The 53146-nt window shown below is 62.9% G+C and carries 66 protein-coding genes, 1 tRNA gene and 1 pseudogene (1 of these 68 cut by a window edge); 30 read left to right on the plus strand and 38 right to left on the minus strand.

The features are described from left to right. Nucleotides 1-568, minus strand: a 568-nt coding sequence (locus JWQ24_RS01340; RefSeq protein WP_299803405.1) for an SOS response-associated peptidase family protein, incomplete at its 3' end; no start/stop codon positions are given. 108 nt (nt 569-676) lie between these two features. Here JWQ24_RS01340 and JWQ24_RS01345 point away from each other — a divergent pair. Both JWQ24_RS01345 and JWQ24_RS01350 read left to right on the plus strand, forming a co-directional pair. Then, nucleotides 677-925, plus strand: coding sequence for a hypothetical protein (locus tag JWQ24_RS01345; RefSeq protein WP_299803408.1), 249 nt, complete (start codon nt 677-679; stop codon nt 923-925). Beyond that, entirely contained in the window at nt 922-1155 is a 234-nt protein-coding gene (locus JWQ24_RS01350) for a hypothetical protein (protein ID WP_299803411.1), read from the plus strand. Before JWQ24_RS01345 ends, JWQ24_RS01350 begins: the two co-directional genes overlap by 4 nt. A gap of 353 nt (nt 1156-1508) precedes the next feature. Here JWQ24_RS01350 and JWQ24_RS01355 read toward each other — a convergent pair whose 3' ends face one another. The 3 genes from JWQ24_RS01355 to JWQ24_RS01365 form a co-directional block, all read right to left on the minus strand. Then, on the minus strand, nt 1509-2108 hold the full coding sequence (locus JWQ24_RS01355) for a hypothetical protein (RefSeq protein ID WP_299803413.1): 600 nt from the start codon (nt 2106-2108) through the stop codon (nt 1509-1511). A gap of 364 nt (nt 2109-2472) precedes the next feature. Further along, nucleotides 2473-2775, minus strand: coding sequence for a hypothetical protein (locus JWQ24_RS01360; RefSeq protein ID WP_299803416.1), 303 nt, complete (start codon nt 2773-2775; stop codon nt 2473-2475). Between the two features lie 82 nt (nt 2776-2857). Then, nucleotides 2858-3355 (minus strand): hypothetical protein, encoded by a 498-nt coding sequence (locus JWQ24_RS01365; RefSeq protein ID WP_299803418.1) that lies wholly within the window; start codon nt 3353-3355, stop codon nt 2858-2860. 38 nt (nt 3356-3393) lie between these two features. Here JWQ24_RS01365 and JWQ24_RS01370 point away from each other — a divergent pair, with 38 nt between their 5' ends. Both JWQ24_RS01370 and JWQ24_RS01375 read left to right on the plus strand, forming a co-directional pair. Beyond that, nucleotides 3394-4314 carry an IS1595 family transposase gene (locus JWQ24_RS01370; protein ID WP_299803421.1) on the plus strand — a complete coding sequence of 307 codons (921 nt, stop codon included), beginning with the start codon at nt 3394-3396 and terminating at the stop codon, nt 4312-4314. A gap of 8 nt (nt 4315-4322) precedes the next feature. After that, nucleotides 4323-4499: a hypothetical protein gene (locus JWQ24_RS01375; RefSeq protein WP_299803422.1), complete on the plus strand. Its 177-nt coding sequence runs from the start codon at nt 4323-4325 to the stop codon at nt 4497-4499. Here the strand turns inward: JWQ24_RS01375 and JWQ24_RS01380 are convergent. The 11 genes from JWQ24_RS01380 to JWQ24_RS01430 all read right to left on the minus strand — a co-directional run bounded on the left by JWQ24_RS01380 (nt 4485) and on the right by JWQ24_RS01430 (nt 10294). After that, nucleotides 4485-6122, minus strand: a complete 1638-nt coding sequence (locus JWQ24_RS01380; RefSeq protein WP_299803423.1) for a DUF262 domain-containing protein — start codon at nt 6120-6122, stop codon at nt 4485-4487. The two genes, JWQ24_RS01375 and JWQ24_RS01380, sit on opposite strands and share 15 nt — an antisense overlap. 96 nt (nt 6123-6218) lie before the next feature. After that, the gene (locus tag JWQ24_RS01385) at nt 6219-6554 is read right to left on the minus strand and encodes a hypothetical protein (protein ID WP_299803426.1); all 336 of its coding nucleotides are present in this window, start codon (nt 6552-6554) and stop codon (nt 6219-6221) included. Between the two features lie 44 nt (nt 6555-6598). After that, nucleotides 6599-6811, minus strand: a complete 213-nt coding sequence (locus JWQ24_RS01390; RefSeq protein ID WP_299803429.1) for a hypothetical protein — start codon at nt 6809-6811, stop codon at nt 6599-6601. Nucleotides 6812-6853: 42 nt separating this feature from the next. Further along, nucleotides 6854-7261, minus strand: a complete 408-nt coding sequence (locus JWQ24_RS01395) for a hypothetical protein (RefSeq protein ID WP_299803432.1) — start codon at nt 7259-7261, stop codon at nt 6854-6856. Between the two features lie 29 nt (nt 7262-7290). Beyond that, nucleotides 7291-7626: a hypothetical protein gene (locus tag JWQ24_RS01400; protein WP_299803434.1), complete on the minus strand. Its 336-nt coding sequence runs from the start codon at nt 7624-7626 to the stop codon at nt 7291-7293. Further along, nucleotides 7623-7904: a hypothetical protein gene (locus tag JWQ24_RS01405; RefSeq protein ID WP_299803436.1), complete on the minus strand. Its 282-nt coding sequence runs from the start codon at nt 7902-7904 to the stop codon at nt 7623-7625. Before JWQ24_RS01405 ends, JWQ24_RS01400 begins: the two co-directional genes overlap by 4 nt. Then, complete coding sequence (locus JWQ24_RS01410; protein WP_299803438.1) at nt 7904-8191, minus strand: hypothetical protein; 288 nt, start codon at nt 8189-8191, stop codon at nt 7904-7906. Before JWQ24_RS01410 ends, JWQ24_RS01405 begins: the two co-directional genes overlap by 1 nt. 3 nt (nt 8192-8194) lie before the next feature. Then, complete coding sequence (locus JWQ24_RS01415) at nt 8195-8518, minus strand: hypothetical protein (protein WP_299803440.1); 324 nt, start codon at nt 8516-8518, stop codon at nt 8195-8197. A 2-nt stretch (nt 8519-8520) separates the two neighbouring features. Continuing rightward, nucleotides 8521-9003 carry a hypothetical protein gene (locus JWQ24_RS01420; protein ID WP_299803443.1) on the minus strand — a complete coding sequence of 161 codons (483 nt, stop codon included), beginning with the start codon at nt 9001-9003 and terminating at the stop codon, nt 8521-8523. 125 nt (nt 9004-9128) lie between these two features. Then, the gene (locus JWQ24_RS01425) at nt 9129-9608 is read right to left on the minus strand and encodes a hypothetical protein (RefSeq protein WP_299803446.1); all 480 of its coding nucleotides are present in this window, start codon (nt 9606-9608) and stop codon (nt 9129-9131) included. A gap of 479 nt (nt 9609-10087) precedes the next feature. Beyond that, nucleotides 10088-10294 carry a hypothetical protein gene (locus tag JWQ24_RS01430; protein WP_299803449.1) on the minus strand — a complete coding sequence of 69 codons (207 nt, stop codon included), beginning with the start codon at nt 10292-10294 and terminating at the stop codon, nt 10088-10090. Between the two features lie 120 nt (nt 10295-10414). Here JWQ24_RS01430 and JWQ24_RS01435 point away from each other — a divergent pair. Then, nucleotides 10415-10501 (plus strand) — tRNA-Leu (locus JWQ24_RS01435). 73 nt (nt 10502-10574) lie between these two features. Next, nucleotides 10575-10967, plus strand: a complete 393-nt coding sequence (locus JWQ24_RS01440) for a twin-arginine translocation pathway signal (RefSeq protein ID WP_299803451.1) — start codon at nt 10575-10577, stop codon at nt 10965-10967. Between the two features lie 10 nt (nt 10968-10977). On the opposite strand, the gene JWQ24_RS01445 is transcribed toward JWQ24_RS01440, so the two are convergent. Beyond that, the gene (locus JWQ24_RS01445; RefSeq protein ID WP_299803453.1) at nt 10978-12135 is read right to left on the minus strand and encodes an FAD-dependent monooxygenase; all 1158 of its coding nucleotides are present in this window, start codon (nt 12133-12135) and stop codon (nt 10978-10980) included. 9 nt (nt 12136-12144) lie between these two features. Beyond that, complete coding sequence (locus JWQ24_RS01450) at nt 12145-12390, minus strand: zinc-finger domain-containing protein (protein WP_299803456.1); 246 nt, start codon at nt 12388-12390, stop codon at nt 12145-12147. A 254-nt stretch (nt 12391-12644) separates the two neighbouring features. On the opposite strand from JWQ24_RS01450, the gene JWQ24_RS01455 reads away from it, so the two are divergent. From JWQ24_RS01455 to JWQ24_RS01470, 4 genes are all read left to right on the plus strand, one after another. Then, nucleotides 12645-13796 (plus strand): hypothetical protein, encoded by a 1152-nt coding sequence (locus tag JWQ24_RS01455; RefSeq protein ID WP_299803459.1) that lies wholly within the window; start codon nt 12645-12647, stop codon nt 13794-13796. A gap of 52 nt (nt 13797-13848) precedes the next feature. Beyond that, entirely contained in the window at nt 13849-14601 is a 753-nt protein-coding gene (locus JWQ24_RS01460; protein WP_299803461.1) for an alpha/beta fold hydrolase, read from the plus strand. Between the two features lie 222 nt (nt 14602-14823). After that, a complete protein-coding gene (cysE, locus tag JWQ24_RS01465) occupies nt 14824-15651 on the plus strand; it encodes a serine O-acetyltransferase (protein ID WP_299803463.1) in 828 nt (275 codons plus the stop codon). Between the two features lie 128 nt (nt 15652-15779). Next, complete coding sequence (locus JWQ24_RS01470) at nt 15780-15998, plus strand: DUF3126 family protein (protein ID WP_068736180.1); 219 nt, start codon at nt 15780-15782, stop codon at nt 15996-15998. Between the two features lie 65 nt (nt 15999-16063). Here JWQ24_RS01470 and JWQ24_RS01475 read toward each other — a convergent pair whose 3' ends face one another. Both JWQ24_RS01475 and JWQ24_RS01480 read right to left on the minus strand, forming a co-directional pair. Beyond that, nucleotides 16064-16714, minus strand: a complete 651-nt coding sequence (locus JWQ24_RS01475) for a response regulator transcription factor (RefSeq protein WP_299803466.1) — start codon at nt 16712-16714, stop codon at nt 16064-16066. Next, nucleotides 16711-18120, minus strand: a complete 1410-nt coding sequence (locus JWQ24_RS01480) for a histidine kinase (protein WP_299803468.1) — start codon at nt 18118-18120, stop codon at nt 16711-16713. Before JWQ24_RS01480 ends, JWQ24_RS01475 begins: the two co-directional genes overlap by 4 nt. A gap of 199 nt (nt 18121-18319) precedes the next feature. On the opposite strand from JWQ24_RS01480, the gene JWQ24_RS01485 reads away from it, so the two are divergent. From JWQ24_RS01485 to JWQ24_RS01500, 4 genes are all read left to right on the plus strand, one after another. After that, nucleotides 18320-19078 carry a MotA/TolQ/ExbB proton channel family protein gene (locus tag JWQ24_RS01485; protein WP_299803471.1) on the plus strand — a complete coding sequence of 253 codons (759 nt, stop codon included), beginning with the start codon at nt 18320-18322 and terminating at the stop codon, nt 19076-19078. Then, nucleotides 19075-19713, plus strand: a complete 639-nt coding sequence (locus JWQ24_RS01490; protein WP_299803474.1) for a hypothetical protein — start codon at nt 19075-19077, stop codon at nt 19711-19713. The genes JWQ24_RS01485 and JWQ24_RS01490 overlap by 4 nt, the downstream gene beginning before the upstream one ends. A gap of 4 nt (nt 19714-19717) precedes the next feature. Then, a complete protein-coding gene (locus JWQ24_RS01495; protein WP_299803477.1) occupies nt 19718-20329 on the plus strand; it encodes a hypothetical protein in 612 nt (203 codons plus the stop codon). Nucleotides 20330-20444: 115 nt separating this feature from the next. Then, the gene (locus tag JWQ24_RS01500) at nt 20445-21341 is read left to right on the plus strand and encodes an exonuclease domain-containing protein (protein WP_299803479.1); all 897 of its coding nucleotides are present in this window, start codon (nt 20445-20447) and stop codon (nt 21339-21341) included. A 148-nt stretch (nt 21342-21489) separates the two neighbouring features. Here JWQ24_RS01500 and JWQ24_RS01505 read toward each other — a convergent pair whose 3' ends face one another. Then, nucleotides 21490-22200, minus strand: coding sequence for a hypothetical protein (locus JWQ24_RS01505; protein ID WP_299803481.1), 711 nt, complete (start codon nt 22198-22200; stop codon nt 21490-21492). Between the two features lie 211 nt (nt 22201-22411). On the opposite strand from JWQ24_RS01505, the gene JWQ24_RS01510 reads away from it, so the two are divergent. From JWQ24_RS01510 to JWQ24_RS01520, 3 genes are all read left to right on the plus strand, one after another. Then, a complete protein-coding gene (locus JWQ24_RS01510) occupies nt 22412-22744 on the plus strand; it encodes a hypothetical protein (RefSeq protein WP_299803484.1) in 333 nt (110 codons plus the stop codon). Between the two features lie 47 nt (nt 22745-22791). Then, complete coding sequence (locus tag JWQ24_RS01515; protein WP_299803487.1) at nt 22792-23322, plus strand: gamma carbonic anhydrase family protein; 531 nt, start codon at nt 22792-22794, stop codon at nt 23320-23322. A 133-nt stretch (nt 23323-23455) separates the two neighbouring features. Then, nucleotides 23456-23698 (plus strand): hypothetical protein, encoded by a 243-nt coding sequence (locus JWQ24_RS01520; protein ID WP_299803490.1) that lies wholly within the window; start codon nt 23456-23458, stop codon nt 23696-23698. Between the two features lie 165 nt (nt 23699-23863). Here the strand turns inward: JWQ24_RS01520 and JWQ24_RS01525 are convergent, their stop codons facing one another. From JWQ24_RS01525 to JWQ24_RS01535, 3 genes are all read right to left on the minus strand, one after another. Next, on the minus strand, nt 23864-24478 hold the full coding sequence (locus JWQ24_RS01525) for a transglutaminase-like cysteine peptidase (protein ID WP_299803492.1): 615 nt from the start codon (nt 24476-24478) through the stop codon (nt 23864-23866). Between the two features lie 330 nt (nt 24479-24808). Next, nucleotides 24809-25423 carry a PilZ domain-containing protein gene (locus JWQ24_RS01530; protein WP_299803494.1) on the minus strand — a complete coding sequence of 205 codons (615 nt, stop codon included), beginning with the start codon at nt 25421-25423 and terminating at the stop codon, nt 24809-24811. A gap of 127 nt (nt 25424-25550) precedes the next feature. Further along, nucleotides 25551-26108, minus strand: a complete 558-nt coding sequence (locus tag JWQ24_RS01535) for a PAS domain-containing protein (protein WP_299803497.1) — start codon at nt 26106-26108, stop codon at nt 25551-25553. A 622-nt stretch (nt 26109-26730) separates the two neighbouring features. Between JWQ24_RS01535 and JWQ24_RS01540 the strand changes: the two genes are divergently transcribed. Both JWQ24_RS01540 and JWQ24_RS01545 read left to right on the plus strand, forming a co-directional pair. Then, on the plus strand, nt 26731-27501 hold the full coding sequence (locus tag JWQ24_RS01540) for a rhomboid family intramembrane serine protease (RefSeq protein ID WP_299803499.1): 771 nt from the start codon (nt 26731-26733) through the stop codon (nt 27499-27501). Between the two features lie 162 nt (nt 27502-27663). After that, a complete protein-coding gene (locus tag JWQ24_RS01545; protein ID WP_299803501.1) occupies nt 27664-28092 on the plus strand; it encodes a CBS domain-containing protein in 429 nt (142 codons plus the stop codon). 7 nt (nt 28093-28099) lie between these two features. On the opposite strand, the gene JWQ24_RS01550 is transcribed toward JWQ24_RS01545, so the two are convergent. Next, nucleotides 28100-29155 carry a patatin-like phospholipase family protein gene (locus JWQ24_RS01550; protein WP_299803503.1) on the minus strand — a complete coding sequence of 352 codons (1056 nt, stop codon included), beginning with the start codon at nt 29153-29155 and terminating at the stop codon, nt 28100-28102. Nucleotides 29156-29392: 237 nt separating this feature from the next. On the opposite strand from JWQ24_RS01550, the gene JWQ24_RS01555 reads away from it, so the two are divergent. Further along, complete coding sequence (locus JWQ24_RS01555) at nt 29393-30466, plus strand: hypothetical protein (protein ID WP_299803505.1); 1074 nt, start codon at nt 29393-29395, stop codon at nt 30464-30466. Between the two features lie 190 nt (nt 30467-30656). Then, the gene (locus tag JWQ24_RS01560; RefSeq protein ID WP_299803507.1) at nt 30657-33125 is read left to right on the plus strand and encodes an EAL domain-containing protein; all 2469 of its coding nucleotides are present in this window, start codon (nt 30657-30659) and stop codon (nt 33123-33125) included. Between the two features lie 144 nt (nt 33126-33269). On the opposite strand, the pseudogene JWQ24_RS01565 reads toward JWQ24_RS01560, so the two are convergent. The 6 genes and pseudogenes from JWQ24_RS01565 to JWQ24_RS01590 form a co-directional block, all read right to left on the minus strand. Next, a pseudogene (locus JWQ24_RS01565) lies at nt 33270-33417 on the minus strand (nitroreductase); the annotation flags it as partial. A gap of 10 nt (nt 33418-33427) precedes the next feature. Continuing rightward, complete coding sequence (locus tag JWQ24_RS01570; RefSeq protein WP_299803509.1) at nt 33428-34291, minus strand: DMT family transporter; 864 nt, start codon at nt 34289-34291, stop codon at nt 33428-33430. Nucleotides 34292-34512: 221 nt separating this feature from the next. Next, nucleotides 34513-35076 (minus strand): nitroreductase, encoded by a 564-nt coding sequence (locus JWQ24_RS01575; protein WP_299803511.1) that lies wholly within the window; start codon nt 35074-35076, stop codon nt 34513-34515. A 111-nt stretch (nt 35077-35187) separates the two neighbouring features. Further along, on the minus strand, nt 35188-35406 hold the full coding sequence (locus JWQ24_RS01580; protein ID WP_299803513.1) for a hypothetical protein: 219 nt from the start codon (nt 35404-35406) through the stop codon (nt 35188-35190). Continuing rightward, entirely contained in the window at nt 35406-37451 is a 2046-nt protein-coding gene (thrS, locus tag JWQ24_RS01585) for a threonine--tRNA ligase (RefSeq protein WP_299803515.1), read from the minus strand. The genes JWQ24_RS01580 and thrS overlap by 1 nt, the downstream gene beginning before the upstream one ends. 2 nt (nt 37452-37453) lie before the next feature. Then, nucleotides 37454-38077, minus strand: a complete 624-nt coding sequence (locus JWQ24_RS01590; RefSeq protein ID WP_299803517.1) for a hypothetical protein — start codon at nt 38075-38077, stop codon at nt 37454-37456. Nucleotides 38078-38252: 175 nt separating this feature from the next. Between JWQ24_RS01590 and JWQ24_RS01595 the strand changes: the two genes are divergently transcribed. Then, the gene (locus JWQ24_RS01595) at nt 38253-39437 is read left to right on the plus strand and encodes an MFS transporter (protein WP_299803519.1); all 1185 of its coding nucleotides are present in this window, start codon (nt 38253-38255) and stop codon (nt 39435-39437) included. A 16-nt stretch (nt 39438-39453) separates the two neighbouring features. On the opposite strand, the gene yidD is transcribed toward JWQ24_RS01595, so the two are convergent. Beyond that, nucleotides 39454-39792, minus strand: coding sequence for a membrane protein insertion efficiency factor YidD (yidD, locus tag JWQ24_RS01600; RefSeq protein WP_299803520.1), 339 nt, complete (start codon nt 39790-39792; stop codon nt 39454-39456). Nucleotides 39793-40101: 309 nt separating this feature from the next. On the opposite strand from yidD, the gene JWQ24_RS01605 reads away from it, so the two are divergent. Next, complete coding sequence (locus JWQ24_RS01605; protein ID WP_299803597.1) at nt 40102-40947, plus strand: hypothetical protein; 846 nt, start codon at nt 40102-40104, stop codon at nt 40945-40947. 37 nt (nt 40948-40984) lie between these two features. Here JWQ24_RS01605 and JWQ24_RS01610 read toward each other — a convergent pair whose 3' ends face one another. After that, complete coding sequence (locus JWQ24_RS01610; RefSeq protein WP_299803600.1) at nt 40985-41437, minus strand: iron-sulfur cluster assembly scaffold protein; 453 nt, start codon at nt 41435-41437, stop codon at nt 40985-40987. A gap of 239 nt (nt 41438-41676) precedes the next feature. Here JWQ24_RS01610 and folE point away from each other — a divergent pair, with 239 nt between their 5' ends. The 4 genes from folE (at nt 41677) to JWQ24_RS01630 (ending at nt 45487) form a co-directional block, all read left to right on the plus strand. Then, the gene (gene folE, locus JWQ24_RS01615) at nt 41677-42369 is read left to right on the plus strand and encodes a GTP cyclohydrolase I FolE (protein WP_299803522.1); all 693 of its coding nucleotides are present in this window, start codon (nt 41677-41679) and stop codon (nt 42367-42369) included. A gap of 93 nt (nt 42370-42462) precedes the next feature. Continuing rightward, entirely contained in the window at nt 42463-42909 is a 447-nt protein-coding gene (gene hisI, locus JWQ24_RS01620; protein ID WP_299803602.1) for a phosphoribosyl-AMP cyclohydrolase, read from the plus strand. Nucleotides 42910-42998: 89 nt separating this feature from the next. Next, nucleotides 42999-44033, plus strand: a complete 1035-nt coding sequence (locus JWQ24_RS01625; RefSeq protein ID WP_299803524.1) for a transglycosylase SLT domain-containing protein — start codon at nt 42999-43001, stop codon at nt 44031-44033. Between the two features lie 278 nt (nt 44034-44311). Further along, nucleotides 44312-45487 (plus strand): DUF2336 domain-containing protein, encoded by a 1176-nt coding sequence (locus JWQ24_RS01630; RefSeq protein ID WP_299803527.1) that lies wholly within the window; start codon nt 44312-44314, stop codon nt 45485-45487. A gap of 106 nt (nt 45488-45593) precedes the next feature. Here JWQ24_RS01630 and JWQ24_RS01635 read toward each other — a convergent pair whose 3' ends face one another. From JWQ24_RS01635 to JWQ24_RS01655, 5 genes are all read right to left on the minus strand, one after another. Further along, on the minus strand, nt 45594-46172 hold the full coding sequence (locus JWQ24_RS01635) for an Hpt domain-containing protein (protein ID WP_299803529.1): 579 nt from the start codon (nt 46170-46172) through the stop codon (nt 45594-45596). Between the two features lie 26 nt (nt 46173-46198). Then, nucleotides 46199-46744 (minus strand): response regulator, encoded by a 546-nt coding sequence (locus tag JWQ24_RS01640; RefSeq protein WP_299803530.1) that lies wholly within the window; start codon nt 46742-46744, stop codon nt 46199-46201. An 88-nt stretch (nt 46745-46832) separates the two neighbouring features. After that, complete coding sequence (locus JWQ24_RS01645) at nt 46833-47612, minus strand: NAD kinase (protein WP_299803531.1); 780 nt, start codon at nt 47610-47612, stop codon at nt 46833-46835. 130 nt (nt 47613-47742) lie between these two features. After that, on the minus strand, nt 47743-49131 hold the full coding sequence (locus JWQ24_RS01650; protein WP_299803533.1) for a serine hydrolase domain-containing protein: 1389 nt from the start codon (nt 49129-49131) through the stop codon (nt 47743-47745). Nucleotides 49132-49247: 116 nt separating this feature from the next. Next, nucleotides 49248-49799 carry a tetratricopeptide repeat protein gene (locus JWQ24_RS01655; RefSeq protein ID WP_299803537.1) on the minus strand — a complete coding sequence of 184 codons (552 nt, stop codon included), beginning with the start codon at nt 49797-49799 and terminating at the stop codon, nt 49248-49250. A 240-nt stretch (nt 49800-50039) separates the two neighbouring features. Here JWQ24_RS01655 and JWQ24_RS01660 point away from each other — a divergent pair, with 240 nt between their 5' ends. Together JWQ24_RS01660 and JWQ24_RS01665 are read left to right on the plus strand one after the other, a co-directional pair. Continuing rightward, complete coding sequence (locus JWQ24_RS01660) at nt 50040-50339, plus strand: hypothetical protein (protein ID WP_299803539.1); 300 nt, start codon at nt 50040-50042, stop codon at nt 50337-50339. Between the two features lie 165 nt (nt 50340-50504). Then, a complete protein-coding gene (locus tag JWQ24_RS01665) occupies nt 50505-50924 on the plus strand; it encodes a hypothetical protein (RefSeq protein WP_299803541.1) in 420 nt (139 codons plus the stop codon). A 126-nt stretch (nt 50925-51050) separates the two neighbouring features. On the opposite strand, the gene JWQ24_RS01670 is transcribed toward JWQ24_RS01665, so the two are convergent. Continuing rightward, nucleotides 51051-52244 (minus strand): serine hydrolase, encoded by a 1194-nt coding sequence (locus JWQ24_RS01670; RefSeq protein WP_299803543.1) that lies wholly within the window; start codon nt 52242-52244, stop codon nt 51051-51053. A 206-nt stretch (nt 52245-52450) separates the two neighbouring features. Between JWQ24_RS01670 and JWQ24_RS01675 the strand changes: the two genes are divergently transcribed. Beyond that, nucleotides 52451-53146, plus strand: partial view of an outer membrane protein gene (locus JWQ24_RS01675; protein WP_299803545.1) — the 5' portion only. It continues 24 nt past the right edge of the window; 696 of the gene's 720 nt are visible here — the first part of the coding sequence; its start codon is at nt 52451-52453; its stop codon lies off the right edge, out of view.

The following is a 53146-nucleotide window of genomic DNA, read 5'->3' on the forward strand; positions in this document are numbered from 1 at the left end:
TGGGGTGGATCGTTCCGACAACACCGTTCGGCTCGGTGGTCAGGAAGCCGTAGAGGTCGTTGGTGGTTTCACCTTCCCGGACCTTGCGGACGGATGTCCAGTTGGCCCAGATCCCGGCGAAGCATGCCAGCGGACGCGTTTCGTCGAGGGCAAACCAGATGTCGCCGCCGGATTCCCTGTTGAACTCGCTAAACGACGTGAACGGCACCAGGCAGCGGTTTTCAGGCCCGAGCCATCGCTTCCAGTGCTTGCTGCTGGTGTTGCGGATGTTGGTCGTGCCGCTGTCCGGCTCCTTCCGGAGCAGGTCCGCGAAGTCGATTTGCTTGCCCTTCGCCTCCAGCTTGGCGGCGCGCTTCTTGGCGGCCTGCATCAGCGCGAGCTGCGACGACGGCATACCCCATCGGGCGAGTGCTAGTTCTCGGCCGTCCGCTGTGTTGCGCACGATCGGGGCCGGGTAGTCCGGAAAGATGCCCGGCATGGATGGCAAGTTGCCGGCGCTGTCCCGTTCCACTTTGAACAGGTTGCGGATCGCCGCCTGGTTCTTCGTCATCGAGTAAAGGTTGCACATGGCGGCAGTTTGTCTCGTCTAGCTGGCGTGGTCCAGTCGCCCCACAACCCCTAGCGGCTTGCCAAAACGTTTCTGTTTTGTTCTCATGGCTCCGAATTGGAGATGGCTATGGGACTGGACCATATCAGGGTCGAAATCGAGCGCATGCGCGTACAGATCCGCCGGCAGCGGAAAGATATCCAGCAGCTGGCCGAGGCCGGCGTCAGCACGACGTCTGCGGACGCTCTCCTGGCTCGAATGCAGGAGAAGGTGGATGGGCTTTGCACTGAGCGTGAGCGCCTGAACGGGGAGGAAAGGCTGAAGCGGCCGACCTACGCCTCGGGCAAGGTCATCAATGGGCCGACCGTGCGGCGATGACGGACAACCTGCGCAAATTCACCCCGCCGTGGTCCGTCCAAGAAGGCGACGATCAGTGCTTCCGGGTGTTCGATGCGACTGGGTTCTTCATCTGCTCGGTCTCGCATCGCGAGGATCTTCACGCTCGGAGCTTTCAGTATGCCGACCATCACATGAAGCGAGAGGAGGCGCGCCGGGTAGCGAAGGCAATCTCCCGGCTGCCGGACCTGCTGAAGCGGCCGAGTTACTGAGGTATACTGAGGTATATTAGTGGTGGCCAATTCTTACTCGCGGCGGAAGGCCGCCATAGCAGCCTCAGTCACAGCCAGCCAGGCAGCCCGAATAGCCTCCGCGGCCTCCTCACGCGTGGAGGCTTGTCCATGGGCGCCCGGCGCCGACCATGCCCAATACATTCCCCGTGCGCCCCGGCCAGTCTTCTTCTTCACGCTCCCAATGTGGAGCCGGTAACCATCTTCCATGGTCAGGATCACCCGGAACGTAGTGGGTGAAGATCCAAGGATAGCATCGCGCTTCAAGCGCTTGGGCATCCGGGCAGCCTAGCGGCTGTTGGCGGCGGCGTCATCCTTGCCCAAGAGCGCTGCGGTCAGCCGAACAAGCGCCCGATTTCGGCGCCGAGCGCGTTGGCGACGGTTGAAATGGCCGCAAAGCCCTTCGCCCGATCCTCGATCGTCTTGTAGAGAGACGTAATGACAGAGGGTTTCCGCTCGCTTTTTGCGCTGACAATTTGGGTGGCAAGGACATTGATCAAATCGATCATGTCTCGTTTTACGACGTCGTTCATTTCGCCGCAGTCAACAACTGCTTGGGTGAGCGCCTTCAGCTGGTCGCCGATCGGACCGATGTCGGACCCCGTGCTTATCGTGATGACCGCATCAATCTTGGCAAGATCGCCAGTGTTGAGCACGCCGACCTGGGAGTTGGAAACCTTGATGTTGTTGTAGACGTGTGAGGGTTTTTTCATTGCTCGGGCTATCTCGCCAATTGGGATGCGGCCCCCAGATGAACCGAACGGCATCATAGCGTCCATATCATCCTGTGCCTGGTTCAGCATCGCGGCGTTCATCAGGAACTCGACGTGATTGAGCGAGCGAAGCTTTGTATAGCAGTCTAAGCAGATCGGCACGTCCTGGCCGAAATGCTCGATACGATAAAAGGCGGGGGTCGGACACTGATGGCACTTCATGCCGTGTTGTACCTTGGGACTATTCGGGAGAAAAGGGCCGTCCTCGGCTTTCGCTCAGAGGCGAGGTAGTTGGCCGCCGCACCATTTGCACTTGACGTCGAAATCGCGATTGAAGTCGATTGACGTGACACCTTCGGTGGCCACCGTGTCTGGATGTTCCCATACGGGGTCAGCCCACTTGGCGGCTACAGCTCCGGGGTAGATCGGCTCCCCTGGAGGGGCTGGGTGTTCTTTGGTGCAAGTCGGCATTGGTCGCCTTAATTTCAGACTGTGGGGTGGCGGTTCGGTGCTTTTCGTGACGGCGGAGTCATCGCTCAACAGTGCGTGGGCAGTATGCCGGAAATCCCGGCGTACTGATGGCTGCTTAGGAGCGCACGTCTCGGGGAACATGAAAGCCCAATTTCTGAGCTAGTTCATGGTCCTTTGGCTCCAAATATCCCGGGTTAAGATCGCACACCGCATTGTACCATTGGCGGATCAGATTTACGTCCCCAGCCGTAATCTGTGGCAGTCGCGGCAGATCGGGACTTCCCTCCATCCTTTGATGCAAGGCAATGGCCTGGTCCATCGACAGTGGACCCTTCGGCCGAGTGGCATGTACCATCCGGCGGCGCAGCGCTTCGCTTTCTTCGTGGAGGGATTGAGCGAGTGATTCCGGTTCGGTCATGGTTTTCCCTCGAATACTGCCTGAACTCTAGCATCTTCTTCTGGCGTTAGGCACCACTTCGGCACAGTTCAACGCTCCTGGGTCATAGCTGCGGCGGCGCATCGTGGGAGTAGAGAGCCGCGCGCAAATTGTTGATGTAGGTTGCGGTGGCCGGCCGATCCTTCCACGCCGGGCTTTCCCAACGGTCGATCACGGCCTGCGCAGCTTCTTCCACCTTCACCGCCCGCTCCCGCATCGCGGCATCGGCCCCGGCTACTGGCGCGGTGGAGAGGGCGGCGAGAGCCTTGCGGCAATCACCCATCGTTATCCCGACATCCTGATAGGCGGGCAATCTGAAGAGAATCTGCTCATCAGCCGCCGGCACGTCCATGTCCTCATCGCGCAAGCGAGCGATACGGGCCAATGGCTCCAGCGCCGCCCTCACCGCATCCGCGCTTGCAGCCGGCGGGGCGGCGGCTTCCAGTAGCGCGGCCAGAATGTATTTGAACGCGGCGCTATTTCCGTCAGCCCATCGGTCCGCTAAATTTCGCGCTTTGCGTTCGTAGTATTCGGTCGGCGATATTATACTTGACGTACCCAAACCGTTGACTTAGTGTTGCGGCACAGGGAGATTTCGTCATGAAGTCAGTTCTTTCAGCCAAGCACTTTCACAACGAAGAGTCGGCTTACGCCTTCGTTGAGGCCCGCGTTTGGCCGAACGGTCCGGTTTGCCCGCATTGCAGCGGCGTAGAGCGCATTTCCAAGATGGGCGGCAAAAGCACCCGGATCGGCGCTTACAAGTGCTATCAGTGCCGCAAGCCCTTCACCGTGAAGGTCGGAACCATTTTCGAAGCCAGTCACGTTCCCATGCGCCATTGGCTGCAGGCGATCTTCCTCATGTCGTCCAGCAAAAAGGGGATCAGCAGCAACCAGCTTCACCGTACCCTTGGCTGCACCCTTAAGACCGCTTGGTTTATCTCTCATCGCATCCGCGAGGCCATGCGCGTGACCGGCGTTGAGCCTATGGGCGGCGCTGGCAGGATCGTGGAAGCGGACGAAACCTTCATCGGTCGGCTGGAGGGCCAACCTAAAAAGGGTCGCAACGCATGGTCCAACATGAACGTTGTTCTCACCCTCGTTGAGCGCGGCGGTCCTGCCCGCAGCTTCCATGTCGACGGCGTCCGCATTGCTGACTTGCAGCCGATCATTCGCGACAACCTTAGCCGCGAAACCCGCCTGATGACCGATGAAGGCGCTGCCTACAAGAGTATTGGCCCCGAGTTCGCCAGCCACGAAACCGTCAATCACAAGCGCGAAGAGTACGCGCGCGGCGACGTGACCACCAACACCGTTGAGGGTTTCTATTCGATCTTCAAGCGCGGCATGAAGGGCGTCTACCAACATTGTAAAGAGAAGCACCTGCACCGATATTTGAGCGAGTTTGATTTCCGCTATTCTAACCGCATCGCTCTTGGTGTTGACGACGTTGCGCGGGCAGAGCGCGCATTAAGAGGCGTCGTCGGCAAGCGTTTAACTTATCGAACGACTAACCATGGATAGGCCACCATATGGCAAAAGTAGACGGCACAAAGAAAGAAAAACCCAAACCAAGACTGACTGACAAAGAGCAATCCGAGCGGTTCAAGGAAGCCGCTCGGGAGCTTGGTGTTGATGAAAGCGGCACGGAATTTGAGGAAGTGTTTCAAAAAATTATAAAACCGCACGCCCAATCAACCGCTGACTAAACTAGCCTTGTATGTTTTGTAAGTGGAATCGCAGTACGGGTGCGCCCACTCTGCATTTTCAGTTACACCCAAGCCTCCGTCAGCCTTCTCCTTGGCGTGGTCCAGATGCATCGACTTGCTATCAATTTTGGCATCGCAATAGGCGCAAGTTAGCGAACTCGCCAGTGTGTCATTTATCAGCTTTAGCTGTTTGGCATCAGCCGAGAACGCTTTCGCTTTTTTGGTAAGTATTGGTTTCTCTTTGACCAAGATTTGAAAGCGCTCGTGGTCGGCCAGCGCAGCCTCGATCTTCGATTCGTTTTTTCCAGCATGAGCATGCTCAAAAATAAACCAAAAATAGTCCCTGATGTGCCGGAAGCCCTTTGTCATGCTTCCATATTTGGAAGTGAGTTGGTTGATGTACATCTTGTGCGAAACAAGAAAACTCTCCATCCGACTACGGGCAGCGCAAAAATCGAGGAGTTTGTTCTGGTCCAGTAAATCTTTAACAAATTGCGCCATTGCGAGAACAGCCGTGGGCTGATGGCGACCGTTACTTGAATAGAAATACACAGCCGGGTGTAAGCCAAGCGATGATGGGTGGTCCCCAGTAAACATTCGCGCAATCTTCACGGTGGCGCCTAATACTCGTAGTGTGTCCTCTTCTACGGGAGGAGTATGCTCAGCGAGCTTTAGTTTCGGCCCCTTCGATCTCGACACATCCGTAACTGCGATGCCGTTCGAAATATTTACAAAATCAAATATGAGCGGCAGCGTCTGTGAGCCATATCCGTGGCCGGCAACTGGCAGATCAATTGACCTAATGGGCTGATTTAGTTCCGGCTTATAGAGAAGCCGATATATCTCTTTCGAAGTCACCTCAATTTTGGTGATGGTTTGTTCGGAAAACGTGGCCCAGTACCGAAATCCCGTAGCGTTTCTTACGATTGACCGCGCCACGATAGCGTTAGGCTTGAAGCGGTCATTGAGGATCTTCAATTCTGTCGGATCGATTACTGTCGCCTTCTGGTTGATAGTCAGGAAGGCCTTTTCGGCCTTCTTTGAATCTGATCCTTTTACCCACAGCAGCGGGATCTGAGCGTGCGCGAGTGCTCGCGCCTTAAGCTCCAGCGCGGGATTTGAACCGGGATTAGACGCCGCTGCCCGAAAGTCGGCATATTTTCCGATTGTTTCGTTGATGAGCTGTTTGGTTTTATCAGCGAGCCGCCGCTGCTCGGCCGGAATGTTGTTGTCATAGAATTTGACTGAATTGTCTCCATCGCCGTAGTCGTCGGTCAACCACGCGATGATTGCGCTTAGACGGTGCGCACCGTCGATCACGAAACTCAGCCGGGAGGGCGACTGCCAACAGATGACCGCCGGAATCAACTCACCCTCAACGAACGCCTCAACGAAGTCGCGTATGGTATTTGGCGACCACGCGGCGGTTTCGCGCTGGAAGTCTGGTTTGCGTAAGGTCGATAGAAACATCTCGCCCTTACGCAAGTCGGTCTCGAAGATCGCGGTTTTACCCTGTGATCCAGCATCGACGCCTTCGGTGGCCAGAAAGTCTTCCCTGAGCAAAAGTGCATCAAGGTTCACCACATCAGCCATTACCGCACCCTCAGGTTCATCCCAGGTCATGCTACCACCGGGAAATTGGGTACGGCAAGTATAATATCGCCGTGGTCATTGGCTCAAATCCTGTTTGTCCGTCATGCGGGTTGAGCGCGTGGGTGGTCAGGCCGGCGGGGATAGGCGCTCGACGAGCTTGAACATATCCATGGGATCAAGCCCGGCGCGGCGGGCGGTCATGTCGAAGGATGGATCGCCGGGTTCAATCTCGTTGATGAAAAAATGGATCGCGGAGCCCATAAATTGCTGATTGTCATACGGGTGAACGATCTGGACGATGGGGCCGCGTTTTGCCCGAGTGTAAAGCAGCATGGTCCGTTCGCTGCTGGGGCAGTCGTCGGTGATGTCCACGACGCGCTCCGCGACCAAACTCACGCCGTTGGCCGAATCGTAGAGTCCTGGTGAATGCACTTTTTCGTCAATCGCAATTGCTGTCGGCATCTTCCTCGTCTCCTATCGCTGTGGGGGTGGGCGCTGTTGGCTGATTATTGCGGTGGCTGATCTACGGTGATCCGACCTCGGACAGCCTTGAACGGATGCGACCACTCGGCATTGGTGGCGAACTCGATCGCGTCCTTCTTCCGGTAGAACACGTCGAGCCATGCGACGTGCCATTTCTCGTCCCCTTCTTTTGAGATCAGCACCCAGCCCGGGAAATCGATCGTCTTCGGGGCCGCAGTTTTTACAGTCTTCTTCATCGTCCTGCTCCTTGGTCGGTTTTGGTGGTGGGGTTTGGCTGATTATTGTGGCGGAGGTAGCAGGTTGAGCGTCGATACACGCTCCACCAATGTCTGTCCGTTGTCGGTGAGCATGTGCGGCATGAATACCTGTTCAAACGACAGGATGCCCGTTTCGACAGCGGTCACCTGGCCCTTCACCCAATCGCGCAGGATCGAATTGACGGCGATTAAGCCTTGAGCCAGCGCGGCCTGTTCCCATTGCAGTCTGCTGGACTTGCGCGCCGATGACCACGGCTTCTCCTTCAGGGACATCGCCGCCCAGCCCTTGGCCGATGCGCGAAGTTGGACCTGCCGGCCGCGATGCTTGAATGCGAGCAAGATGCTGCCTTCCGTGAAGTCGTCCATGAAGCCGACCGACTCGCAGCCAAACCGCTGGAGCGTCTTGGTGATCTCGTCGCGGGCCTTCATGCCGCTTGTGGCGCCCGCATACGGGATTGTCATCGTCCTGTTCCTTCTGTGTCTCGCTGCTGCGGAGTGAGTGCGGCAGCCCTTTGGTAGTTGGCGTTGCCACGGCAGGCCCGGTCGCCGTGGTTGTGGCAAAACCATCGGTCACTGTGGAAGGCGACTTCATCGGGCGGGAGCAGTGACAATAGCGCAGAGACACAAGTGTAGAGGCCGCCGGTAACAGCGCAGTCCCCGCAGGGCGTGGGCAGATGTTCCATAGCTGGCTGTGACAGATGGTGAGCAAAATGCAGCCGGATCTCATCGAGGCTCAGGGTCTTGTCGTCGCAGAAGTCGGCAACCAGCCGGTCGCGCTGCTGAACAAAGCTCATGGGGTGCCCCGCTCTTGGCGCGTGATTGGTTGGGGCAATACCTTTCTCGAAATTGAAAAGGTCTTGCCGCCTAGCGTGCGCTCAAACCGATAATGCTTGTTCTCGGTGTCGGTCATGAACGCCCTGATTTTTTTCTCGCGATCAGTCGCGATGTCGCAAAGAATTTCCGCCTTGTAAGCGGTCATCCCGTCCGCCATTGAGCCGAACCAAGACCTGACGGCCTCTTGGGATTTTTCGTTGCCGATGTAGGCAGACTGCCAATATGATTTATTGGCCATCACAAGACCTTTCCGTCTTGAGGCAGGAGTGCGGTGCGCCCAAAAGCAGCCGCGGCTTCGAACAGTTCGGCATCCCGAAGAAAATCCCGCGCGCGGTGCTGGCCCCGGATAGTAAAATCATAGATCTCGTGAGACCTTGCATTCGTCTCTTTCGATGCGTCGGGATGACCAGAAATGCCGCGCTGATATTCCTCTATGAAGGCATCGTTTACTGCTTGTTCGGCGCGGGCGTTGTCCCGGCAGTTGCGGGCTTTGCGCTCAAGCTCGACGCATTGATCTTCGGTCATCCCTCACCCCTCCGCGCTGGGCTGGGCGGGGGTGGCGGTGGGCTTGAGGCGCTGACCACGCTCTTTGTCGGCCATGTTCCTCATGCCTTGCGGACTTACAAAGAATTGGCCGCGCTTGAACGCTTCGCCGTGCTTGTCCCTGCCGGCGCTCATGGCGATGCATTGATACTCGCCGTCCCCCATCCAATCGAGAAGATAGTTCCATGCCTCCGGTGACAGCCGGCCAGGTGGGTCCACGTATCGCCAGCCTTTGGCTTTCAGATCGGCCGGCACCATTCCTTGCGCCGCGTCGTCTAACAGTTTGTTCAACTCTGCAAAGTCCGTCACGTTCACTTCTCCTTTGTTACTTCGGGCGCGCGGTCGGCTCGAATGAGCGAGGGGGTGGGCGCGCAGATGGCCGCGAGCCGCGATTCAAGGTCTGGTTTGCACTCCTGCCACGTCGCCCCGCCTTTGCTGGAGGTGAACTCTTTCATGCCGGCGACCATGCCGACGTTGAAGGCGTGGCGGACAAGCACCATCAATTCGGATTGGCATGGCAGTGTCTCTGAGACGGTCAACGCGGCGCGGATTTTCTCTAAGCATGTGATAGGGGTCCCGCTTCCCACGAAGGTGCCGCCAGTCTCGCCGGCGAAATAAGCCATGAATCTTTCAGCTTCCAAAAGCGCCGCGCGCACCTGCTCAGACGGCGTATGGGGTGAGTTGGCATCATTGGGGATCGATGCGCGCGACCCGCGCGACCCGACTTCGCGCTTAAACTCGTGGTACGCTTCGAGGTCGAAAGGTACATGGGAAAGACGTTTGTTATTGCTCATGGCAGCCCCTTTTCAATCGCGATTGTTGACGTAGGTCATCCAGCGCGCGAACTCTCGAATCGAGAACCAGAGCACGGGGAAGCCGATGAAGGTGCAGATCAGGTAAACGCCAGCCATTCCGGTTGTCATGGAGCCTCTCCCTTCGTTGTCAGATTGTCGCGGCTCAGCGGTCCTGCGCCCCCAGCGCGTGAGCGGAGTGCGGCAGCGCAAATCGCCAGCGGCATTGTGGAAGCGTTGCGGTTGCCGGTGCCGTCGCTCTGACCGGCGATCCTGTCGGGATATACGCGACACCAGGGGCCGTACACGTAGCCCCCACCGCCGGTTCCGCAGTCCATGCACCAACCCTTTGGTACCAACCTCGTCGCGGCGTCGATGGAGCCGGTGTATTCGTGGAATCGCTTGGTGAAGCCGTAGGGGGCTGGATCGCTCAAAAAAGCCTTTAGAAGGTCAGCTTCTTTCCAATGCCAGCGCTGTGCATTTAGCCCGCTACATGACCACATGGCCTCTTTGTCAGGCCCCAGCGCGAACCAAATCAGCTTATCCAGTTCAACATCCCAGCCAGCCGCCTTCTCGCAGCGCTCGGCAAGCTCCAGAAGATCAGTCATGCGCTCCCCCTCCAAGATCGTTGCGGCGCGCGTGCTCAAATGCGCTGATGTTGCACTTCCGGCACCACGACGATGAATAGCCACGGCCTCCTGGCTGGATGATGGATTCGTGGCGCCACACATGCTTGCAGGATGACTGCCGGAGTTCGATAGCGGCCTCGCGCCTGTTCCGCTTCCGCGCCTCGGTGTAGGCACACGGCCATTGCGCGCCGCATGCCGAGTATATTGACTTGCAATCTGCGCACTTCATGAGCCATCACGCGATGTACCGCCACAAACGCTTGGGCCACGGGCAGCAATGAGCGTCTCAATCTCAGCCGTCACGCGGGCCATCCCCGCCAGGCGCCGGGAGGCATGGCGTTCATCTGCCGGCTCGATCTCGATTAGGCCAATCAGGGTGCTCAGCCGGCGGCCTATGGGCGAGGTGGCTCCAGCCCTGACGCGCTTAGCGATCAGGTCGCGGCGGATGTTGTGGAGGGTCATGAGGACGCCCCGAGCAGCATCGGCGCAAGGATGATGACGGCAAGCGCAATAGCGCAGAGGGTCAGGCCGCGATCTCTCTCAGCGTCGATTTCGGAGTGGACGCGAGACCTTTGGCTGGCATCAATATATTGCCGCCAGCGATCTGGATCCCGGCCATCTTTTACGGCCAATCTCCGGCAGGCCCGCTCAAGCATGTCGCTCATGACGCCACCCCACTACGGGGGAGAGGGAGACAGTGGGGGAACAAGTTTTGCAAAACACGACGGATTTGCTGCAAAACATCGGTTGACCAAAGGAGAAAAAACCCTGAGACATCAACGCGCGCGGACGTGGCGGAACTGGTAGACGCAAGGGACTTAAAATCCCTCGATGGCAACGTCGTGCGGGTTCGATTCCCGCCGTCCGCACCACTTTCCACCGGCCTCAATCCGGTCACCGGCCGGTGCTTTACGCAACTTCAACGTTGTCAGGGTACCGAACTGGATGATCGATTTGCATTCTCCCTTGTTTGCGCGCGCGGCGGTGGTGGCGTTGGGTATTGGCCTGGCCGGCTGTGCCGGACTGGGCGACAGCTTTGTCTCCGGGGCCTTCGTCGATCCCGCCAAGTATGACCTGTACGACTGCAAGCAGCTGGAAAACGAACGCAAGGCGCAGGCCGCGCGCACCGCGGACTTGCAGGGGCTGATCGATAAGGCGCAGACCGGCGCCGCGGGGACGGTGGTCGGCGAGGCGGTCTACCGCAACGATTACATTTCGGCGCGGGCGTCAGCGAAACTGGCGGAAGAGGCCTGGCAACGTGGCAAATGCACGGAAACGGCGCCCGCCATCGTCGCGCCCGTTGCAGCAGCGGCCCCAAAGCCGGCGCGGCCGCGCTAGCGCCCGTCCCTTACGGCTTCCAGTCGTAGATCCAGTTCTGCCGGGCCTGCAGCCGGCCGGCGCCGAGCGCCCGCATCACCATGTCGCGCGCCAGCGCCATCGGGCCGTGCAGGTGATAGATTCGGCCGGATTGCCGCGCAGTGCGCTGAACCCGGCCGACGCGCGGGGCGCGCAGCGCCGCATAGCGGGCCAGCGCTGCGGAAACCACGGTGGGCGTACCTTCGACATCCGAGAGACATTGCGCCAGCACGGCGGCGTCCTCGATCGCCATGCCGGCGCCCTGCGCTGCAAACGGCAGCATTGCATGCGCGGCGTCGCCGAGCAGCGCCACCGGCCCCGCGTTCCAGATGCCGCCATCGGGCAACGTCGACAGCGGCCAGCGCTGCCAGCCGTCGGCTGCGTCGATCATTACCTGGACACTAGTTGGCCAGTGCGACGCTTTGAAATGCCGGGCGATGTCGGTAGCGCTGGCATGGGGCTCGTCGAGATGGCCGGGCACGATCGCCACCACATTGACCTGTTCGCCCGATGACATCGGATAGGCTACCAGATGCGCCCGCGGGCCCATCCAGAGCTGAACCTGGCGCGGAGCGAGGCCGTGGGGCAGGCGACGGGCTTCGATGCGGCCGCGCCAGGCAACCAGCCCGGAGAACTCGGGCTGCACGTCGGGAAACAGTTGCTGCCGCACTGTTGAGCGCACGCCGTCGGCGCCGATTAGCGCCAGCGCGGGGGCGCCTCCCGGAACGGCCACCGAGCCGTCGCTGTTGATGGTGAAGTTTTCCACCGGACGCCCGAGTTGCAATTCGATCTGCGGGTGATCGTTCACCGCCGCCAGCAAAGCGGATTGCAGGTCGGCGCGGTGCATCACCCAGTAGGGCGCGCCTGCAGCATGGGCGAAGGGCAGGCGGCTGACTTCGCCGCCGCTGCGCGCGGTCATGACGCTGACGGCGTCGGGGGCGATCGCAACGTGGGAAAGCCGGGGCTCAAGTCCCAGCCTGACCAGCACGCGGCTGGCATTGGGCGACAGCTGCAGCCCGGCGCCGACCTCTTCCAGCCGTTCGGCCTTCTCAAGGATGCGGACGGAAAAGCCCCGCGCGGCCAGCGCCAGCGCCGCCGTCAGGCCGCCGATACCGGCACCGGCGATGACGACGTTGCGAGGCGCGCTCACCGAAAGGTGTCAGGCGACCTTGTCTTTCAGCACGCATTCCGGCGGGCGGGCTTCGCCGACGCCAAGGTCGGCGGCGAAGCGGTACAGCGTCGAGCAATACGGGCAGATGATCTCGTTGTCGTTGCCGAGGTCGAGGAAGACATGCGGATGGTCGAACGGCGGGTTGGCGCCGACGCACATGAATTCCTTCGAACCGATCTGGATGATCGGAACGCCGGCATCATTCTGGAAGTGCGGGACGACATGGTCGGACATCTTATCTACCTCTGTTCGCAATAGTCGCGAACCATCTGTATCGCGCCATTAATTGCGGCGCACCATAGTGGTCCCCGGGGGTGATTCCTAGGGAGCCCGAAGCAGCCCTGATAGTCGCCGGCGAGCCGGCCATGATTTCATCAATGGAGAAAATTCGACACAATCCCGTTGTCTTCGAGAAGCCCTTCTTTCGTCGGGGCGGTTGTGTCGCAAATGCGGCACACCATCTCTGGGGAGGTGCATAGGTAGGATTGATGATGCGGCATCGGCTCGACACGGCGCTGACGGGGATTGCGGTCTGCGCGACCATCGGCCTGTTGATGTTGCCGCAGGCCCGCGACGCCGGCGCCATGCTGGCGGCGCAGGACGATCCCGTGGCGCTGGCCGATGCGCAGGTCACCGCCGCCCTGCGCAGCGATCCCGGCGTGCTGGCCCGCGGCATTGAGGCGGCGCTGGCTTCCGACGACGCCGATCTTGCTAACAGCTTTGTTGAACTCGCGGCCGCCAGACGGGTCGTCATGCCCGAGGAATTGACCAAGCGCGTCAGCGATGCCGTCGCGGAGCAGAACTCGGCTTCGAACTTCGCCACCAAATTCGCGACCGGTTTCGTGACCGGGCAGGCCGACGATATCGGCAGCATGTCGGGGACGGTAGCCGGCGACCTGTTCGTGTTCGGTGATATCCGCGACGTCGTACGCGAGGGCAAGCACCTGGCGATGGGCGAGGATACCGATCATTTGATTCTCGGCCTCGCCGCCGCGGGCCTCGCCGTGACCGCCGCGACTTATGTCAGCGTCGGTGGCGTCGCGCCGGTGCGCGCCGGGCTTTCGCTGGTGAAGGACGCCCGCAAGGTCGGCCGACTCGGCGAGGGGCTTACCGCCTGGGCGGGGCGCTCGGCGCGCAATGTGGTCGATACGCCGGCCCTGACCAACGCGCTGGCCGATGCCTCGCTGCTGCGGCCGGGCAGTACTGTCACCGCGGTGAAGGCCGCGTTCCGCGGCGAGACGGCCGGCGGGCTGGTGAAACTTGCGCAGGATGCCGGCCGCGTCGGCGAGAAGGCCGGGGTGCGCGGCGCGATGGACACTTTGCGCATCGCGCAGGGGCCGAAGGATGTCGCGCGCATCGCCAAGCTCGCGGAAACCAAAGGCGGCCAGACCCGCGCGATCCTGAAGATGTTCGGCCGCGGCGCCATCCTGCTGGCGGTCGGCGCCTTCAACATGACGATGTGGCTGTTCTGGGCGTTGTTGACGCTGTTCGGCTTCGTATGCTCCATCAAGGCTGCGACAGAGCGCGCCACCTGGTCGTGGTTGCAGCGTTCCAAGGCGCGCAAAGCTCGCCGCGCGCTGCAATCGCGCCATGAAATGGCCTTGTGCCCCACACTGGCGGCGGCTTCGCTGCACGGCTAAACTATGCCTCCCGCCGACCACCTCTATCCCACCATCATAAACGGAATGTCTGATGCCGAGCTTTCACCACGGCGCTGTTGAAATTGCCTATCTCGATGAGGGCGAGGGCGAGCCGATCGTGCTGGTGCACGGATTTGCCTCCAGCAAGAACGTCAACTGGGTGTATCCGACCTGGGTGTCGGAGCTGAAGAAGCACAACCGCCGCGTCATAGCGCTCGATAACCGCGGTCACGGCGATTCCACCAAGCTGTACGATTCCGAAGAATATCATATCGGCACGATGGCCGGCGACGTCCGCGCGCTGCTGGCGCATCTCGACATCGCCCGCACCGACATGATGGGCTATTCGATGGGCGCGCGCATCACCGCCTATCTCGCGCAGAGCCAGCCCGCTTTGATCCGCAGCGCGATCCTCGGCGGGCTCGGCATTGGCCTGATCAAGGGCGGCGGCCCCGGCGAAAATGTCGCCACCGCGCTCGAAGCCGACTCGCTCGACGACGTCACCGATCCCGTCGGCCGCACCTTTCGCGCCTTCGCCGATCAGACCCGCTCCGACCGCCGCGCGCTGGCTGCCTGCCTGCGCGGCTCGCGGCGCCTGATGAGCCACGATGAGGCCGCGGACATCAAGGTGCCTGTGCTGATCGCGGTCGGCACCACCGACGAGATCGCCGGCTCCGCGCAGGAATTGCAGCAGGTCATCGCCGGCTCGCAGGTGCTGGACATCCCCGGCCGCGACCACATGCGCGCGGTCGGCGACCGCGTCTACAAAGAGGGCGTGCTGGCGTTTTTGGCGCAAAGAGCGTGATCGCACAGCGCCACACCTTGATTTGACCAAACGGCCGCCCACTTTGGAGGCACGCCTTGCGCTGAGGCAGTTCATGATAGCGGCAGGAATGTCTGCGGAGTCAACGGCTTGGCAGGATTTTCCGACCGGGATCGCTGCCCATCATGACGCCAGGCGTGCAGCGACAGACCTTTGCGTTGTGCTATACTGCACGACCTAAACAGTGAAATTTGCGAGTCCAGCATGGCCGTGCAGAACGTCAATCCGCAGAATACGAAACTCGTGACGCTGGATCCGATCTGGGATCGCATTCGTGCCGAAGCCGAGGACATCGTCCAGCGCGAGCCGGAACTGTCGTCGTTCGTATTCGCGACGGTGCTCAACCACACCCGCCTCGAAGACGCCGTCGTGCACCGTGTCGCCGAGCGGCTCGATCACTCTGCGCTATCGGGCGACCTGATCCGCCAGACCTATGACGAAGCGCTTCGCGACGAGCCGGATATCGGCAATGCCTTCCGCGCCGATCTGGTCGCCGTGTTCGACCGCGATCCCGCCACCACGCGCTTCATCGATCCGCTGTTGTACTTCAAGGGCTTCCACGCCATTCAGTGCCATCGCCTGGCGCATTGGCTACTGAACAAGGGCCGCAAGGATTTCGCCTGGTACCTGCAGAGCCGGGCCTCCGCGGTATTCCAGACTGACATCAACCCGGCCGCGAAGATCGGCCGCGGCATCTTCCTCGATCACGCCACCGGCTTCGTCGTCGGCGAGACCGCGGTCATCGAGGACGACGTCTCGATCTTGCATGGCGTGACGCTCGGCGGCACCGGCAAGGAAAACGAGGACCGCCATCCGAAGATTCGCCACGGCGTGCTGATCGGCGCCGGCGCCAAGATTCTCGGCAATATCGAAGTCGGCCATTGCGCGCGCATCGCCGCAGGCTCGGTCGTCGTCAAGCCGGTGCCGCATAACGTCACCGTGGCCGGCGTGCCCGCCAAGATCGTAGGCGAGGCCGGCTGTGCGGAGCCGTCGCGCACCATGAACCAGATGCTCAACGCGACCGGGCTTTGAGTTTCGGGCGTTTGAAGACGTTTTAATTCGCGTGGATGATTTCTCGACAAACGGCCTAGCCGCGGGCGTCGTCTCGCATTAAAGCTTCGCCATCCGTTCAACGAACATCAATTGCATTGGAGACACCTGTGGACGTTCAGGAAGTCAGAAAACTCGACGCCTACCTCAAGCGCGTCTTCGGCAACCAGAAGCTCCGCGTCGTGCCGCGGCCCAAGAAGGACGACTCGGCCGAGGTCTATATCGGTGAGGAGTTCATCGGCGTGCTGTTCGTCGATGATGAGGACGACGACCGCTCGTTCCAGTTCCAGATGGCGATCCTCGAAGAAGACCTCGTCGACAACGGCTGAGGTCTTGCGCCGAACACAGAGCAGCGCAAAACGCTGCACTGTGTTCGGAACGCCGCGGTCGCGAGTTACGCTGCGTTGTCGGGGGCGATCAGCCCGGCGGCGGTGGCGAGCCAGACCAGCTGCGCATCGGTGCGCGCGCCGATCTTCGACTTGATTTGATAGTGATAATTCTGGATCGTCTTGCTGCTCAGATTGAGCGAGGTGGCGATCTGCTCCGTGGTCCACCCCGAGGCTACCAGCCGCAAAATCTCCGTTTCACGCGGCCCTAGATCCTCGATCAGCGATCGTTCGCTGCCGAGCCGTTCGGCGGCAATCTCGCGGGCGATGTCTTCGCTCAGCGCACGTCCGCCTTTGGCGACGATGGCAATCGCGTTCACCAGTTCGTGCGGCGCGCTGCTCTTGGTGATGTAGCCGCAAGCGCCGGCCTCGAAGGCCTTCAGTGCAAAAGCTGCGCTGGCGTGCATGGTGAAGACCAGCACGCGCGCCGTGCGATCCCATTGCCGGATGTGCCGGATCGCCTCCAGGCCGCCCGGGCCGGGCAGCGACAGATCCATCACCACCACATCGGCGCGTTCAGTCTGGTACGCGCGATAGGCCGCGGCGGCATCCTCGGCTTCGGCGATGATGCGGAATCCGGCCTGCCGCTCCAGCAGGCGGCGATAGCCCTCGCGCACCACGGGGTGGTCGTCGACCAGCAGGATGCTGACGGCCATCATGCCAATGCCACCGACGGCTGCGGATGTAGCTGCGGCCTCGGCAACGTCAGGGGAATTACTGCGGCGACGCGCACGCCGCGTGCGGCGGCTGCGATCGAGAGGCTGCCGCCCAGCGCGGCGATACGCTCGCGAATGCCGAGGATGCCGTGGCCCGAGGCGGCGCTGATCAACGTGGCGTCGCCGCCGCCGTCATCTTCCACGCTCACGGCAATGGCGTTGTCGCCGGCGTGGTTGCCATGCTCGACGCGGAGATGGACGTGGTGCGGCTGGCCGTGGCGCGCGGCGTTGGTCAGGCATTCCTGCGCGATGCGGTAGATGTTGACCGCGGTTTCGGCCGGTACGCTGGAGAGATCGCCGGCGACATCGAGATGGAACACCGCACGGCGCGTCGTGCTGGCATTCCAGCGCGCGACAAGCTGGATCAGGCTGTCCTGCAGGCCGAGTTCCTCGAGATCCTGCGAACGTAGCCGCGCCAGCGCGCCGCGCAGTGTCGTCATCATCTGCTGCGTGATGCGGGCGATCGCACGGGCGTCCTCGGCAAGATCGGGATGCGTCGGCGCGGCGCCGGCATCGATCGCAGCGGCAAGCGCCGCGGTAGCGGTGAGGCACTGGCCGAACTCATCGTGCAGATCGCGGGCCAGCGCTCGCCGCTCTTCCTCCTGGACCTGAAACAGGCGCTTGGTCAGCGCCAGTCGCTCGGCGGTGGTGGCGGAAAGCCGGCCGGCGAGGTCGTTGACGGCACGCGCAATGTGGCTGAATTCCGTGGTGCCGAAAGCGGGCAGGCGGTGGCGGTGATCACCCTGTTCGAGCCGGCGCAGCCCGCTGACGATGCTGCGGGCCGGCATCAATGCGTGGCCGATCAGCATGGTGGCGAGCAGCCCGATTCCCAGCGCCATCGCGGCGGCGACACTGACCATCACCGTGACCTGGTGCCACGCTTGCCGCACTGCGGCCGAAGGCTCGGGACTCGCTTGCACCGAGCCGGCATTGCGTTGCCGCACGGTCAGTGGTCGCGTCACGCTGGTGTGCGGGCCGAACATCCAGCCGTAGCCGCTGACGAACCAGTCCGGCGCGGGACTCCCAACCCCTTCCGTCTGACTGCAAACCTCACGCGCCGGCTCCGCGCCCAGCGTGAAGCGAATGCAGATCCCCGGGGCGATCGACTTCATGGTGGCGATCGATTCCCAGTCGGGCACCGGCAGCAGTGCACCGCGGTAAGTGCCGTCGCGCCACAGCAGTTCGCGCCAGTACAGGTTCTGCAGCGTTGCTGCGACGCGATCAGCCGAACTGGCGGTGTCGGCTTCGATGCTGCGGTGCGCATCGACCAGCACCCAGCCGACGGTGCAGGCCAGACACAACAGCACCACGCCGATGAGACGAAGGATGAGATGGATCAGCAGACGCATGGCATCATTCCCCCGCGCTGAGAGACCGGCATTTAAAATGAAGCGGCCACGGTCTGGCAAGGGTCTGTGTCATGGTGCGGGCAGGCGTCGGGAAATTTGCCCGGCGCAGAACAGGCCGGTTGCCCTTGGGCGCGCCATCGCAGATGCGGCACAGTCGCGCGAACCGGCGGAGGTCCGGAACATTCAGAGGAGGAGCGTGATGCGAGGTGGTGTCGATCCGGCCGATCGTGCGCCGCTGTTGCACTGGATGATCTTCACCGGGCTCTGCCTGTTTGCCGCCGCGTTGCTCTGGCACTACGGACTGGTGCGGCAGATGCTGGCGTCGGACCGCACCTATATTTCCGCTGTTATCGTGCTGCTGTATATCGGCGCGTCGCTGCATTGCCTGTGGCGCACCATCGTGGTGTCGCGCGAGGCGCAGGCGGCGCGCCGTGCCGCGCAATTGTTCGCCGAGGGCGGCCACAGCGTTGTGGTGGTCGGCGACGCGGTGGCGATCGACGGCGTGCGGACGCTGCCGAAAGGTCTTGTAGCCTCGCATATCCGCGATCTCGCGATGAAATCCGCGCTGCAAGGCGGGCGGCGCCTCGACCAGACGCTGCTGCTGCGTCGTCTCGCCGGAAATCTGCGTGGCTCCAACGGCTTCGGCGGCTTTGCCGGGGACACGCTGATGAAGCTCGGCCTGATCGGCACGATCGTCGGCTTCATCATGATGCTGGCGCCGATCGCCGGCCTCGACACTGGCAATCAGGGCGCGATCAAGGCCTCCATGAACCTGATGAGCGAGGGTATGGCGGTGGCGATGTACACCACGCTCGCCGGGTTGATCGGCTCGATCCTGATCCGCATCCAGTATTACATGCTCGACGATGCGACCTCTCGACTGTTCACCTTTGCTGTCGGTGTGATCGACGTCCACGCGATTTCGTTGCTCGAACGCGAACCGGAGTTGCCCGCGTGATCGATGAGTTCGATTTTGCCACTCATGAACCGCCGTTCGATCCGCTTGGCGTCATGCTGTTCAAGGCGCTGCAGGTGATCGCGTTCCTGTTCTTCATCGCGTTGCTGGCGATTAAAACCAAGGAGGACGAAGGCAAGATCGATCCCAAGCTGGAATTTCTGATCACGGTGAGCTGGCCCGACAAGCACCCTGACGACATCGACATGTTCGTGCAGGACCCGATCGGCAACATGGTCTGGTACCGGCGGCGTGAGGCCGGCTTCATGGTGCTCGACCGCGACGACCGCGGCGGCCTCAATGACTTCATCATGGTCAATGGCCAGAAGGTGCGCTCGCCGATCCGTCAGGAGATTGTCAGCGTCCGCGGTATCGTCGCCGGTGAATACACCGTCAACGTCTATCATTTCGCGGCGCTTACCGGACAACCCGTGCCAGTGACGGTCAAGGTCGAGAAGCTGAACCCGAAGGTGCAGGTGGTGCATTACGACACGATCAATGTCGATCACGGCGGCGCGGAGAAAACCGCGGTGCGCTTCTTCCTGGACAAGACCGGCAACGTTACCGAGGTCAATCACGACCAGACATCGCTCGTGCAGACGCTGAACAAGCGCTTCAAGGAGCGCAAGGCCGGATGAAGCCATGAGCCTGCAAACCAGCATCATCGGTCTGTCGCTCGGCTACGCGCTGCTCGGCCTGTTGCTGTTGCTGGCGGTGGTGCGGACGCGGCTGCCGTGGCCGCTGAAGGCCGGGGCGGTGGTGGTGACCTCCGCGTTTTACGTGCTGGTGTTCTTCCGCACCCAGGGTCTGCTCGGCTGGTCGTCGGACGATTCGTTGCCTGCGAATTTCCAGTTGCTGTGGGTGCGCAGCGTCGAGCCCAACATCGCGCAGGGTGAGCCCGGTGCCATCCATCTGTGGGTCGAGGCGCTCGACGAGGACAATCTGCCGAGCGGCGTGCCGCGCGCCTATCGCCGGCCTTACTCGACCGCGCTGGCGCGCAAGGTGGAGCGCGCGCGCACCGAGATTGCCAGCGGTCATCCGCAAGGCGGTCGCGCCGCGCAACTCGGATCCGGCGATGGCGAGTTGCCGCCGGGCGGCCCGCCCGGCGCGCTGCTGGCCAGCGGCGAGCCCGGCGGCGATCCATCCGGCGGCGGGCTGCTGGACTCCGCCTTCATGCGCGGCGACTCCCAATCGATCAGTTTCGCCCCGATGCCGGTGCCGACCTTACCGGCCAAGGATGTACCGTCGGAGTGACGGCGGCGCGCTGCGCGAAGCCTCGGGCCGTTCGTCAGGACGGGGTGAAAACAGGTGTATTTGTACTTGCCTCGATCTCCCGGCTGCGGAATATCTCCGCGGGGGAAAATTTTAGATGGCTGGCGGCACCGACTTCATAGCCTTGGACGTTGAGACGGCGAACGCTGACGTCGGCAGTATTTGTTCGGTCGGCCTTGCTCATTTCAGGCGGGGTGAGGTTTTCAAATCGCTGACGATTCTGGTCGATCCCGAGGGCCATTTTGAGCCGCGCAACGTCAGCATCCATGGCATCCGTCCGGCGGACGTGGTGGGGAAACCCACGATGGCCAAGGTGTTTCCCGTCATCAGCCAATACCTCAACGATACGATCGTCACGCATCACAGCCCATTTGACAGGAGGGCACTCGCGCGTGCCGCTGTTCGCTATGGCTCGGCCGATCTGGATTGTTTCTGGATCGACACCGTTTCCGTTGCCCGCCGAACGTGGCCCGCCTTCGCAAAAGATGGCGGCTTCGGCCTGGCCAATCTGGCACGTTCGTTCGACATCACATTCAGACATCATGAAGCGGCCGAGGACGCTCGGGCCTCCGGGCTGATCATGCTGCGTGCCCTGGAGGATTCGGGGCTCGATCTGGAAGACTGGCTGCGGCTTCTCGACAAGTCGCCCGAGCCCGCGCTTCCGAAAACGCCGCCACCGCGCAAGAATGAGGCGTTCGCGCGTTACGCGAGGTCCGGACGTGCGGCTGGCCGTCTTGCCGGCGAAACCGTCTTGTTCACCGGCTTTCTGCAGATCAATCGCGCCGAAGCCGTCAATCTCGCGTCAGCGGCGGGCTGCGATGTCGCCGATACCGCCACCAGGAAAGTGACGATCCTGGTGGTGGGAGATCAGGATCTTCGCCTGACGAGGGGCCAGGAGAAGAGCACCAAGCATCGCAAGATTGAAGGGCTGATTGCCAACGGAGCGCGGATCCGGATTGTCGGCGAAGCCGACTTCCTGCTGATGGTCAGTTAGTCGCCCTGCCGGGATAGCAGGACATGCCGGACCTCCTCGATCAGATCCGCCGAAATCCGCAGGGAGATTGGACGATCGGGCATGTGGAGCGAGTTTGCACCGAACGTGGTCTGGTGTGTTCGGCTCCGAAGCGGGGCACGCCGTATCGCTAGCCTCGCGGGCTCACCAGCTGCGCTGTCAGCCTGTCCATGGCTTCGCCGACTTCACGCCATTGCGATAGCCAGGCGCGCGGGAAGCGGAAGCTGAGATCGGCGCCATTGATGCGGCGTTCGCTCAGGCACATGCCGGGCGTCGTGGTGTCCCGCGAGCAGCGCGCGACCAGCGCGGGCTCGTCGCCGACAAACAGGTCTTCATGGCTGTAGGGCGTGGCGTCGCGGAATGGTCGCGTCGTCAGGCCGTCCTGCGCCGCCATCACCTGATCGCTGTAGCGCGGATAGATCGTGCGCAGCCGCGTCTCCGGCGACATCGCGTCGTGATGCGCGGAGATCGACAGGAAGATGCGGTCGATCGGCTGCGGCGTGTCGTCGAACGTTTCGACGCTGATATGGCGCGGCACGTCGGTCGCCTCCAGCGACGGGTAAGCATAGCTGAGATCGATGCGTTCCTGCGGGCCGGAGTGCTTTTGTACCTTTCGGCGGAAGGCGTGGGTCGGCACGTTGAACAGCGCGCCGCCGACACTGACCGGAATCCGGCCGGGGTCTTCCGCGCGGGCGCTCTGCCAGGTCGGCCACAGCAGGTAGCCGACCATCGCGATCGCGCCGAACGCCAGTGAGGCGCCGACGACGATGGGGACCAGATGGCTGCGGGTGTGACGGCGACGGTGCCGGATCGAAGTCTGGGTGGGGAAAATCAGGGACATGCGCACGCGACTGAGGGGGTAGGCGGTGACGCCAATCAATCGCAAAACCCCCAGCACACGGTTAACGCCGTGAAGATTTTGATAGGAAAACGGCGGTGAAGCTATGCGTGCAGCGCAGGCGGGGCGTTAACTATTCGTTAAGTATATGGTGGCGCCACCCGGTGGGTTTTGCGATGGTGCCGTCAGTAACCGCGTGTATGAAAGATCGTCGATGTCGCCGGATTCCCTGAATGCGCTGTTTGAGCTGTGCATTGGTTTTGCTTTGGCAGGCCTGCTGACCAGCGGCTATCAGGCGGTGCTGCAACGCCCCGCCGGGTTCTCGCTGCTGAACCACCGCGCCATGCCGACGGCCTTTGCCGCCGTGCCGTTCCTGGTGTTCGCCGCGCCTTTCATCATCATGCGCAACACGCTGCTCGGCCGCCGCGTCATCCAGCAGCACCGTGTCCAGTTCGTCATGATGGCCACCGTACTCGCCGGCTTCTGGAGCCTGATGTCCGGCACCTTCATCGTGATGTCGCTGCGCGCCACCGGCCTGCTGGCGTAAACGCTGGAATCAATGTCAAAGTCTCCCCATAGGGAGAACAAAAACACATGGCGATCTACGAACTCGACGGGCAGGGTCCCGAACTTCCCGCCGACGGCAATTACTTTATCGCGGACAGTGCGCAGGCGATCGGCAAGATCCGGCTGCTGGATTCCGCGAGCGTCTGGTTCGGCGCGGTGTTGCGCGGCGACAATGAATGGATTGAAATCGGCGAGGGCTCCAATGTGCAGGACAACTGCACCTGCCACACCGACAAGGGTTTCCCGCTCACAATCGGCAAGAACTGTACGATCGGCCACAACGTCATCCTGCATGGCTGCACCATCGAGGATGGCGCGCTGATCGGTATGGGATCGATTGTGATGAACGGCGCACGGATCGGCCGCAACAGCGTGGTCGGCGCGGGCGCGGTGATCACCGAGGGCAAGCAGTTTCCGGAGAATTCGCTGATCATCGGCGCGCCTGCGCGGGTGATTCGCACGCTGGAGCCGGCACAGATCGAGGCGATGAGCGGCGCCGCAAAATTCTATGCCGCCAACGGCCCGCGCTTCAAGAACGGCTTGAAGAAGATCGGGTGACGATGTCGGCGCCTTGCGTAAGGCTTGTACAGTCGATCGCAGAATGAAGAGCATCCGCGAGGGTTGCCAGATGCGCCACACGGCGATGTGATGAGCGGAGCGGTCTCGGCGTACCAACGTCGGGGCCGTTTTCATGTTCTGGCCGCAACTCTGGTACGTCACTTGCTGGATGATGGCCATGAACTTCATCCCCGACACCGCCGCGCTCGACGCGCCGCATCTGACGCTGCTGTTTGTTGGCACGGTGGTCTGCCTGGCAACGGCGCTGGTCTGGATGTTCTGCGAGCTCGAACGCCGTATCGGCAAGAAGCAAGCGCCGACCCCGCTCTCGCGTTACGGTTACCGGCCCGATAGTCGTCGGGATCGCGACAGCTAGTCCCTGGTGCTCCGGCGCAGGCCGACATTCCGGCCGAGCGGACGATCTCGCGTATCCCCAAAAAAGTTGCGGCCAGCTCCGGGGGAAGAGCTGGCCGCGCGCGATCCGGTCGGGGACGGGGAGGGGTGGGGAAGTGACCGGGTCGCGTGTCTCTGAAACCTGTTGTTAGCGGGCGCTGGCCGTGGCCACCGCGGGACGGTTGTCACCGAGCGAGACCCAGACGTTCGGATCGCTCTGCGACTGCCGCTTGACGAAGCGATAGCCGGTCTCGGTCCACGACACGACGTTCTCGTTCTGATTGTCGAGCACGTATTCGCCCTTGTCGGTCTTCACCGTGAGCACCGCGTGGCCGTCGCCCTTCTTGTCACGCACCACGGTGATCAGCAGCGCTTCGCGAGGCCAGCCGGCATCGATAAGCATCTTGCGCTTGAGCAATACGTAGTCCTCGCAATCGCCATAACCATCGGTAGGCAGCGACCACTTCTCGACCACGCCCCAATGATCCATGTCGGTCATCGGCTTGATACTTTCGTTGACCCAACGATTGACGCGCAGCAGATCCTTCCATGCGGTCTGCGTGATGACGATGTCGCGAGCCTGCGTCGCGCCGCCGCGGCAATCATCGGGATTGTCCGCGCAGAATTCGACCCAGCCGATCGGCGAACGCGTGGTGTCACCGAGGCTCGCATAACGTGCGTCGCCGGCCTGCGCCGTCGCCGAAAACCCGAACAGGATGGTTGCGATTGCCAATCCCGCGTAACGCCCCGTGCTACCAAACATTGTGGCCCCCGTTTCTTGTTGGGACCATGTTTTGCACAGAGGATTTTCGGCGCCGCTAAATCGCGGAACTACAATTGAAGCGAATACGCATCAAAGAAATCGAAAATTTGAACTACACTTGAGATAAATTCGATTCAAATTTTAGCTGATCGAATTTGATTCAAATTTTACGCATTAAGCAGGCAAGCGCTGCAAAACGGCGGTTTGTGGCGCGAATGTGGTGCCCCATTAACCGGAAACGGGGCATGCCGAATAGCATGAAGGCGGTATCCGGAACCCGGATACCGCCTTCATGGCGTTGCAAAACTGGAGTGGAGGTCGTTCGGCCGTTTACCGGGCGTTGACGCTGTTTTCGAGCGTCTCTGCAAGCTGCTCGTGGATGAACTCCAGAGCGAAGCCGTCCTCGAGATGACGAACCACGCGGGACTGCACCCGGCCGAGCGACACGTTGCTGTGCAGCGGCGGCCGGCGCTCCGCCGCGATGGCGGCGCCGGACAGCGACAGATCGATGATCCGGCAGGTCATCTGGCTGCCGTCCTCGAGCGTGAGCAGCGAGATCGGGTTGCGCGGCACGATACGGTCGTGGCGGCGGTCTTCGGGCAAATTGAGGATGTCGCGGTTGGCCAGCCAGGTGAGCTGCGCGGCCAGCTTGTCGCGTTTGCGCGGGGTCGCGCCGACGCTCATCGCGAAGCCATTATCGATGATGCGGGTGATTTTGCCTTCGACGCGGCCGATATGGTCGAGATAGGCGATCACCCGGTCGCCGACATCGCCGATGCCGGGGCCAAGCAGCGCCAGGCCGCCCGGCGACATATTGATGACCTGGCAGGGGAATTCGCGCCGGTCCGGCAGCATGTAGCGGCCAAGCAGGTGCACTTTCACGCGCTGAAAGCGGCGCTTTTCTTCTGCCGCGGGCAGAATCGATCGTGTTTGCGCGAACGCCATCAATGCCGTGCCAGTCAGCGGGTATAGGTTGCGGTAACCCTACGGCGCGCAGGGTTAACGGTGCGTTACAACGGTGTCCGGTGGTACAACCAATCGGCGTGATTGTGTCAGGCGACACCGATGCCGATCAGGTCAGGCCTTCGTAGACGATCAGGCCGCGGGCGGCTTTCAGCTTGCGCAGCGCGCGCGGCGCGAAGCGCTGCGGCGGGTGGGCGAGGTAGCGGTACGAAGTCAGGCTGAAATAGCCGAGCCGGCCGCGTGCTTCGCCGAGCGGCGCCAACAGGCCGGTCAGGCTGGTCGGGGTGTGTGCGCGCATGTTGAACGGTAACAGCAGCAGTTCCAGATGCACCTTTTGGCCGTCGTCGGTCGTCGCGGTCACGCCGGCGACGGCCGCCAGCAGTTCCTCGGCGACCACGGTGACGATGTCCTCGATCTCGCGACGGTTCTCCGGCGCAAACAGCATCGGGAAGGCCTGGCCCTTGAGATCGCGGGCGAGCAGGGCGCAGACCCGCGTGCCGGCGACGCGGAACGGGAAGCCGGCTGGCTTGTCATAGGACAGCACGAAGATGTCGCCGAGCAGTTCACGCACCGGGCCGGGCTCGATGTCGCTGCGTTCAGGCGCGCGCGCGTCGCCCCGCTTGCCGTCCCAATAAGCAAAGAACTCTTTGCTGGATGGATGCTTCATTGACGCTCGCCCTGACCCGCAGGTGGTGCTCGTGGGACATCTCTGTCCCGAATCCAGGCACCGCGTGCCCGCTACATCTTCTGCAGATCAGACATTGCAGCGTCTATGCCGAAGCTGCGTTTTCCACGGCGTTAACTTTGTTTCACGTCGTTAACGTTAAATTAAGCATGATGTAGGCGATCGATCCGATAAATGAGTAGTATCGTCTCGTACTACACAACGTCGGCGCTGCTACACGGGCGCGCCGGTTGATACCAGGGTGGCTGCAAAACAGGTTTGGTCATCGCGCGGGGAGGGGTGGGGACGTGGCTTCTCCTTTATCGGAGAGGCACCTGCGGAAAGACCGGTCCAGGAAAGGGAGAGTGTTCTCAGCACTCTCCCTTTTTCTTTGGCTCGCGCTTCAAGTGATAGTTGGCATGCGGAAGCATCCAGGGCGGGCAGGACCGTTGCCGGCCTTCGGGGCAGCGGCGTGTCGCTAGCTGTGTGGCCGGCCCGCCAGGAACCGGAAGCCATCCGGGAAACGTTTTCAGTTCCCTGTGGCGATGCCGAGCTTGCGCCGCCGCCGCAAACCCGCCTATTTGGGCTATCGCTCGCTTGAGCCCGCTGACCAGGCCTTTGACCGTTGGATTCCCAAGTTCCCCCGCGTGAGCCGATCCTGACCCTGCCGGGCGCGCTGACTGCCTATGTCGCGCTTTTGGCGGCGATCCATCTCGGCCGGATGCTGCTGCCGCCGGAACTCGACGACCTCGTCATCGAGTTGTTCGGCTTCATCCCCAAGCGCTACGACCAGACGCTGCTGGCGATGCCGTTTCCGGGCGGCTTCGGCGCCAAGGTCTGGAGCTTCGTCAGCTACTCCCTGCTGCATGCCAACCTCAGCCATATCGGCTTCAATGTGCTGTGGTTGCTGCCGTTCGGCAGCGCGCTGGCACGCCGGTTCGGCGCCATGCGGTTCTTTGTCTTCATGGCGGTAACCGCGGTCGGCGGCGCTGCGGCGCACCTTCTTACCCACGAGCATGAACTGGCGCCGATGATCGGCGCTTCGGCCTCGGTGTCCGGCGCGATGGCGGCGGCGATCCGCTTCGCCTTTGTGCGTGGCAGCTTCCTGTCGTTCAACCGTGGCGATGCTGACGAGGCCGCCCGCGTTCCCGCGCAGCCGCTGCTGCGCGCGCTGCGCGATCCGCGCGTGCTCGGCTTCCTCGGCGTCTGGTTCGCCGTCAACATCATCTTCGGCGTGGGCGCGATTGCGATTGGCGCCGACGGCGCCAGCGTTGCCTGGCAGGCACATATCGGCGGCTTCTTCACCGGGTTGCTGCTGTTCTCGCTGTTCGATCCTATCCCGCGCGCTGGACGCCGCGCCGAGGTTGCGGCGTCCGACACGTCTGACCTGCACTGAGTGTGTACCGCCGCCTTGCGGGGCGGGCGGGATTCATCCACATTATGGATGAGACAGGTGACCGCGGCCGGGGATTTCCCGCCGCCCCCACGACGCTGTTTTTTGACTGCTCAAGAAAGAAAGACGCCCATTTAAGGGCGAATTCGACTTCAGGAGGCGACAATGACGGTACGTGCAATCCTCGATTCCAAGGGCCACCAGATCATCAACGTCGCGCCGACCGATACGCTGTCGGCCGCGGTAAAGCTGCTGTCGGAACGCAAGATTGGCGCGGTGCTGGTGATGACGGGCCATCACTTAGAGGGCATCCTGTCGGAGCGCGACATCGTCCGCGTCATTGGCGAGCGCGGCGCCTCGGTGCTGGATGAGTCGGTGCAGGCGGTAATGACCCGCAAGGTGATCAGCTGCAAGCCGACCGATACCGTCGGCGCCATCATGGAAATGATGACGTCGGGCAAGTTCAGGCATCTGCCGGTGTTCGAAGCCGACAAGATCGTCGGGCTGATCTCGATCGGCGATGTCGTCAAGTGGCGCGTCAAGGAGTTTGAGCACGAGCAGGAAGCGCTGCGCGACTACATCGCAACAGCCTAACTGCCGCTCACTCCTGCGGCACAGCCGGTTTCTGCGCGACGACCGGCGCGGGCGAGCGGGCGGCTTCGGGCGCCAGGATCTCGATCGCTTCATGGATCGATTCAATGGCACGCTCGGCGGCGCGTGCGCCATGCGCGATCATCTCGTCGGCGCGGTGGAAATCGAACCAGCCGATATGGCCGATCCGCGGCGCGATCAGCATGTCCGGCGGATCGCCGGCGAGGCGGGCGCGGGTGATGCGGTCCTGCATGATGTTGAAGGCATCGACCATGACGGTGGAAATGCCCGGCCGGCCACCGCCGCCGAAGAACTCCCGTTTCATGGTGCGCTCGGCCGAGAAGAACTTGCTGAAGCCGCGCTTTTGCGGCGCTTCGACCTCGACCACCGGCTCGACCACATCCGGGCCGGTGCCGTGATCGAAAATCGTCGTCGAATGACCGAACACGTCATTGCTGAGATTGACGGCGATGACGATTTCCGCGCCTAAAGCCCGCGCGGTCGATACTGGAACCGGGTTGACCAGCGCACCGTCGACCAGCCAGCGGTCACCGACCAGCACCGGTGAGAAGATGCCGGGCAGCGCGTAGGACGCCCGCATCGCGTCGACGAGGCGGCCATGGGTCAGCCAGATCTCGTGGCCGGTGCGAACCTCGGTGGCGACGCTGGCGAATTTCAGCGGCAGGTCCTCGATTGTCGTCTGGCCCAGGGAGGCCTCGAGCTGCGCAGCCAGCTTGGTGCCGCCGATCAGGCCGGAACCGTTGAGGCGGATGTCGAGATAACTGAGGATATTGCGCGGCTGCAGGCCGCGTGCCCATTCTTCCAGCGTGTCGAGGTGGCCCGCGGCATAGGAGCCGCCGACCACGGCACCGATCGAGGTGCCGACCACCACATGGGGCGCGATGCCGTGGGAAAGCAGGGTGCGCAGTACGCCGATATGCGCAAAGCCGCGCGCCGCGCCGCCACCCAGCGCCAGCCCGATCACCGGGCGGCGAACGCTGCCCAAGCCCGGCTTGTCGCGGCCATTTGCGCCGTTTTGGCTGCGCCCCATCAGATTCTCCAGCACCAAATACTCCGAGTCGGCTGCGTCAGGACGACAGCCGTTTATTTATTCACGCCGGCCGTATCATGCCAGACGGTATCGCATTCATGACTTATGCCGACTACGATGGCGTTAGGCAGTAAATACGACGGCATGGCGACAAGCTGGCAGGCATTTGAAGATGGCCGTTCCGCTCGCGGCATTGTGTAGGAAAAGCGACGCAGGCTTGAATTTGCCGCGTTTTCAGTGAAAAGCATGGCGATGACTGCACGGGGCCAGGAGTTGGTGAGCAAAGACTTGAAGACTGCGAGGGGCGGACGCCTGGCGTGCGCGCTGGCGCTGGCTTTGCTGTCGGCATTTCCCGCCCAGCCGAGCTTTGCCCAGTTTCCCGGCGACCGTCCGCCGCCGGTGCCGCCGGGCTCGATTCCCGACGTCCCGTCGGGTCCCGCCATCAGCCTTGCACCGCCCTCGGGGCCGGCTTCCGCGCCATTGCTGCCGGCGCCGCTGACGCAGCCGCCGGTCGCCGCGGTGACGCCGCCCGTGACGTCGCCATTGCCCCCCAACCCGGCGACGCCGGGGCAGGGCGTGCTGGCGCTGACGGCGCGTTATGGCAAGGACATGCCGGTGATCGGCAACGGGCTGGTGTGGCGGGTCTATTCCGACCGGCCGGATGAAACCGGGGCCTTCAAGCTGATCCGCGAGGACCGAGGTGCGACCCCGAACATCGTGCTGCCGCCCGGCAGCTACGTCGTCCATGTCGCGATGGGGCTGGTCAGCGCCGTTCGCCCGGTGACCGTCAAGTCCGACACCGACCGCGAATCCTTCGTGCTGCCGGCTGGCGGGTTGCGCATCGAGGGCCGGGTCGGCTCCTCCAAGATCCCGCAGAACCAGATCTCGTTCAGCATCTACAAGGGCAGCCAGTTCGAGACCGGCGAGCGCGCGCCCTTGCTACCAAGCGTTCCCGCAGGCGACGTCGTGCTGCTGCAGGAAGGCACCTACTACATCGTCTCGAACTACGGCGACGCCAACTCGACGGTGCGCTCCGACATTCGCGTGCAGGCGAGCAAGCTGACTGATGTCATCATCACGCATCGTGCTGCAGTGATCACGTTGAAGCTGGCCAGCGACAAGGGCGGCGAGGCGCTGGCCAACACCGCATGGTCGGTGATCACGCCGGCCGGCGACGTCATCAAGGAATCGATCGGCGCCTTCCCGCGTGTGGTTCTGTCGGAAGGCGAGTACCGCGCCATCGCCAAGAACGAAGGCAAGGTGTTCGAGCGCGCGTTCAACGTCGTCAATGGCGTCGATGGCGAGATCGAAGTCGTCGCGCGCTAGTCGCGACAATTCTCCTCGAATGCAATGGCGTGTCACGCCACTGTCATGGTTATGAATTCGCCCTAACCATCGCGCGACTTTAAAAATTCATACTGGCCGCTTTTGTCGCCGCGCGGCCAAACGTTTACATCGCCTTAAGTCTCTGGGCCCGAAGTCCGACTGCAAGTGTTACCATTCGGGAAGGGACGACGTGACTGCCGCCAGACAATTATCCGGACAACCGGACAGCAAGGTGCTCGGTGACATCCCGGTTCTGCAGCGCAAGTGGCACGCCGCACTTCGCCCGGGCCAGACCTTGCCCGGCTATGAAGAGGTGATGCTCGGCAGTCTCGGCCGGCTCGCGGATCACATCGTGCTGCTGGCGGGCGATGGCGATTCGCTCAAGGTATCGCGTAGCGGCCGCTATGTGCAGCAGTGGCTCGGCGACGAACGCTGGGACGTCGCACTGGAAACGCTGTCGCCGGATTGTGCCATGGCGCTGTCGGAAGCCGCCGGCTCCGCGCTGCAGACCGGCCGGCCGCATATCTCCCATGTGCATTGCGTGCGCGACGGGCTGGTGCAGACCTATGAGATCCTGGCACTGCCGACCGCGTCTCGTTGGGGCAGCACGCTGGTCGGCGTCTACGTCAACGAGCAGGGCCCGCGCTACAATCTGGTTGATGCGATTTTTTCGGCGACCAACGAAGGCATCGTGACACTGGCGGCGATCCGCGATTCCGCGGGACAGCCGTTCGATTTCCAGATCGTGCATCTCAACGAAGGTGCGGCGCGGCTGCTCAAGGCGCCCTCAACCGGGCTGCAATGGCGCAGGCTCAGTGCCGGCGGCCATGCGCTGTGTCTCCCGGATGTGCAGCAATGGCTGCTGTCGATGATTTCGCGCGGCGCCAGCGACCAGTACGAGATCGACAGCGGCGACCGTAGCCTGCAACTCAGTGCCACCGCCTTTGGAGATCTGGTGTCGTTGACGGTTTCCGACGTCACCGACATCAAGCGTCGCGAGGAATCCTTCCGGCTGTTGTTCGACAGCAATCCGATGCCGATGTGGGTGTTCGACGCCGAGACAATGACTTTCCTCGGCGTCAACGACGCCGCGGTCGTGCACTACGGCTACGACCGCGCAACCTTCCTGCGCATGCAGTTGACGCAGATCTGGCCACGCGACGAATGGGATATTCACAGCAACGCGTTGAAGCAGCTTGGCGACAGCTATCAGTCCGATCGCAACTGGCGGCATGTGAAGGCGGACGGCAACGAAATCGAGGTGCTGACCTATGGACGACGCGTGACCTTCGAGGGGCGCGACGGCTTCCTCGTCGCCATCGTTGATATCACCGAGCGCCGCAGGGCCGAGGCGCGGGTCGCGCACATGGCGCACCATGACGCGCTGACCGAACTGCCGAACCGCGTTTTCTATCAGGAACGTCTGAGCCAGGCGCTCGACCTCAACGATTCCAGCCGACATATCGCGGTATTGTGCATCGATCTCGATTTGTTCAAGAACGTCAACGACTCCTTCGGCCACCCGATGGGCGATCGGCTGCTGAAGATGGTCGCCGGCCGGATGCGCGCCGAGGTGCGCGGCAACAATCTGGTGGCTCGGCTCGGCGGCGACGAATTCGCCGTCGTGCTGGCGGCGGACGTCTCGCCGAACGAGACCAATGATTTCGCGGCGCGCCTGATCGATATTCTCAGTGTGCCCTACGATATGGACGGCATCGAGGTGGTGATCGGCGCCAGCATCGGCATCGCCATGTCGCCTGGCGATGGCGACAGCAGCGAGGAACTGATGCGTAACGCCGATATGGCGTTGTACCGCGCCAAATCAGAAGGCGGCGGCGTGCATCGTTTCTTCGAGCGCGAGATGGACCGCCAGGCGCAGAAGCGGCGCGACATGGAGATGGACCTGCGCCGCGCCTTTGCCAACGGCGAATTCGAGCTGCATTATCAGCCGCTGGTCGATCTGGCCGCCGACCGTATCACCGGCTTCGAGGCGTTGCTGCGCTGGCGGCATCCCGACAAGGGCATGATCTCGCCCGCCGATTTCATCCCCGTCGCCGAGGACATCGGTCTGATCGTCACGCTGGGCGAATGGGTGTTGCGAAAGGCCTGCGCAGAGGCGGTGAAGTGGCCGGATGATATCAAGATCGCCGTCAACCTGTCGCCGGTTCAGTTTCGCAACCGCAATCTGGTGCAAGTGGTGGTCGCCGCTCTGGCCTATTCCGGACTGTCGCCGTTGCGGCTGGAGCTGGAGATCACCGAATCGCTGTTCTTGGCCGAGACCGAATCCAATATCGCGGTACTGCATCAGCTGCGCGCGCTCGGCGTCCGTATCTCGATGGACGATTTCGGCACCGGCTATTCCAGCCTCAGCTATCTCCGCAGCTTTCCGTTCGACAAGATCAAGATCGACCGTTCCTTCGTCAAGGATCTGGTCGGACGTCCCGATTGCGTCGCCATCGTGCGCGCGATCTCCGGCCTCGGCCGCAGCCTGAACATCACCACGACCGCGGAGGGCGTGGAGACGATCGATCAGCTCGACTGGCTGCGCGCCGAGGGCTGCAACGAGGTGCAGGGCTTTCTGTTCAGCGCCGCGCGGCCGGCATCCGAGGTCGAGGAACTGCTGCGCAAGTTCGGCGCGCGGGCGTCGCAGGCGGCGTAGTGCAACAGGCTGTCATTCAGGGGCGTGAGCGCGGAGCGCGAGCGAACCCGGAACCCCGATATGTCAAGGCATCTCTGGATTCCGGGTTCGCTCGCAGCTGTCGCTGCTCTCGCCCCTGAATGACAATCAGAACCGCGTCACCAGCTAGGCGAGCGCGGGGCGAGGGCGGTCCCTCGCTCGCTTTGGTCGGCGTGCCGATATGGATGAAGCCGGCGATCTTCTCATTTGCGGCGAGGCCGAGGCCGTCCATCACGTCGCGGTCGAAGGCGTGCCAGCCGGTCAGCCACTTGGCGCAAGTTGTTTTATTTCGCGAACTTCTTCGCGCCGGCGACGCAGGCCACCACCGCGAGCGTCACAACAATCATCATGGGACTGACCTGTTCATGCAACAGCGTTGCAGCGAGGACGAGGCTGAAGAAGGGTTGCAACAATTGCAACTGTCCGACGGTGGCTATGCCACCCAGCGCCAGTCCGCGATACCAGAACACAAACCCGATCAGCATGCTGAATAGTGAAACATAAGCCAGACCGATCCAGGCGTTTTGACCGACCCCTGTGAACGAGGCCGGCTGCATCCAGAACGTGAGCGTCACGGTGACGGGGAGCGACAGAACCAGCGCCCATGAAATGACTTGCCAGCCGCCCAGCGTGCGCGACAGCTTGGCCCCTTCGGCATAGCCGAGGCCGCAAACGATAACAGCTGCCATCATCAGCAGATCACCCGCGGATACCGCTGCAATGCCCTGAGACAGGGCGTATCCGGCAACCAGCGCACTGCCGATACACGAAAAAAGCCAGAACGCGGCACCGGGACGCTCTCCACCGCGTATCACGCCAAAAATCGCCGTCGCCAGCGGTAACAGCCCGATGAACACAACAGAACGGGCCGAGGTGATGTGTTCCAGTGCCAGCGCGGTCAGGAGTGGAAAACCGATGACGACCCCGAACGAGACGATGACTAGCGAGGTGAGATCGCCAGGCGCCGGACGCTTCTCGCGAAACATCAGCAGCAAGGCCAAACCAATAACCCCGGCAATAACGGCGCGTGCGACGGTCAGGAATACCGGATCAAAATCCATGACGGCCACCCGCGTCGCCGGTAGCGAGCCGCTGAAAATCAGCATGCCCAGAAAGCCGTGGATCCAGCCGCGCGTCGCCTTGTCCATATCAGTCTCCAATATGCCTGCTCTAGATCAGACGAGGGGAAAACCGCTGGCCGCGGCAGGCGAGCGGTCGAGGTTCGTTCGCATGCACTGGTTGTCACAAAGATGTTGTGTCGTCATCGCAGTTCACAACGCGCCCTGATCATCCGGCGAATTTGAGCCGTTTGAGATCGCGCAACGGCTGGCGGATTTCGGCCACAAGGCTATTGAGGAAGCCGCGTGAGTCAGAACCGCGTCACGAGCTCGGCGAGCGCCGGGCGCGGGCGGTCGTCGTTCGGCTTGGTCGGCTTGCCGATGTGGATGAAGCCGGCGATCTTCTCGTTGGCGGCAAGCCCGAAACCGTCCAGCACGCCCCGGTCGAACGCGTACCAGCCGGTCAGCCAGTTGGCGCCGTAGCCGAGCGCGGTGGCGGCGCTGACGATGTTCATGCAGCTCGCGCCGGCGGACAGTTCCTGCTCCCACGGCGGCACCTTGGGATGCGGCTTGATCGTGCTGACCACGCCGATCACCAGCGGCGCTTCCATCAGCCGGGCCTTTTCGGCCTCGATATCCGCGGCCGGCGCATCCGGATTGTTGTGCGCGTACACCGCGGCGATGACCTCGCCGGCGCGCAGTCGGGCGTCGCCCTCGAACACGATGAAACGCCATGGCGCCAGTTTGCCGTGATCCGGCACCCGCGCGCCGATCGTCAGGATGGTGTCGAGCTCGGCAGGCGAGGGGCCGGGGCCGCTCATCTCGCGCGGCTTGACGGAACGGCGGGTCTTCAGGAATTCGATGGTGTCGGTCACGGCGATCTCTTCGGCAATGGGATTGTTATATCGCTACCACGCGAAACGGCCCGCCACGAGGCGGGCCGTGATCGTTTAGACGGATTATGACCGCGCGATCGTGTGATCGGTTCAGCGTGCGGGCTTCTCAGGCATCTTGGCCGCGCGGTCGAGCAGATCCTTGGCGAGATCCTCGAGGATCTCGCGCGTCGCCAGATACAGGCTGTGGCCGCGATCGGTCTCGAACGCCAGCGCCACCACGTCCGGGCGGTTCGGATCGGGGATCAACTGATACGCCAGGATCGGGTAGGCTGGCAGTTCCTGCTCGTCGTGGTCCGGTGTTCTGGCCATCACGTTTCCGTCCTTGCCCGCTTGACGTCCGGCGGCGTCGCTTCCTCGACCAGTGACGCCAGCGCGTCGGTCAGCGACATCACGGTCTGCTTCTCGCTGCCAAGGCGGCGGATCGAGACGGACTGGCTTTCGGCTTCCTTCTTGCCGACCACCAGCAGCGCCGGGATCTTCATCAGCGAATGTTCGCGGACCTTGTAGTTGATCTTCTCGTTGCGCAGGTCGAGTTCGACGCGCAACCCGGCGCGCCGCGCGGCAGCGGCGACCACCTTGGCATACTCATCGCCATCCGACGTGATGGTGGTGACGACGATCTGGGTCGGCGACAGCCACAGCGGGAAGTTGCCGGCGAAATGCTCGATCAGGATGCCGATGAAGCGCTCCATCGAACCGCAGATCGCGCGGTGCACCATCACTGGCGCTTTCTTTGAACCGTCGGCGTCGATGTAGAACGCGCCGAAGCGTTCCGGCAGGTTGAAGTCGACCTGCGTGGTGCCGCACTGCCAGTCGCGGCCGATGGCGTCGCGCAGCACGTATTCGAACTTCGGCCCGTAGAACGCGCCTTCGCCGGGGCTGATCTCGGTCTTGATGCGGCCGCCGGACTGGCTCTCGATCATCGACAGCACGGTGGCCATCACGCGTTCGGCGTGGTCCCACATCTCGTCGGTGCCGACGCGCTTTTCGGGGCGTGTCGAGAGCTTCACCACGATGTCGCCGAAGCCGAAGTCGGAATAAGTCGACAGGATGAGATCGTTGATCTTCAAACACTCGTCGGCGAGTTGCGCCTCGGTGCAGAACACGTGCGCGTCGTCCTGGGTGAAGCCGCGCACGCGCATCAGTCCATGCATGGCGCCGGACGGCTCGTAGCGATGCACCACGCCGAACTCCGCGATCCGCCACGGCAGATCGCGATAGCTCTTCAGCCCGTGCTTGAAGATCTGCACATGGCCGGGGCAGTTCATCGGCTTCAGCGCGAACCAGCGCTTGTCTTCGGCTTCATCACCGGCGGATTGCGCGGCGAACATATTCTCGCGGTCCCACTCCCAGTGGCCGGAGGTCTCCCACAGCGACTTGTCGAGGATCTGCGGTGCGTTGACTTCGCTGTAGTCGCCGGCCAGGCGGCGACGCATATAGGCGATCAGCGCCTGGAAGATGGTCCAGCCCTTGGCGTGCCAGAACACGACGCCGGGGCCTTCTTCCTGGAAGTGGAACAGGTCGAGTTCGCGGCCGAGCTTGCGGTGGTCGCGCTTCTCGGCTTCCTCGATCTGGTGCAGATAGGCGTCAAGGTCTTCCTGCTTGGCGAAGGCGGTGCCGTAGATGCGCGTCAGCATCGGGTTGTTGCTGTCGCCGCGCCAGTAGGCGCCGGCCACCTTCATCAGCTTGAAGGCGTTGCCGACCTTGCCGACCGAGGTCATATGCGGGCCGCGGCAGAGGTCGAACCAGTCGCCTTGTTTGTACACCTTGATGGTCTGGTCGGCCGGGATCGCATCCACCAGCTCAACCTTGAACATCTCGCCGTTGTCCGAGAACACTTGCTTGATGTCGTCGCGCGTCCAGATTTCCTTGGTGAACGGTTTGTCGCGCTGCACGATCTCGCGCATCTTCTTTTCGATCGCGGCAAAGTCCTCCAGCGAGAACGGCTCGTTGCGGAAGAAGTCGTAGTAGAATCCGTTCTCGATCACCGGACCGATGGTTACCTGGGTGCCCGGCCACAACGCCTGCACGGCTTCCGCCAGCACGTGCGCCGCGTCATGCCGGATCAGCTCCAGCGCGCGCGGGTCGTCGCGGTTGACGAAGTCGATGCCGGCATTCTGTTCGATGGGGTCGGAGAGGTCGGTGACGACGCCATCCAGCGCCATGGCGACGGTGCGCTTGGCCAGCGAGGGCGAGATGCCCTTGGCGATCTCGAGCCCGGTGGTGCCGCGCGGATATTCGCGCATCTTGCCGTCGGGGAAAGTGACAATGACGATGTCGGCGGGCGGCGGGGGCGGCGTCAGATTGGCGAGCCCGAACTGGAAACCGGAGGCGGGCGTCTGGCTGTCTGGCATGGTCATCTCCTGTGGCTCACTCCTGCGTACGAGCGCAGGTAAGCGGAATGGGGAGACGCTTGATAAACGCTGCGCGATAACAACGCAATCATGGCGGACGCCGCCAAGCGTCCGCACGACGAGGAAGCTCCGGTTACTTTGAGGGCGCCTTGCTGATTGTTTCGCGCGTGCTCGGAGGCGAGGTCAAAGTCTCCCCCGTTACGCTCCAGCCTTCGGCGTCGTCTACCGCCTTGCTGATTTTCTTCTTGGCTCCGGTGACCAGCAGCATATGCGGCTGCTGGTCGAGGATTTCCGCGCTGAACTTTTGGCGATGGTGTTTTTCGTTGTCGGCGTTTCATAATCTGGAAACGCACCCACTGGCGTTGGTAGAATACTTCCGGCACGATTTTGACGCCGGGCATGCTGAGCCGCAGGTTGAGTTCGCCCTCGGCCGGCATTTCGACGAGCTTCGGTCCATTCTCGTGAATGGAATCGAGCACCTTCATCTGCGGCTTTGCAATAGCCGCTTCGGCCCGCGCGACCAGATTGGTGCTGGGCCGAAATGCGTTGTTGAACAGTACCGGATTCAAAAAAGAGTCGGCGCTCATGATGATGTAACGGCGGAGTTTCTGCTTCGCTGCTGCCATGACGTCCTGCCTGATTTTTCAATCTAAAATTGTTTTCATGTGCACCCCAACCACTGAACCCGCAATCTCGGCCGGCGGATTTTCGGAGGGGGTCTGGTGACCAGGCCGGGCGCACCGGCGAGTGGATGGTTTTACCGGCTTTGTTTCAAACCGGATTTGATCTACATGCGGATGCATGGACAATGAAACGGCTGCCGCGCGCGGAATTCGCCCCTACGCCCCCACCGCCCTGATGATCGGCAATTTCGTCACCGGCATTGCCTTGCTGGCGCCGACGGCGATGCTGGGGGAGTTGTCGTCCGGGCTCGGCGTCACCATCCGCGACGCCGGGCTGCTGATCACCTTCGGCGCGATCGTGCTGTGCATCGGCTCGCCCGTCACGGCATGGCTGACCAGCCGGATGGAGCGGCGACATTTGCTGATGGGCGCGGTGGCGGTGGTCGCTGCGGCCAATTTCGCTTCGGCCTTTGCGCCGAATTATGCCGCGCTGCTTCTGATCCGGCTGCTGATGGCGGCGGTGGCCGCGCTGTACACGCCGCAGGCCGCCGGCACCGTGGCCTTGATCGTGCCGCTGGAAAAGCGCGGCGGCAGCATCGCCTATGTCTTTCTCGGCTGGACGCTGGCCGCCGCCGTCGGCCTGCCGTTGGTCACCTTCATCGCCAGCCGCTACGGCTGGCGCGAGGTGTATAGCGGCATCGGTGCGCTGAGCTGCCTCAGTCTGCTGCTGCTGGCGTGGCGGCTGCCGCGCGGCCTGTACGGCACGCCGGTCGATCTCAAGACCTGGATCGATCTGGCCCGAAACCGCCTCGTCGTGCTGCTGCTGCTGGTCACGACCTTGCAGATCTCGGGACAGTTCGTGATCTTCACCTTTCTTGCGCCACTGCTCGGGCAGTTGACCGGGGCGGGCCCCAACGGCGCCAGCGTGATCTTTGCGATCTATGGCCTGAGCGGACTGGTCGGCATCATGACCGCCACCCGTATCGTCGACGGCTGGGGTGCGCTCAACACGTCATTGCTGGCGACGGTGCTGGTGCTCGGCGGCATGACGGTATGGTCGTTCGGCGCCGGTGCGTTGCCGGTGATGGCGGTTGGTGTGGCGATCTGGGGAACGGGATTCGGCGCCACCAATTCGATGCAGCAGGTGCGGCTGGTCGGCGCCGCGCCCTCGGCGGCGAGCGCATCGGTGTCATTGAATACTTCAGTGCTCTATATCGGTCAGGCGATCGGCTCGGCGATTGGCGGACTGCTGTTTGCAGGAGGCCACTTCCACGCCGCAGGTTTTGTCGCGATGGGCTTCCTGACGCTGGCGCTGATCGCCGTCCTCCTCAGCCGCGGGATGGTGGCGACGGCGCAGCGCTGATCTGTGACGGTTGCCGTCAGTCGCGCACATCGTGCACGCCGCGCCAGCGCGCGAAGCGCCACGGCAGATACCAGCGTGCACCGGCGGGCGCCTGCAAAGGTACATTGTCGATGCCCGAGGTGCCCCACGGCTGGCAGCGCAGCAGCCGCGCAAGGGTCATCCAGCCGCCCGCCCACAGCCCGAACCGACCAATCGCCTCGTCGCCATAGACCGAGCAGGTCGGCAGGTGGCGACAGTGGTAGCCGACTAGTGGCGACAAAGTGTGCCGATAGATCCAGATCGCGCCTCGGCCGGCATTGCGCGGCAAGCGTTGGATAGTACCGGCGCAATGCGCGCACTCCGTTGAATGTTTCATGGGCGGATTGCTACCAGATCGGACGGGTTTTGCACGGTTGATCGGCATGGAACCCTGTGGGTTATGCAAGCAGGACACACCTGCCAGACTTTCGTTCGCGGTGCAGCATTTGAACTGGACGCAAGTAAGGAAGTGGATAGGTTTTTACATAACGCTGACGTGACAGAATCGTCGGTGTTGTTTGGGGGCCCGTACCGTTGCTCGGTTGAGCGCAGGGAAGGAACCGATTTGAGACCCGTGGAGTCGTTTCGCTCAGGCCGTCTGGCGCTGTTTCGCGCCGCAGCCTTTTGCATCGCTCTTCCAGGCCTGATGGCCTCGATCGGCGTCCCCGCCTACGCCGCGAGTTTCCTCGAAGAACGCAAGATGCCGATGCGCTTCACCTGGATCGCCTGCGAGCCGAACTGTCGCGGCTGGGTCGGCGCGGTCGGCGTCGTCACCGGCGATACCGTCAAGGATTTCGACGAATTCGCGCGCGACCGGGAACTGGCCGGCACCACCGTCGTGCTGGATTCCAGTGGCGGCTCGGTCAACGACGCCATCACGCTCGGCAAGCGCTGGCGCAAGATGGGCTTGCTGACGACGGTCGGCACCACGATCGAATTGCAGGCTGCATCTGGCCTGAAGCCGGCGGTGGCGCCGCAGGCCTATTGCGAATCGATGTGCGTCTTCCTGCTGCTCGCTGGCAAGACGCGCTTCGTGCCGGACGAGGCCCATGTCCGGGTGCACCAGATCTGGATGGGCGATCGTGCCGACGATCCGCGCGCCGCGACCTATACCGCGCAGGACCTGATGATCGTCGAGCGCGATATTGGGCGTCTGGCGAAGTACACATTCGACATGGGTGGCGCGGGGGACCTGCTGTTGCTGTCGCTCAACGTGCCGCCGTGGGAAGACCTGCATGAGTTGTCGGCGGAGGAATTGCTGACGACCCATCTGGTCACGACGCATGATGTGGCGGCCGTGTTGCCTGCCGCCAAGCCCGATGTGCCGATGGCCTCGCTGCCGCCGAAGACGGTGCAGGATCGGTTCGTCAGCATGATTGAAGAAAAGGTGCCCGTGGCGTCGTCGATGCCGCCCTTGGCGATGCCGAAAGCAACCAAGACCGCCGAAGCTTCGGGACCGACCGGCGGTGCAGTGGGGTCGCCGGCGAAGTAACCGGCGGTCATCTCTCGCCGCGCAGGGCGGGCAGAGATCAGGCGGCCGGAGCTGTGTTGCCGGTTTTGGCCTCGACCTGCCCGATCGCATCGACCACCGCGTCAAATGTGAGTAGCGTCGAGGCGTGGCGCGCCTTGTAGTCGCGCACCGGTTCGAGCAAGGCGATGTCGGCCCATTTACCGTCCGGCGGCGCGCCGTTTTCCTTCAACATTTTGCGCACTGTCTCGCGCAGCGCGCGCAGTTCCCCGGCGGTCGAGCCGACGACATGGCTCGCCATGATCGAGGACGACGCCTGGCCGAGCGCGCAGGCTTTCACGTCATGGGCGAAATCGGTGACCACCGGGCCATCCATCGTGAGGTCGATCTTCACGGTCGAGCCGCACAATTTGGAATGCGCGGTGGCGCTGGCGTCCGGATGGGGCAGGCGGCCCAGTCGCGGTATATTGCCGGCCAGTTCAATGATGCGCTTGTTGTAGATGTCATTCAGCATCGGCTCAAACCTTAACTCTCCCACCGGTGCCGCCTTGGCGGCCGGGGCGCTGAACCCTATATAGGGGGACAGGCACGTCATGAGAATGCCGGGCCTTCGCCAGAACGCCGGAATTTGAGAATTCAATTCCGGCCTGCTGGTGTTATTCTCGTACGGACTCAGGCGTTCTGGCGGCATTGCCGTCCCGTCTGCCCGGTGACACTCCGGCCTCCCAAGGGGGTCGGTCGAACGGAGTTAAGATGGACGCAATCATCAAGCCGCTGCGCGGCAAATCCCCCGACGGCAAATCGCAGGACTTCCGGCCGGCAGAACTGGATCCCGCCGAATTCCTGGCCGCCGCCGTGCATCCAGACCAGGCGCGGCCGTCGCGTGGCGAGGCTGAGCAGGCGGTACAGACGCTGCTGGCCTATATCGGCGAGAATCCGCGGCGCGAAGGCCTGCTGGATACGCCGCGCCGCGTCGTCGAGGCCTATGACGAGTTATTCCAAGGCTACCACCAGTGCCCCGCAGAGGTGCTGAACCGCACCTTCGGCGAGACTGCCGGCTATGACGATTTCGTGCTGATCCGCGACATGAATTTCACCTCGCATTGCGAGCATCACATGATGCCGTTCTACGGCAAGGCGCATATCGCCTACACACCCGTCGAGCGTGTCGTCGGCCTGTCGAAGCTGGCGCGGCTGGTCGATATTTTCGGCCACCGCCTGCAGACCCAGGAACATCTGACGGCGCAGCTTGCTGCCGCCGTCGACGAGGTGTTGAAGCCGCGCGGCGTCGCCGTGATGGTCGAGGCCGAGCATACCTGCATGTCGGCGCGCGGCATCCGCAAGGAAGGCTCGCGCACCTTCACCACGCGCTTCACCGGCAACTTCCGCGACAACCCGGTCGAGCAGGCGCGCTTCATGTCGATGATCAACATGCCCTCGCGCTGATGCGCGCACGGACTTAACCGCGCCCAGCGAAGCTTTGCTTCGCGTAATGGGCGAGGGGATTGCCGCCGCCTCGTTCGTTGTAAGCATCATTTTATCTGGAAGAACGCAGTGTCCCACAATCACGACCTCGAAGAGAGCCTCGCGCTGCGTCCGAAATTCGACGCGGCCGGCCTCGTCACCTGCGTCGCCACCGACGCCGGCAACGGCGACGTGCTGATGGTCGCGCATATGAACGAAGAGGCGATCCGCAAGACCATCGAGACCGGCGACGCCTGGTACTACAGCCGCTCGCGCCAGGCGCTGTGGCGCAAGGGCGAGAGCTCCGGCAAGGTGCAGCGCGTGGTCGAGATGCGGATGGACTGCGATCAGGACGCGATCTGGATTCGCGTCGAGCAGCAAGGTGGTGCGGCCTGCCACACCGGCCGCCGTTCCTGCTTCTACCGCGCGATCACCAAAGGCGAAGACGGCGCAGCGAAGGTCACGTTCGTCGATGCGGAAAAATTGTTCGATCCGGCCGAAGTGTATCGTCGGGGTTCGTGACGTTTCATTGCTGTTAACCAGCCATTAACCACGTTGGCGCGATGGTGGCCGCAGCTTGATGCCGCTGACGGCGCCCGGGGCAGCACGACATGGCGGTCGAATCGACCAGCATTACAACAGCAATTGAAGCGACGCGCAGCCGGGTCACCGGCGCGATCAAGAACGCTGCCGCGACCACCGGCACCAGCTTCGAATATCTGCTGTCCACCGCCAAGATGGAATCCAACCTCAATCCGCAGGCGACGGCCTCGACGTCCTCCGCCAAGGGCCTGTTCCAGTTCATCGACCAGACCTGGCTCGGGACCGTCAAGGAAGCGGGCTCCCAGCTTGGCTACGGCAAATTTTCCGACGCCATCAGCAAGTCCGATTCCGGCAGCTACTCGGTCAACGACCCCTCTGCCAAGGAAGAGATCCTGAAGTTGCGCGACGACCCCGTCGCGAGTTCGGCGATGGCCGGCGTGCTGACGCAGTCCAACAGCTTCAAGCTGACCGGCGCGATCGGCCGCCGCCCGACCGACGCCGAACTCTACATGGCGCATTTCATGGGCGTCGGCGGCGCCACCAAGCTGATCACGTCAGCCGAAAACAACCCGACCGCTTCGGGCGCCGCGCTGTTTCCGAATGCCGCGGCGGCCAACCAGTCGATCTTCTACGATCAGGGCGGTCGCGCGCGCAGCGTCGCCGATGTCTATTCGGTGCTCTCGACGCGCTATGCCGCAGCCGCCAGTTCGCCGGCGACCCGCACGGCGCTCGGCACCGAGGGCGTCACCGGCAGCGCTACGGCCGTCGGTAGCGCGATGGCGACCGCCGCCCCGCCGATCGACAACGCGGCCTACCTCTCCAGCTTCCCCGATGTCCGCAACGCGCAAGTGGCGAGTTTCGCGCCGGATGCTTCCACGACAACGACCACCGCCAAGCAGGATGGCCCGATCTTCCGCACGCTGTTTCAGGCCGGCGATCGCTCGCAGCCGATCTCCACAGCCGTGCAGGAATTGTGGGGCAACAACGGTTCGCTGACCTCGGTCGGCTCGCCGACCTCCGTGTCGCTGCCGAAAGCGCCGGAAGTCGGCACGCCGCGTCCGCTCGATCTGTTCAGCGATCGCTCGGGCACGTTCAGCAACTAACGACATCGTGTGATCGTAGCCCTGATGAGCGAAGCGATATCCGGGTTTTGATATCACCACTCTAAATCGTGTCCGCGCGATTGCCCTGTGTCCTTCCCGGATATCGCTTCGCTCAACCGGGCTACACATCCCCGCAATCCAACCATCGGGGCATCCTTAACAAAACCTCAACAAACGCAGGCGTTTATGGTGAACCCTTTGTTAAGTGACGTGGTTTATTTTGTCTGACAGTGGCATCGCGTTCCGGTGTCGAACGCGTTGCGTAAGCCGGCAGGACCATGATCGTTCGGCAGTTCATCAGTTGGGTTCGTACCGCTCCCGCCAGCGACCGCGCGGAAGCGACGCGCTCCCTCGCACGGGCCTGGATCTTCTCCGATCTGTCGGAGGACGACCGAGCCGCCGCCGAAGGCGCGCTGTTGATGCTGCTCGACGATCCCTCGCCGCTGGTGCGGCAGGCGATGTCCGAAGTGTTCGCCCGCGCGCCGTCGGCGCCCGCTTCCATCGTGCAGGCGCTGTCGGTCGACCAGTCCTGCGTGGCGCTTCCGGTTCTCGAACATTCCCCGCTGCTGATCGACGCCGATCTGGTCGACATCGTCGCCACCGGCGACAGCGAATTGCAATGCGCCGTGGCGCGCCGCGTCACGCTTCCCGCATCGGTCTGCGCGGCAATCGCCGAAGTCGGCTCTGCCGCTGCAGCACTGGAGCTGATCGAAAATCCCTACGCCGAGATGGCGGCGTTTTCCTGGGACCGCATCGTCGAGCGTCACGGCCATCTCGCCGCGATCCGCGAATCCATGCTGGTGCTGGAAGACCTGCCGGCGGCTACGCGGCTGGCGCTGGTCGCCAAGCTTTCCGAAACGCTGACTCGCTTCGTGGTGGCGCGCAACTGGCTGTCCGCCGACCGCGCAGGCCGCGTCGCGGACGAGGCGATGGCGCGATCCACGGTCAACATCGCCTCGCGCTCGCGCGGCGACGAGATGCGCGACCTCGTGCGTCATCTGCGCCAGGCCGGCCAGCTTACCGTGGGGCTGATCCTGCGCGCGCTGTTGTCCGGCAATATGGATCTGTTCGAGCAGGCGCTGGCGGAATTGTCCGGCGTGCCGCTCGGCCGTGTCTCCGGTATCGTCTATGACGGCCCGAGCAGCAGCCTGAACGCGCTTCTGGCGCGCGCCGGCCTGCCGGAATCGACATATCCTGCGTTCCGCGCCGCCCTGGAAGCGCGCAATGAAGTTGGCTTCATCAGCAGCGTCGGCGGCGCGGTCCGGCTGCGTCGCCGCATGGTCGAGCGGGTGCTGACGATCTGCGAGACGGACGAGGCGGCCTCCGAGCCGCTGCTGATCCTGCTACGCCGCTTCGCCACCGAATCCGCGCGCGAGGAAGCCCGCGTATTCTGCGACGAGTTGGCGATGGAACTGGCGATGGCGCCATTCCACCGCGAGCTGATGGCGGCGTAGGCTTTCACGACGACCAGCCCGGCACAGCCATTTCGCGACTGCTCACGCCCTCAGGCGCGCCGATTGGCCCGCATGGGCATGACAACTCTATGAAGTTTGAAGAGGACTAATCCGCCGGCACGAGGCTCGGAGCGGCGATCGCTTCCAGGTGATCCGGGCGATCCTTGTTCACATGCATCAGATACTCGTCCGCGACATTGCGCAGCTTGTGGCTGAGCGCGGTGGCGACGCCGGCTTTCTCGATGGTGTTGTGCTCGCGCACGATCGCCTGGATGGCGTCGATGTGGTGCCGGATCAATTCGGCCGGCACCAGGTCGAGATCGGGGGCGTGCTCGATGATCCGGCACAGGCTTTCGGCCGCGGCCCCTGCGGTCGGGAAGCCGAAGGTCGAGGCGTCGCCCTTGATGTCGTGTGCTGCGCGAAACAGCTCGTCGCGGGTCTGCGCCGTGAAGCCGTCGCGGACCACCGCTTCATGCGCTTCGGCGAGGCGGTCGCATTCGCTGCGCATCCAGGTCTTGAACTCGCCGGACAATCCTGCCAGCGCCTGTTCGGCGCGCGCGACGGGGTCGTCGAGTTCGCGGTCCACGACGCGACGGATGGCGCGGCGCAAGCTGTTCGGCGGCGTGATAATGTGATGATCGGCAAAGGCCTCGACCTTCGGCGCCTGCGTTTTGTCCCGCGACATCTTCAGCTTCTCCAGCGAGGCCCGCATCAGCTGGCCACGCGCGCTTTATCCATCAGCGACGGCTGCTGCAGCACTTCGGCCTCGCCGCCATTGCGGCGCTCCGGACCGATATAGGCGACGGTGGTGTTGCGGCGGCGATCCGGCCCGAAATAGTTCTTGGTCTTGATGAAGGGGCGGGGATGCGCGACCACACTCATGATGCGCAGATAGAGGCCCTTGGCCGAAATCGGCTTGGCGAGAAATTCGGTGACCCCGGCATCGCGCGCGACCGTGACACGGCGCTTCTCGGAATGTCCGGTCAGCATGATGATCGGCGCATAGGGGTTGCCCTTGGATTCCGGCTGCCGGATCATCTGCGCCAGTTCGAGTCCGTCGAAGATCGGCATCGACCAGTCGGTGATGACAATGTCGGGGGCGTAGTGGCTGTACATTTCCAGCGCGGTGGCGCCGTCCTCGGCCTCGTAGACTTCGCGCGCGCCGAACGAATGCAACAGCGTACGCAGAATCCGACGCATGTGCGGATTGTCGTCGCAGACAAGGAAGCGCAGCTTGTTGAAGTCGATGCGAAACATGATGCGGCCAGACGGAGCGAAGGCTGGTATACCTGTCGTTAACTATATGCCGCCGTGCTTAACGAATGGTTGAAGGCGCCGTTGCCCCTCAATATCCGAACTGTTCGCTCAGGATCCGTTCCTCGAGGCTGTGTCCGGGGTCGAACAGCATGCGCATCGAGATGGTCTTGTCGGAGATGATCTCGACGCGGCGGACGTCGCGGGCCTCGTCATGGTCGGCGACGGCGGCTACCGGGCGCTTGTCGCCTTCGAGCACCTCGATCACCACGAAGGCGGTGTTCGGCAGCAGCGCGCCGCGCCAGCGCCGCGGCCGGAACGCGCTGATCGGCGTCAGCGCCAGCAAAGCGGCGTTGATCGGCAGGATCGGTCCCTGTGCGGAGAGGTTATAGGCGGTGGAGCCGGCCGGCGTTGCCACCATGATGCCGTCGGCGATCAGCTCCGACATCCGCTCGCGCTCGTCGATCAGGATGCGCAACCGTGCCGCCTGGTGGGTCTGGCGAAACAGCGAGACCTCGTTGATGGCGTGGTGGACGTGGACCTCGCCATGCACGTCGGTGGCGCGCATCAGGAGCGGATGGATCACGGTGTCGCGCGAGGCATCGAGACGGGAGTGCAGGTCAACCGTGCTGAACTCGTTCATCAGGAAGCCAACGGTGCCGCGGTGCATGCCGTAGATCGGAATATCCGTGCGCATGTAGTCGTGCAGCGTCTTCAGCATCAGCCCGTCGCCGCCAAGCGCCACGATGACGTCGGCGTTGTCGGGCTCGGCATTGCCGTATCGCGCGGCAAGCTGCGCCAGCGCGTCCTGCGCCTCGGCGCTGGGGCCGGCGACAAAGGAGATCCGGTCGTGTCGGGCAGGCGGGGTCATGAATCGCGGGCCTCTGCGGCAGCTCGTGCACCGGGACGATGGCGCGGGCGTCGTCTAGCGGCGTTACCGGTACTTGTCGAGCCGAGCTTAGCAGTTCTGTGGGATGGGTGGACGGGGGAGCCCCGCATCGTTAACGGGGCGACCGGCGCCGGGCTGCTCCGTATTTGCGCTCCAGCACCGCTGTAACCGCCTTCTCCGACTGCAGTTTGCTACCGGCGAGCCAGACCTCGGTGACCTTGCCGGCCGGACTTCGCACCCGCCGGACCGCCTCGCCATAGCTGGCATAGCCCGCCGCGGCGGAAATCACGCCCTTGTCCCGGCCGCTCACCGTGAGTTCGGCGGCGTCCATGAAGGGATTGAGCGCCTGCGGCAGCGCGACCAGCACCCGGTCGCCGATCGGCACGAGATCGAAGGCGCTCCATGACGTCCACCAGCGTCCGGTCCAGTCGCGGACCCGTCGCTGTGGCGCGCCGTGCGTCGCAAAGGCGCGCAGGATATGCATCGCGCCATCGACCCAGAACCCGGCCAGCCCGTCGCTGGCATTGGTGAAGATGCTGATGGTTAGGTCGCAGGCGGGAATGACGGCGGTGCGCGAGATATAACCGTGCAGTCCGCCGGTGTGACCGAACCAGTCCCAGCCCGCTGTGGTGCCGCTCATGATGCCCAGACCGTAATAGCTCTCGATGGCGGCATGCGGATTGCGCCACAGCCGCCGCGTCATCTCGCGGCGACTGGCGGCTGACAGCACGCTGCGTTTGGCGTTGGGCGCCAGTTGCGCGAAGAATCGCGCGACGTCCGCGGCGGTGCTGACAAATCCCGCTGCGGCCGTCAGGGCGTTGCACGCCGTTTCGCCGGGAATGACGAGGCGGCGGTCGAGCGGCAGCCGCGGCGTATGGCCCTGTGCGAATGGAGTCGCCTTCGCCAGCGGCATGTCGGGCGCGGTGTCGCGCAATACCACGGCATCGACGATCTCGCGTTGGATCCAGCTGCGATAGGGTTCGCCGGTGACCGTCTCGATGACCAGCCCGAGCAAACCAAAGCCGTGGTTGGAATACTTCAGCCGCGAGCCGGGCTCGATGGCGAGCGGCGAACGCAGATCGGCGAGCAGTTCAGTTGTGTTCAGATAGGCGCGGCTGTCGATGAATTGCCCGGCGTCGGCGCCGTCGCGCGTGAGGCCAGCGCTGTGCGACAGGATCTGCGCGAGGGTGGTCGCTGCGACTTGCGGGTGCAGGCCCTTCACATACTGGCCGACGGGATCGTCGAGCCGCAATTTGCCGTGTTCGCGCAGCTTCATCAGGCCGGCGGCGGTGAAGCTCTTGGAATGCGATGCGATCCGGAAGCGATGGCGCGGTGTCAGTCTTTCGCCGGTCGCAAGATTGGCGTGGCCGAACGCATATTCCGTGACGATCTCGCCGCGATGCGCGATTGCGACCAGAGCGCCGGGCTGCTGCGACGTGCGCATCTGAAATTCGAGCCAGCTCTCGACGTAGTCGAGCGCTGGTTTCATCCAGCGATCCATCGGGTGTCACTCCATCAGTCGGGAAACCGCTATCGGGCAGGTCGCGGCGGGGATCTTGCAGGCAATAAAAAACCGGCGCGTCCAAGGATGCGCCGGTTCCATGCGGGTTGCAACGATCAGTAGGTCAGGCCCGTGCCGGGCGGCTTTTCCAGTGCGGCCGACAGTGACTTGTACTCCGGCGAATCCTTGCCGGCGAGCGCGGCGATTCTGTTGAGGTGATATTGCGCCTGGTCGCGGTTGCCCTGTTCGACCTGCCACAGTCCGTAATACTGCCAGGTGCGGACATGGGCGGGATCGGCCTTCAGCGCGCGCTCGTACCAGATCTGCGAGACCTTGTAGTCGCCGAGCTTGCGATAGGAATAGCCGATCAGGTTGGCGACGTCGGCGCGCTCGTCATGGCCGAGCGCCTTGAGCTGCGCGATCGCGGTGGCGTAGTCGTTTCTGTCGTAGACCGTGGCGTAGGCGGCACGGTAGCCGTTGAGGAAGGCGGTATCCTCAAGGCGCGGGCTGTTCTCGGCGCCTTTCTTCTTGTCCTTGGTCTTGCCGTCGGAAGCCGGCGGCGAGGAGGGCGTGTCGCCGCCCGCGGCGAACACCGTGGACAAAGGCGCTGCCACCACCGCCAACGAAAACATTGCCAGCGTCGTCAGCTTGATCACAGTTCGGGTCATGCAAGCGCTCCCTGTTTCCCAGCGGCAATAGTCTGCCACGAAAGCCTTGGGTTGAAAACACCGGTAGCGACCCATCATTCCCGGCCATTCACCGGCAGGTGACGAAGATGTCATGCAGATGAACGAAGTCCGACTGGCGCCTTCAGAACCGGTTCAGCTCGCGTTCCCTAGGGTGGGGGCATGAAGAAACGCCCGGCCAGCCCGACCGGTCAGCTTCGTGATCTTGCACAGGAGACGACCATGCTGAAGAAATTGTCCGCCGCTCTGATCGTCGCGTCGATGTTGGCCGCCCCCGCGATGGCCGCCGGAATCGAGAAGACCGCGCCGGCGCCGATCACCAAGCCGGTGGCATCGGTGGATGCCAAGGTGGGTGCCAAGGCGCAGGCCAAGCCGGCGCTGCTGAACGCCAATGCGAAGATGGCACGTCATCATCACCGCCACGTCCGGCACCATCACCGCTTCCACAAGAAGATGGGGATGCACAAGACGTTCAAGCACACCGCCATCAAGTCGACGGTCACGCATTCCCGGCACGGCTGAGCCAGCCGCCACCGTTAACGCCGACATCCGGCCCGCTGCCCTTGTGACGCAAGGGGGCGGGCCGGCTCCGTATTGCGTGGAGGTAACCGAGTTGCGAATTCCATTTCGCCGCCCGAACGTTTAGGGAAGGGCGGGGCCATCGGGCACGGGATGATGGATAGGCATTTGCAGAAATCAACGAGACGCGCGGCAATCCTGCTGCTGCCCTTGTGGCTGGCGGCCTGCGGCGGCGGGCCGAGCGGCGGCATCAGCTTCACCGACGACCAGGGCGTCGCCAATCAGCCGTTTCCGGCCAATTACAAGACCGACCTGCTGGCGTTCCTGCGCGCCTATCTCAACGATCCCGTCGGCGTGCGCGACGCGTCGATGGCGCAGCCGGTGCAACGCACCGTCGGCGGACGTCTGCGCTATGTTAGCTGCGTGCGCTATACGGCGAAGGACCGCGACGGCAAATATCTCGCGCCGAAAGAGCTCGCCGTGAGCTATGTCGACATGAGGCTCGACCGTGTCGTCGAGGACACCGCGGAGGCCTGCGCCGGCGCCAGCTACGCGCCGTTTCCCGAGATGGAAAAGATGGCGCGGTAGCCTCCGTCATTGCAGGGAGCCCTTGCGACGAAGCAATCCAGTTCTTCACCTGTGGCTTCTGGATCGCTTCGCTCCGAACCTGCTGGGCAAGCCAAGCCGGTTCGGGCTCGCAATGACGACGTTAAGTCACACAAACTGTTTCGCTATGGCATCGAAGCCGCGGCGCCAGCTTTGCGCGACATCGGCATCGACCGGCGTGTTTTCGCAGGCCATTCGCACGATCACCGTCTCGGCATCCGGGTTGATGTAGATGATCTGGCCGTGGATGCCGTAGGCCATCAACACGTTGCGTTCGCGGTCGACGCGGTACCACTGGCTGCGGTAGCTGGCATTCGGAAACAGTTCTGCGAATTCGCCGCGCGCCCAGGCTGCTGCGTCGCCCTGCTGGTTGATGTCGTCGATCCAGACGCCGGGCACGACCTGCCGCCCATTCGCGACGCCGCGGCGGCGGATCATCTCGCCGAACCGCGCGATGTCGCGCGGCGTGGCGCAGATGCCGCCGGCGGCGCGCATCGCATCCCTGGAATCCACGGTGATATAGGCATCGTGCTCCGCGCCCATCGGCGCCCACAGATAGTCGCTGAGGATGTCGGCATAGGGCCGGTCGCAGGCGCGCTCATAGACCCAGCCGAGCACGTCGGTGTTGGTCGAGACGTAATGGAACAGACTGCCATGCGCGTTGCCGTCGGGCTGTTGCTGGGCAAGGAAGCTGCGCAGGTCGATCGGCGGCTCGCCGGCCGGCAGCGGATCCCAGCCCGCGGCGTGCCGATAGCGCACCACGTTGCTTTTCGGATCGACGTAATCCTCGGTGAAGGAAATTCCGACCGACATATCGAGCAGGTGGCGCACGGTGCAGTCGCCGCCATAGACCGACGCCGCTAGTTCGGGGACGTATTCGGTGACCAGATGGTCGGGATCGAGTTCGCGCCGCTCGACCAGGATGCCGCCGAGCGTGCCGCAGATCGACTTGCTGACCGAGAACACGATATGCGGCGTCGTGGCGCTCATGCCGGCGCCATACCATTCCGCAGCGATCTTGCCCCGCCGCAGCACCACCAGCGCATCGGTGCTGGTCGCGGGCAGGGCGGCGGCGATCGTGGTGTCGCGCCCGTCGGCGCCCTTGAAGCGGGTCTGGCCGACATCCTGAAGTTCACTCTCGAACGGGACCGGCTGCGCCGCGCCGGCGATATTGGCGGTTGGCAGCACGCGGCGGACGTTGCGGAAGGCCCATTGGCTGAACGGCGCCTTGCGCCAGTTCGACAGCGAGACCTGCGCGCCACGCGCCGGCGGGAAATCGTTCATCAGGTTGTTCACAGCCATGTCGTCTCCCGGGCGCACCGCGCTACATCAAGTTTGCGTGAGGATTGAACCAAACTGGTTCCACCGATGCCTTAAACTGAACGAAACCGAAAGTGTTGCGGGTTTGTCGCAGTCGGCTTCGATCGCGTTGCAGAGTGCTGCCGCAAGGCAACCAAATTGCCGCCACGAAGTTTTTCGATGGTCATTAGGCAAAAAGGGGAACTACCATGAAGAAGCTTCTGCTCGGCGCCTCCGCCATCGTCGCGGTTGCCGCGCTCACCAATTCAGCATTCGCTGCCGATCTCGCAGCGCGTCCTTACACCAAGGCTCCAGTCTATACCGCTCCCGCGCAGGTTTATAACTGGACCGGTTTCTACATCGGCGGTCATGTCGGCGGCGCGTTCGGCGACAGTTCCAGCATCGCCGGCGACGGTGGCCGCTTCATGGGCGGCGTGCAGGGCGGTGCGGATTACCAGTTCGCGACCAACTGGGTGGTCGGTGTCGAAGCCCAGTACAGCTGGATGGGCAGCAACAACACCGGGCGTGCGTTTCCGAACGGCACGCTTGTCACCGCCAACAATGACCAGCTTGGTTCGGTCACCGGCCGCCTTGGTTACACCTGGGGTCCGGCGCTGCTCTACGCCAAGGGCGGTTATGCCTGGAAGGACAACAGCAATATCGGCGTGAGCAATACCGGCATTGCGCAGCCCTTCACGACTTCGGGCAACGCCAAGGACGGCTACACCGTCGGCGCCGGTCTGGAATACATGTTCGCGCCGAGCTGGTCGGCGAAGGTCGAATACCAGTATTACAACTTCGGCAACACGACCGTGTCGTCGCTGGCGATCCCGACCGGCGGTGCGAGCTACAACAACGACGAGCACACCGTCAAAGCCGGCCTGAATTACCGGTTCGGCTGGGGC

The sequence above is a fragment of the Tardiphaga sp. genome (genome assembly GCF_028290495.1).
Classification (GTDB): Bacteria; Pseudomonadota; Alphaproteobacteria; order Rhizobiales; family Xanthobacteraceae; genus Tardiphaga.

What these genes read in the sequence shown, in the direction of transcription:
- JWQ24_RS01345 (WP_299803408.1), top strand. Translation starts at nt 677, where the DNA reads ATGGGACTGGACCATATCAGGGTCGAAATCGAGCGCATGCGCGTACAG.
- JWQ24_RS01350 (WP_299803411.1), top strand. Translation starts at nt 922, where the DNA reads ATGACGGACAACCTGCGCAAATTCACCCCGCCGTGGTCCGTCCAAGAA.
- JWQ24_RS01355 (WP_299803413.1), bottom strand. Translation starts at nt 2,108, where the DNA reads ATGAAGTGCCATCAGTGTCCGACCCCCGCCTTTTATCGTATCGAGCAT.
- JWQ24_RS01360 (WP_299803416.1), bottom strand. Translation starts at nt 2,775, where the DNA reads ATGACCGAACCGGAATCACTCGCTCAATCCCTCCACGAAGAAAGCGAA.
- JWQ24_RS01370 (WP_299803421.1), top strand. Translation starts at nt 3,394, where the DNA reads ATGAAGTCAGTTCTTTCAGCCAAGCACTTTCACAACGAAGAGTCGGCT.
- JWQ24_RS01375 (WP_299803422.1), top strand. Translation starts at nt 4,323, where the DNA reads ATGGCAAAAGTAGACGGCACAAAGAAAGAAAAACCCAAACCAAGACTG.
- JWQ24_RS01380 (WP_299803423.1), bottom strand. Translation starts at nt 6,122, where the DNA reads ATGACCTGGGATGAACCTGAGGGTGCGGTAATGGCTGATGTGGTGAAC.
- JWQ24_RS01385 (WP_299803426.1), bottom strand. Translation starts at nt 6,554, where the DNA reads ATGCCGACAGCAATTGCGATTGACGAAAAAGTGCATTCACCAGGACTC.
- JWQ24_RS01390 (WP_299803429.1), bottom strand. Translation starts at nt 6,811, where the DNA reads ATGAAGAAGACTGTAAAAACTGCGGCCCCGAAGACGATCGATTTCCCG.
- JWQ24_RS01395 (WP_299803432.1), bottom strand. Translation starts at nt 7,261, where the DNA reads ATGAAGGCCCGCGACGAGATCACCAAGACGCTCCAGCGGTTTGGCTGC.
- JWQ24_RS01400 (WP_299803434.1), bottom strand. Translation starts at nt 7,626, where the DNA reads ATGAGCTTTGTTCAGCAGCGCGACCGGCTGGTTGCCGACTTCTGCGAC.
- JWQ24_RS01405 (WP_299803436.1), bottom strand. Translation starts at nt 7,904, where the DNA reads ATGGCCAATAAATCATATTGGCAGTCTGCCTACATCGGCAACGAAAAA.
- JWQ24_RS01410 (WP_299803438.1), bottom strand. Translation starts at nt 8,191, where the DNA reads ATGACCGAAGATCAATGCGTCGAGCTTGAGCGCAAAGCCCGCAACTGC.
- JWQ24_RS01420 (WP_299803443.1), bottom strand. Translation starts at nt 9,003, where the DNA reads ATGAGCAATAACAAACGTCTTTCCCATGTACCTTTCGACCTCGAAGCG.
- JWQ24_RS01425 (WP_299803446.1), bottom strand. Translation starts at nt 9,608, where the DNA reads ATGACTGATCTTCTGGAGCTTGCCGAGCGCTGCGAGAAGGCGGCTGGC.
- JWQ24_RS01430 (WP_299803449.1), bottom strand. Translation starts at nt 10,294, where the DNA reads ATGAGCGACATGCTTGAGCGGGCCTGCCGGAGATTGGCCGTAAAAGAT.
- JWQ24_RS01440 (WP_299803451.1), top strand. Translation starts at nt 10,575, where the DNA reads ATGATCGATTTGCATTCTCCCTTGTTTGCGCGCGCGGCGGTGGTGGCG.
- JWQ24_RS01450 (WP_299803456.1), bottom strand. Translation starts at nt 12,390, where the DNA reads ATGTCCGACCATGTCGTCCCGCACTTCCAGAATGATGCCGGCGTTCCG.
- JWQ24_RS01455 (WP_299803459.1), top strand. Translation starts at nt 12,645, where the DNA reads ATGATGCGGCATCGGCTCGACACGGCGCTGACGGGGATTGCGGTCTGC.
- JWQ24_RS01460 (WP_299803461.1), top strand. Translation starts at nt 13,849, where the DNA reads ATGCCGAGCTTTCACCACGGCGCTGTTGAAATTGCCTATCTCGATGAG.
- cysE (WP_299803463.1), top strand. Translation starts at nt 14,824, where the DNA reads ATGGCCGTGCAGAACGTCAATCCGCAGAATACGAAACTCGTGACGCTG.
- JWQ24_RS01475 (WP_299803466.1), bottom strand. Translation starts at nt 16,714, where the DNA reads ATGATGGCCGTCAGCATCCTGCTGGTCGACGACCACCCCGTGGTGCGC.
- JWQ24_RS01480 (WP_299803468.1), bottom strand. Translation starts at nt 18,120, where the DNA reads ATGCGTCTGCTGATCCATCTCATCCTTCGTCTCATCGGCGTGGTGCTG.
- JWQ24_RS01485 (WP_299803471.1), top strand. Translation starts at nt 18,320, where the DNA reads ATGCGAGGTGGTGTCGATCCGGCCGATCGTGCGCCGCTGTTGCACTGG.
- JWQ24_RS01495 (WP_299803477.1), top strand. Translation starts at nt 19,718, where the DNA reads ATGAGCCTGCAAACCAGCATCATCGGTCTGTCGCTCGGCTACGCGCTG.
- JWQ24_RS01500 (WP_299803479.1), top strand. Translation starts at nt 20,445, where the DNA reads ATGGCTGGCGGCACCGACTTCATAGCCTTGGACGTTGAGACGGCGAAC.
- JWQ24_RS01505 (WP_299803481.1), bottom strand. Translation starts at nt 22,200, where the DNA reads ATGTCCCTGATTTTCCCCACCCAGACTTCGATCCGGCACCGTCGCCGT.
- JWQ24_RS01510 (WP_299803484.1), top strand. Translation starts at nt 22,412, where the DNA reads ATGTCGCCGGATTCCCTGAATGCGCTGTTTGAGCTGTGCATTGGTTTT.
- JWQ24_RS01515 (WP_299803487.1), top strand. Translation starts at nt 22,792, where the DNA reads ATGGCGATCTACGAACTCGACGGGCAGGGTCCCGAACTTCCCGCCGAC.
- JWQ24_RS01520 (WP_299803490.1), top strand. Translation starts at nt 23,456, where the DNA reads ATGTTCTGGCCGCAACTCTGGTACGTCACTTGCTGGATGATGGCCATG.
- JWQ24_RS01525 (WP_299803492.1), bottom strand. Translation starts at nt 24,478, where the DNA reads ATGTTTGGTAGCACGGGGCGTTACGCGGGATTGGCAATCGCAACCATC.
- JWQ24_RS01530 (WP_299803494.1), bottom strand. Translation starts at nt 25,423, where the DNA reads ATGGCGTTCGCGCAAACACGATCGATTCTGCCCGCGGCAGAAGAAAAG.
- JWQ24_RS01535 (WP_299803497.1), bottom strand. Translation starts at nt 26,108, where the DNA reads ATGAAGCATCCATCCAGCAAAGAGTTCTTTGCTTATTGGGACGGCAAG.
- JWQ24_RS01545 (WP_299803501.1), top strand. Translation starts at nt 27,664, where the DNA reads ATGACGGTACGTGCAATCCTCGATTCCAAGGGCCACCAGATCATCAAC.
- JWQ24_RS01555 (WP_299803505.1), top strand. Translation starts at nt 29,393, where the DNA reads ATGACTGCACGGGGCCAGGAGTTGGTGAGCAAAGACTTGAAGACTGCG.
- JWQ24_RS01570 (WP_299803509.1), bottom strand. Translation starts at nt 34,291, where the DNA reads ATGGACAAGGCGACGCGCGGCTGGATCCACGGCTTTCTGGGCATGCTG.
- JWQ24_RS01580 (WP_299803513.1), bottom strand. Translation starts at nt 35,406, where the DNA reads ATGGCCAGAACACCGGACCACGACGAGCAGGAACTGCCAGCCTACCCG.
- thrS (WP_299803515.1), bottom strand. Translation starts at nt 37,451, where the DNA reads ATGCCAGACAGCCAGACGCCCGCCTCCGGTTTCCAGTTCGGGCTCGCC.
- JWQ24_RS01590 (WP_299803517.1), bottom strand. Translation starts at nt 38,077, where the DNA reads ATGGCAGCAGCGAAGCAGAAACTCCGCCGTTACATCATCATGAGCGCC.
- JWQ24_RS01595 (WP_299803519.1), top strand. Translation starts at nt 38,253, where the DNA reads ATGGACAATGAAACGGCTGCCGCGCGCGGAATTCGCCCCTACGCCCCC.
- yidD (WP_299803520.1), bottom strand. Translation starts at nt 39,792, where the DNA reads ATGAAACATTCAACGGAGTGCGCGCATTGCGCCGGTACTATCCAACGC.
- JWQ24_RS01605 (WP_299803597.1), top strand. Translation starts at nt 40,102, where the DNA reads ATGGCCTCGATCGGCGTCCCCGCCTACGCCGCGAGTTTCCTCGAAGAA.
- JWQ24_RS01610 (WP_299803600.1), bottom strand. Translation starts at nt 41,437, where the DNA reads ATGCTGAATGACATCTACAACAAGCGCATCATTGAACTGGCCGGCAAT.
- folE (WP_299803522.1), top strand. Translation starts at nt 41,677, where the DNA reads ATGGACGCAATCATCAAGCCGCTGCGCGGCAAATCCCCCGACGGCAAA.
- JWQ24_RS01625 (WP_299803524.1), top strand. Translation starts at nt 42,999, where the DNA reads ATGGCGGTCGAATCGACCAGCATTACAACAGCAATTGAAGCGACGCGC.
- JWQ24_RS01630 (WP_299803527.1), top strand. Translation starts at nt 44,312, where the DNA reads ATGATCGTTCGGCAGTTCATCAGTTGGGTTCGTACCGCTCCCGCCAGC.
- JWQ24_RS01635 (WP_299803529.1), bottom strand. Translation starts at nt 46,172, where the DNA reads ATGTCGCGGGACAAAACGCAGGCGCCGAAGGTCGAGGCCTTTGCCGAT.
- JWQ24_RS01640 (WP_299803530.1), bottom strand. Translation starts at nt 46,744, where the DNA reads ATGTTTCGCATCGACTTCAACAAGCTGCGCTTCCTTGTCTGCGACGAC.
- JWQ24_RS01645 (WP_299803531.1), bottom strand. Translation starts at nt 47,612, where the DNA reads ATGACCCCGCCTGCCCGACACGACCGGATCTCCTTTGTCGCCGGCCCC.
- JWQ24_RS01650 (WP_299803533.1), bottom strand. Translation starts at nt 49,131, where the DNA reads ATGGATCGCTGGATGAAACCAGCGCTCGACTACGTCGAGAGCTGGCTC.
- JWQ24_RS01655 (WP_299803537.1), bottom strand. Translation starts at nt 49,799, where the DNA reads ATGACCCGAACTGTGATCAAGCTGACGACGCTGGCAATGTTTTCGTTG.
- JWQ24_RS01660 (WP_299803539.1), top strand. Translation starts at nt 50,040, where the DNA reads ATGCTGAAGAAATTGTCCGCCGCTCTGATCGTCGCGTCGATGTTGGCC.
- JWQ24_RS01670 (WP_299803543.1), bottom strand. Translation starts at nt 52,244, where the DNA reads ATGGCTGTGAACAACCTGATGAACGATTTCCCGCCGGCGCGTGGCGCG.